General features: G+C 59.4%; 50 protein-coding genes, 1 tRNA gene and 2 pseudogenes (2 of these 53 cut by a window edge). 27 read left to right on the top strand and 26 right to left on the bottom strand.

The annotated features are described in order from the left end of the window. Both ACL2XF_RS03175 and mepS read left to right on the top strand, forming a co-directional pair. Positions 1-50 carry the 3' end of a phosphatase PAP2 family protein gene (locus ACL2XF_RS03175; protein WP_413727980.1) on the top strand. 664 nt of this gene lie to the left of the window's left edge, so only the last 50 of its 714 coding nucleotides appear in the window; the start codon falls outside the window, past its left edge; it ends in the stop codon at positions 48-50. A gap of 405 nt (positions 51-455) precedes the next feature. Beyond that, positions 456-1,064: a bifunctional murein DD-endopeptidase/murein LD-carboxypeptidase gene (mepS, locus tag ACL2XF_RS03170; protein ID WP_413723286.1), complete on the top strand. Its 609-nt coding sequence runs from the start codon at positions 456-458 to the stop codon at positions 1,062-1,064. Between the two features lie 352 nt (positions 1,065-1,416). Here the strand turns inward: mepS and ACL2XF_RS03165 are convergent, their stop codons facing one another. Continuing rightward, a complete protein-coding gene (locus ACL2XF_RS03165; protein WP_410014297.1) occupies positions 1,417-2,247 on the bottom strand; it encodes a sugar phosphate isomerase/epimerase family protein in 831 nt (276 codons plus the stop codon). A gap of 168 nt (positions 2,248-2,415) precedes the next feature. Here ACL2XF_RS03165 and ACL2XF_RS03160 point away from each other — a divergent pair, with 168 nt between their 5' ends. The 4 genes and pseudogenes from ACL2XF_RS03160 (at position 2,416) to yejF (ending at position 8,010) form a co-directional block, all read left to right on the top strand. Then, the gene (locus ACL2XF_RS03160; RefSeq protein ID WP_413727979.1) at positions 2,416-4,236 is read left to right on the top strand and encodes an extracellular solute-binding protein; all 1,821 of its coding nucleotides are present in this window, start codon (positions 2,416-2,418) and stop codon (positions 4,234-4,236) included. A gap of 66 nt (positions 4,237-4,302) precedes the next feature. Further along, positions 4,303-5,397, top strand: a complete 1,095-nt coding sequence (locus ACL2XF_RS03155) for a microcin C ABC transporter permease YejB (RefSeq protein ID WP_413727978.1) — start codon at positions 4,303-4,305, stop codon at positions 5,395-5,397. Beyond that, positions 5,394-6,417, top strand: a pseudogene (locus tag ACL2XF_RS03150) (ABC transporter permease). The gene ACL2XF_RS03155 and the pseudogene ACL2XF_RS03150 overlap by 4 nt, the downstream one beginning before the upstream one ends. Before the next feature lie 3 nt (positions 6,418-6,420). Then, positions 6,421-8,010: a microcin C ABC transporter ATP-binding protein YejF gene (yejF, locus tag ACL2XF_RS03145; RefSeq protein ID WP_413727977.1), complete on the top strand. Its 1,590-nt coding sequence runs from the start codon at positions 6,421-6,423 to the stop codon at positions 8,008-8,010. A 24-nt stretch (positions 8,011-8,034) separates the two neighbouring features. On the opposite strand, the gene ACL2XF_RS03140 is transcribed toward yejF, so the two are convergent. The 6 genes and pseudogenes from ACL2XF_RS03140 to rsuA all read right to left on the bottom strand — a co-directional run bounded on the left by ACL2XF_RS03140 (position 8,035) and on the right by rsuA (position 16,071). Next, positions 8,035-8,376 (bottom strand): YejG family protein, encoded by a 342-nt coding sequence (locus ACL2XF_RS03140; protein ID WP_410014292.1) that lies wholly within the window; start codon positions 8,374-8,376, stop codon positions 8,035-8,037. A gap of 368 nt (positions 8,377-8,744) precedes the next feature. Continuing rightward, positions 8,745-10,031 (bottom strand): iron uptake transporter deferrochelatase/peroxidase subunit, encoded by a 1,287-nt coding sequence (gene efeB, locus ACL2XF_RS03135; protein WP_413727976.1) that lies wholly within the window; start codon positions 10,029-10,031, stop codon positions 8,745-8,747. Between the two features lie 13 nt (positions 10,032-10,044). Beyond that, positions 10,045-11,184: an iron uptake system protein EfeO gene (gene efeO, locus ACL2XF_RS03130; RefSeq protein WP_413723292.1), complete on the bottom strand. Its 1,140-nt coding sequence runs from the start codon at positions 11,182-11,184 to the stop codon at positions 10,045-10,047. Between the two features lie 37 nt (positions 11,185-11,221). Further along, on the bottom strand, positions 11,222-12,052 hold the full coding sequence (efeU, locus tag ACL2XF_RS03125) for an iron uptake transporter permease EfeU (protein WP_410014289.1): 831 nt from the start codon (positions 12,050-12,052) through the stop codon (positions 11,222-11,224). Between the two features lie 2,031 nt (positions 12,053-14,083). Next, positions 14,084-15,290 (bottom strand): annotated as a pseudogene (locus ACL2XF_RS03120) (Bcr/CflA family multidrug efflux MFS transporter). 70 nt (positions 15,291-15,360) lie between these two features. Continuing rightward, complete coding sequence (gene rsuA, locus ACL2XF_RS03115; protein WP_410014288.1) at positions 15,361-16,071, bottom strand: 16S rRNA pseudouridine(516) synthase RsuA; 711 nt, start codon at positions 16,069-16,071, stop codon at positions 15,361-15,363. A 204-nt stretch (positions 16,072-16,275) separates the two neighbouring features. On the opposite strand from rsuA, the gene ACL2XF_RS03110 reads away from it, so the two are divergent. Together ACL2XF_RS03110 and rplY are read left to right on the top strand one after the other, a co-directional pair. After that, positions 16,276-18,036 carry a DEAD/DEAH box helicase gene (locus ACL2XF_RS03110; protein ID WP_410014287.1) on the top strand — a complete coding sequence of 587 codons (1,761 nt, stop codon included), beginning with the start codon at positions 16,276-16,278 and terminating at the stop codon, positions 18,034-18,036. A 128-nt stretch (positions 18,037-18,164) separates the two neighbouring features. Then, positions 18,165-18,449 carry a 50S ribosomal protein L25 gene (rplY, locus tag ACL2XF_RS03105; RefSeq protein WP_410014286.1) on the top strand — a complete coding sequence of 95 codons (285 nt, stop codon included), beginning with the start codon at positions 18,165-18,167 and terminating at the stop codon, positions 18,447-18,449. Positions 18,450-18,746: 297 nt separating this feature from the next. Here the strand turns inward: rplY and yejK are convergent, their stop codons facing one another. Then, positions 18,747-19,754, bottom strand: a complete 1,008-nt coding sequence (gene yejK, locus ACL2XF_RS03100) for a nucleoid-associated protein YejK (RefSeq protein ID WP_413727975.1) — start codon at positions 19,752-19,754, stop codon at positions 18,747-18,749. A gap of 180 nt (positions 19,755-19,934) precedes the next feature. Between yejK and ACL2XF_RS03095 the strand changes: the two genes are divergently transcribed. The 3 genes from ACL2XF_RS03095 (at position 19,935) to ACL2XF_RS03085 (ending at position 22,113) form a co-directional block, all read left to right on the top strand. After that, the gene (locus tag ACL2XF_RS03095) at positions 19,935-20,162 is read left to right on the top strand and encodes a YejL family protein (protein WP_410014284.1); all 228 of its coding nucleotides are present in this window, start codon (positions 19,935-19,937) and stop codon (positions 20,160-20,162) included. A gap of 20 nt (positions 20,163-20,182) precedes the next feature. After that, positions 20,183-21,958: an LPS biosynthesis-modulating metalloenzyme YejM gene (yejM, locus tag ACL2XF_RS03090; protein WP_413727974.1), complete on the top strand. Its 1,776-nt coding sequence runs from the start codon at positions 20,183-20,185 to the stop codon at positions 21,956-21,958. A 78-nt stretch (positions 21,959-22,036) separates the two neighbouring features. Next, positions 22,037-22,113, top strand: a tRNA-Pro gene (locus ACL2XF_RS03085). A 108-nt stretch (positions 22,114-22,221) separates the two neighbouring features. On the opposite strand, the gene ACL2XF_RS03080 is transcribed toward ACL2XF_RS03085, so the two are convergent. Together ACL2XF_RS03080 and ACL2XF_RS03075 are read right to left on the bottom strand one after the other, a co-directional pair. Beyond that, complete coding sequence (locus ACL2XF_RS03080; protein WP_410014282.1) at positions 22,222-23,163, bottom strand: SDR family NAD(P)-dependent oxidoreductase; 942 nt, start codon at positions 23,161-23,163, stop codon at positions 22,222-22,224. 215 nt (positions 23,164-23,378) lie between these two features. Continuing rightward, complete coding sequence (locus ACL2XF_RS03075) at positions 23,379-24,224, bottom strand: metal ABC transporter substrate-binding protein (protein ID WP_410016769.1); 846 nt, start codon at positions 24,222-24,224, stop codon at positions 23,379-23,381. Between the two features lie 283 nt (positions 24,225-24,507). Here ACL2XF_RS03075 and ssuE point away from each other — a divergent pair, with 283 nt between their 5' ends. The 4 genes from ssuE to ACL2XF_RS03055 all read left to right on the top strand — a co-directional run bounded on the left by ssuE (position 24,508) and on the right by ACL2XF_RS03055 (position 28,669). Then, on the top strand, positions 24,508-25,071 hold the full coding sequence (gene ssuE, locus ACL2XF_RS03070; RefSeq protein ID WP_413723295.1) for an NADPH-dependent FMN reductase: 564 nt from the start codon (positions 24,508-24,510) through the stop codon (positions 25,069-25,071). Positions 25,072-25,187: 116 nt separating this feature from the next. Beyond that, positions 25,188-26,174, top strand: a complete 987-nt coding sequence (locus tag ACL2XF_RS03065) for an ABC transporter permease (protein WP_410014280.1) — start codon at positions 25,188-25,190, stop codon at positions 26,172-26,174. Then, positions 26,171-27,013, top strand: coding sequence for an ABC transporter permease (locus ACL2XF_RS03060; RefSeq protein ID WP_410014279.1), 843 nt, complete (start codon positions 26,171-26,173; stop codon positions 27,011-27,013). The genes ACL2XF_RS03065 and ACL2XF_RS03060 overlap by 4 nt, the downstream gene beginning before the upstream one ends. 6 nt (positions 27,014-27,019) lie before the next feature. Next, entirely contained in the window at positions 27,020-28,669 is a 1,650-nt protein-coding gene (locus tag ACL2XF_RS03055) for an ABC transporter ATP-binding protein (RefSeq protein ID WP_410014278.1), read from the top strand. 57 nt (positions 28,670-28,726) lie between these two features. Here the strand turns inward: ACL2XF_RS03055 and ACL2XF_RS03050 are convergent, their stop codons facing one another. Genes ACL2XF_RS03050 through ACL2XF_RS03025 form a run of 6 tightly spaced genes read right to left on the bottom strand, consistent with a single transcriptional unit; the run spans position 28,727 to position 36,456 of the window. Continuing rightward, positions 28,727-29,539 carry an SDR family oxidoreductase gene (locus ACL2XF_RS03050; protein WP_413727973.1) on the bottom strand — a complete coding sequence of 271 codons (813 nt, stop codon included), beginning with the start codon at positions 29,537-29,539 and terminating at the stop codon, positions 28,727-28,729. Between the two features lie 11 nt (positions 29,540-29,550). After that, complete coding sequence (locus ACL2XF_RS03045; protein ID WP_413727972.1) at positions 29,551-30,783, bottom strand: acyl-CoA dehydrogenase family protein; 1,233 nt, start codon at positions 30,781-30,783, stop codon at positions 29,551-29,553. A gap of 9 nt (positions 30,784-30,792) precedes the next feature. Further along, positions 30,793-32,145, bottom strand: a complete 1,353-nt coding sequence (locus ACL2XF_RS03040; RefSeq protein WP_413727971.1) for an LLM class flavin-dependent oxidoreductase — start codon at positions 32,143-32,145, stop codon at positions 30,793-30,795. Beyond that, positions 32,142-33,497, bottom strand: coding sequence for an LLM class flavin-dependent oxidoreductase (locus ACL2XF_RS03035; RefSeq protein WP_410014274.1), 1,356 nt, complete (start codon positions 33,495-33,497; stop codon positions 32,142-32,144). The genes ACL2XF_RS03040 and ACL2XF_RS03035 overlap by 4 nt, the downstream gene beginning before the upstream one ends. 42 nt (positions 33,498-33,539) lie before the next feature. Continuing rightward, on the bottom strand, positions 33,540-34,802 hold the full coding sequence (locus ACL2XF_RS03030; RefSeq protein WP_413727970.1) for an acyl-CoA dehydrogenase family protein: 1,263 nt from the start codon (positions 34,800-34,802) through the stop codon (positions 33,540-33,542). A 49-nt stretch (positions 34,803-34,851) separates the two neighbouring features. Further along, positions 34,852-36,456, bottom strand: a complete 1,605-nt coding sequence (locus ACL2XF_RS03025) for an ABC transporter substrate-binding protein (RefSeq protein WP_413727969.1) — start codon at positions 36,454-36,456, stop codon at positions 34,852-34,854. A 299-nt stretch (positions 36,457-36,755) separates the two neighbouring features. Between ACL2XF_RS03025 and ACL2XF_RS03020 the strand changes: the two genes are divergently transcribed. From ACL2XF_RS03020 to ACL2XF_RS02990, 7 genes are all read left to right on the top strand, one after another. After that, positions 36,756-38,357, top strand: a complete 1,602-nt coding sequence (locus ACL2XF_RS03020) for an ABC transporter substrate-binding protein (protein WP_413727968.1) — start codon at positions 36,756-36,758, stop codon at positions 38,355-38,357. 1 nt (position 38,358) lies between these two features. Beyond that, positions 38,359-39,144, top strand: coding sequence for a class II aldolase/adducin family protein (locus tag ACL2XF_RS03015; RefSeq protein ID WP_410014270.1), 786 nt, complete (start codon positions 38,359-38,361; stop codon positions 39,142-39,144). Then, a complete protein-coding gene (locus tag ACL2XF_RS03010) occupies positions 39,137-40,348 on the top strand; it encodes an acyl-CoA dehydrogenase family protein (protein ID WP_413727967.1) in 1,212 nt (403 codons plus the stop codon). The genes ACL2XF_RS03015 and ACL2XF_RS03010 overlap by 8 nt, the downstream gene beginning before the upstream one ends. 8 nt (positions 40,349-40,356) lie before the next feature. Beyond that, positions 40,357-41,502 (top strand): LLM class flavin-dependent oxidoreductase, encoded by a 1,146-nt coding sequence (locus ACL2XF_RS03005; RefSeq protein ID WP_413727966.1) that lies wholly within the window; start codon positions 40,357-40,359, stop codon positions 41,500-41,502. A 27-nt stretch (positions 41,503-41,529) separates the two neighbouring features. Further along, complete coding sequence (locus ACL2XF_RS03000; RefSeq protein ID WP_413723300.1) at positions 41,530-43,113, top strand: rhodanese-like domain-containing protein; 1,584 nt, start codon at positions 41,530-41,532, stop codon at positions 43,111-43,113. Positions 43,114-43,340: 227 nt separating this feature from the next. After that, entirely contained in the window at positions 43,341-43,763 is a 423-nt protein-coding gene (locus tag ACL2XF_RS02995; protein WP_413727965.1) for a DUF2000 domain-containing protein, read from the top strand. Between the two features lie 117 nt (positions 43,764-43,880). Then, complete coding sequence (locus ACL2XF_RS02990; protein ID WP_413727964.1) at positions 43,881-44,705, top strand: helix-turn-helix domain-containing protein; 825 nt, start codon at positions 43,881-43,883, stop codon at positions 44,703-44,705. A 99-nt stretch (positions 44,706-44,804) separates the two neighbouring features. On the opposite strand, the gene ACL2XF_RS02985 is transcribed toward ACL2XF_RS02990, so the two are convergent. Both ACL2XF_RS02985 and ACL2XF_RS02980 read right to left on the bottom strand, forming a co-directional pair. After that, positions 44,805-45,002 (bottom strand): hypothetical protein, encoded by a 198-nt coding sequence (locus tag ACL2XF_RS02985; RefSeq protein WP_413723303.1) that lies wholly within the window; start codon positions 45,000-45,002, stop codon positions 44,805-44,807. A gap of 48 nt (positions 45,003-45,050) precedes the next feature. Continuing rightward, positions 45,051-45,278: a YgdI/YgdR family lipoprotein gene (locus tag ACL2XF_RS02980; RefSeq protein ID WP_413727963.1), complete on the bottom strand. Its 228-nt coding sequence runs from the start codon at positions 45,276-45,278 to the stop codon at positions 45,051-45,053. Positions 45,279-45,550: 272 nt separating this feature from the next. Here ACL2XF_RS02980 and ACL2XF_RS02975 point away from each other — a divergent pair, with 272 nt between their 5' ends. Next, the gene (locus tag ACL2XF_RS02975; RefSeq protein WP_413727962.1) at positions 45,551-46,438 is read left to right on the top strand and encodes a class I SAM-dependent methyltransferase; all 888 of its coding nucleotides are present in this window, start codon (positions 45,551-45,553) and stop codon (positions 46,436-46,438) included. 61 nt (positions 46,439-46,499) lie between these two features. On the opposite strand, the gene pagP is transcribed toward ACL2XF_RS02975, so the two are convergent. Then, positions 46,500-47,033, bottom strand: a complete 534-nt coding sequence (pagP, locus tag ACL2XF_RS02970) for a lipid IV(A) palmitoyltransferase PagP (protein ID WP_413728757.1) — start codon at positions 47,031-47,033, stop codon at positions 46,500-46,502. Positions 47,034-47,511: 478 nt separating this feature from the next. On the opposite strand from pagP, the gene ACL2XF_RS02965 reads away from it, so the two are divergent. Then, complete coding sequence (locus ACL2XF_RS02965; RefSeq protein ID WP_410014261.1) at positions 47,512-48,150, top strand: nitroreductase family protein; 639 nt, start codon at positions 47,512-47,514, stop codon at positions 48,148-48,150. A 109-nt stretch (positions 48,151-48,259) separates the two neighbouring features. On the opposite strand, the gene ACL2XF_RS02960 is transcribed toward ACL2XF_RS02965, so the two are convergent. The 6 genes from ACL2XF_RS02960 to ACL2XF_RS02935 form a co-directional block, all read right to left on the bottom strand. Further along, on the bottom strand, positions 48,260-49,042 hold the full coding sequence (locus tag ACL2XF_RS02960; RefSeq protein WP_413727961.1) for an anti-sigma factor family protein: 783 nt from the start codon (positions 49,040-49,042) through the stop codon (positions 48,260-48,262). Further along, the gene (locus ACL2XF_RS02955) at positions 49,039-49,560 is read right to left on the bottom strand and encodes a sigma-70 family RNA polymerase sigma factor (protein WP_410014259.1); all 522 of its coding nucleotides are present in this window, start codon (positions 49,558-49,560) and stop codon (positions 49,039-49,041) included. Before ACL2XF_RS02955 ends, ACL2XF_RS02960 begins: the two co-directional genes overlap by 4 nt. Before the next feature lie 25 nt (positions 49,561-49,585). After that, positions 49,586-51,034 (bottom strand): YncE family protein, encoded by a 1,449-nt coding sequence (locus ACL2XF_RS02950; protein ID WP_413727960.1) that lies wholly within the window; start codon positions 51,032-51,034, stop codon positions 49,586-49,588. Positions 51,035-51,065: 31 nt separating this feature from the next. Continuing rightward, a complete protein-coding gene (locus tag ACL2XF_RS02945) occupies positions 51,066-51,506 on the bottom strand; it encodes a DUF305 domain-containing protein (protein WP_410014257.1) in 441 nt (146 codons plus the stop codon). Positions 51,507-52,106: 600 nt separating this feature from the next. Next, entirely contained in the window at positions 52,107-52,430 is a 324-nt protein-coding gene (locus ACL2XF_RS02940) for a DUF202 domain-containing protein (RefSeq protein ID WP_410014256.1), read from the bottom strand. Then, positions 52,427-52,828, bottom strand: coding sequence for a YidH family protein (locus ACL2XF_RS02935; protein WP_413727959.1), 402 nt, complete (start codon positions 52,826-52,828; stop codon positions 52,427-52,429). The genes ACL2XF_RS02940 and ACL2XF_RS02935 overlap by 4 nt, the downstream gene beginning before the upstream one ends. Positions 52,829-53,110: 282 nt before the next feature. On the opposite strand from ACL2XF_RS02935, the gene ACL2XF_RS02930 reads away from it, so the two are divergent. Beyond that, on the top strand, positions 53,111-53,644 hold the full coding sequence (locus ACL2XF_RS02930; RefSeq protein WP_413727958.1) for a hypothetical protein: 534 nt from the start codon (positions 53,111-53,113) through the stop codon (positions 53,642-53,644). A gap of 88 nt (positions 53,645-53,732) precedes the next feature. On the opposite strand, the gene ACL2XF_RS02925 is transcribed toward ACL2XF_RS02930, so the two are convergent. Then, a complete protein-coding gene (locus tag ACL2XF_RS02925; protein ID WP_410014253.1) occupies positions 53,733-55,016 on the bottom strand; it encodes an MFS transporter in 1,284 nt (427 codons plus the stop codon). 545 nt (positions 55,017-55,561) lie between these two features. Between ACL2XF_RS02925 and ACL2XF_RS02920 the strand changes: the two genes are divergently transcribed. After that, positions 55,562-56,416, top strand: coding sequence for an oxidoreductase (locus ACL2XF_RS02920; protein WP_410014252.1), 855 nt, complete (start codon positions 55,562-55,564; stop codon positions 56,414-56,416). 165 nt (positions 56,417-56,581) lie between these two features. Continuing rightward, positions 56,582-57,281 carry the 5' portion of an amidohydrolase gene (locus ACL2XF_RS02915; RefSeq protein WP_410014251.1) on the top strand. It continues 470 nt past the right edge of the window, so the window shows 700 of its 1,170 coding nt (coding positions 1-700); the start codon lies at positions 56,582-56,584; its stop codon lies beyond the right edge, outside the window.

Here is a 57,281-nt window from a genome sequence, read left to right as displayed (position 1 = left end):
GCTGGTTTAACCAGCGCTTGCCGGGCGTGCGCGACCGGCGATATCAATAGGAATTAATTATAGCGGGGGCGGCCTGTGACGGCGTCCGGCGGTCGCCACGTTACGGGAAGGTTGCGGGATCGCCGGCCCCCGGGCGGCGACAATGCCCGCCCGCCGCCATTCCCGGCAAACGGCGGGGCTTTTTGATCCAATTCTTAACGTTTAATTTAATACTATTTCACATCACCAAAAGTTATAAAATAGTCGATAAAAATCCTCGCTTTCCCTTATTCATTACGGTACCCTCGAATTCGCTGTACTTATACACTGATATTTTCCCGCTAATAAAAATGTGTGAGTAATACCACACAATGCAGGAATAACGGTTGGTCAATCAGTATTTGCGCATTATTCTCGATTCGCTCGGTATTTTATAGCGGCACCGTCGCTAAGGACTTTAAGGGATAACACTTATAATGGTCAAATCTCAACCTATTTTGAGATATGTGCTGCGGTTAATCCCCGCAGTGGCGGCGGCAGTTATGCTTTCCGCCTGTAGTTCTCATGGCAGTCAACAAACAGCTGAGATGCATGCAGTCAACGATAAAAGTGATTTTTTACTGCAAGCCTCTCAGGATCAATTCGAAGATATGGTCCGTAATGTCGATGTGAAGACGAAAATTATGGATCAATATGCCGTATGGAAAGGCGTTCGGTATCGCCTGGGCGGCAGCTCTAAACGTGGTATAGATTGTTCGGCTTTTGTACAGCAAACGTTCCATGAACAGTTTGGCCTGGAATTGCCGCGCTCAAGCAGCGAGCAGCAGGGTATTGGCGCTAAAATCCAGCGCACCAAGCTGCGTCCAGGAGATCTGGTCGTGTTCCATGCCGGTTCCACCGGGCGCCATATGGGGATTTACCTGGGCAACGATCAGTTCGTCCACGCATCCACCACCAGCGGCGTCACCATTTCCAGCCTATCGGAAACCTACTGGAACAAGCGTTATCGGGAAGCACGGCGGGTATTAACCGGCGGCGCCAAGGGGCAGATGACCACGGCAATGCGCGGCAACAGCAACTCCTGATAATTAACGGTTATTATTTAAATGTCCTGAATGCCGAACGAGATAAAAGCCGCCTGCCCGGGCGGTTTTTTTTTGACCATTATTAAAGATTTGTATATCTGTTTTTTTGCTTAATACATATTCTTCGAAGCTCATCACTATTCTCGCCGCTATATTCCCAGCTCCTTAACATATTTGCCTGCATGTTATCAACATATTAATTATTATAATCCGCGTCATTTGTCCGTTTGCCGTTATGCTACCGGCGGCCAGCCCGCCCGCGATTGCGCCATATCGGCTAATTATTAAGCACGATAATATATCAGTTAAGGCAATATATGGGCGCAACATCCCATGCCCGCGGGCACGCTAATTATGGCCGGCGCGCCGTTATCTCCCGTTCCAGCCACGCCAGCGAGGCAAACCCCTCGGCGGCGATGCGCTGCGGCGTTTCCCGCTGATACCGGTCGCTGAAAATTTCCAGCGACCAGATGCCCCGGTACCCTGCCGCCGCCACTTGGCGCGCAAAACCGGCGACATCCAGGATGCCCTGGCCCGGAAAACAGCGATGATGCCGGCTCCAGGCGTCTACCGGCTGCGACGGCCGCGGGCGCGGCGCGGCATCGGCCATCTGCACGTAAAAGATTTTTTCCGCCGGGATGTGCGCCAGGCCGTCGAGGTTATCCGCCAGGGCCAGGATATGAAAGCTGTCCAGCGCCAGGCCCAGGTTGGGCATGGCGACGGTGCTGACCCGCTCCCAGGCCTGGCGGTAATGATGCACATGGCGCCCCCAGGCCAGGGCCTCATAACAGATGGCGCAGCCATAACGCTGCGCCAACTCGGCCAGGCGCAGCAGATCGCCGTTTTGCGCCTCTTCGTCCGCCAGGGCATCCTGGTCCACCGAACTGCATACCAGCAATTGCCGGCATCCCAGTTCTGCCATGGCGTCAAACATGCGCCCGGCCTCGGCCAGCACGCCGGCGCGGCCGGCCGCGGGCGCCCCGTCGGCGTTGCGCAGCGGCTGCAGCAGCACCGCCTCAAGATCGAGCGCGTCGAGCAGCCGTTTAACGTCGCGCGCGGTACCGGGGAAGCGTTGCAGATCGTCGTCAAACAGTTCCACGGCGTCAAACCCCGCCCGGGCGATGGCCTCAAGCTTTTCCGGCAGGCTGCCGGCCATGGATAGGGTAGCAATGGACTTGCGCACCGTCGTCCTCCTGATTAAAGGGTGTATGGCTTAATAATCTGATTGATAATTTTGACATTAATGGCAAAAAAACCGTTAATGGCATTGTTTTAGGCATTAGTATAATAGACAGCCTTCAGCGGCTTGCCCTTTCAATACTATTTGGTGTTATCCCAGGAGCGTAACCTGATGTTTCCACGTGTTTGGATTGCGCTGATTCTCAGCGTCGTCTGCCTCGGCCCGCGCGCCGACACTATTGACACTATTAATGAAAGCTACGCTTTTGCGCTATTGGGCCAACCGAAATACCCCAGCGACTTCAGCCATTTTGATTACGTCAACCCCGCCGCGCCCAAGGGCGGCGCCATAACCCTGGCGGCCATCGGCACCTTTGACAATTTTAACCGTTTTGCCCTGCGCGGCTCGGCGGCGATGCGCACCGACCAGCTCTATGACGGTTTATTTATCACCTCGGACGATGAGATGGGCAGCTATTATCCCCTGGTGGCGGAATCGGCGCGCTATCCCAGCGATTTTTCCTGGATGGAGGTGTCCATCAATCCCCAGGCGCAGTATCACAACCATCAGCCCATCACCGCCCGGGACGTGGCCTTCACCTTCGGCAAATTCATGACCGAAGGGGTGCCGCAATTTCGTATTTATTACAAAGGCGTCACGGTAAAAGCCATCGCGCCGCTCACGGTACGCTACGAGTTTCCCAAACCCGATAAAGAGATGCTGCTGGGCCTGCTGACCTTGCCGATTATGCCGGAAAGCTATTGGCAGCATCACAAACTCGGCGACCCGCTGACCTCGCCGCCGCCGGCCAGCGGGCCTTACCGCATTACGTCCTGGCGTACCGGGCAGTATGTCACCTACTCGCGTGTCCGCGATTATTGGGCGGCCAACCTGCCGGTCAACCGCGGCCGTAATAATTTTGACAGCATCCGTTATGATTATTACCTGGACGACAACGTGGCGCTGGAAGCGTTTAAAGCCGGCGCGTTTGATTTGCGCATCGAAAGCTCGCCCAAGCTGTGGGCCACGCAGTACCACGGCGGCAACGTGGAACGCGGCTATATCATCAAGCAGGAAATACCCAACGATGCGCCGGTCGCAACGCCCTGGCTGGCATTTAATATCCAGCGCCCGCTGTTCGCCGACCGGCGGGTGCGCGAGGCGCTGACGCTGGCGTTTGATTTTGAATGGATGAACAAGGCGCTGTTTTACCAGGGGTACCAGCGGGTCGACAGCTATTTCATCAATACCGACTATGCGGCGCGGGACTATCCCGGCGTGGACGAACTGGCGGTGCTGGCGCCCCTGAAAGGCCAGGTGCCGCCGGAGGTGTTTACCAAACGCTACCAGCCGCCGGTATCGGACGGCAGCGGTTATGACCGCAAAAACCTGCTTAAGGCGCTTGGGCTGTTAAAGCAGGCCGGCTGGGAATTAAAGGACCAGCAATTGGTCAACGTCAAAACCGGCAAGCCGTTTGCCTTTGAAATGATGCTGATGAGCGGCAGCAACAGCAGCAATTACATCCTGCCCTTCCAGCACAACCTGCAGCGCCTGGGCATACAGATGACGCTGCGTCAAGTGGACAGCGCGCAGTTTACCAACCGTCTGCGCAAACGTGATTTTGATATGATGCCGTCAAGCTATGCCGCCTTCCCCTACCCCAGCGGCGATTTGCAAATCCTGTGGGGCAGCGCCTATGTGGAATCCAGCTATAACCGCCCCGGCGTCAAGGATCCGGCGGTTGACCGCCTGATCAACGAAATCGTGCGCCACCAGGGCGACGAAAAAGCGCTGCTGCCCCTGGGGCGGGCGCTGGACCGGGTGCTGACCTGGAATTATTTTATGATTCCCCAGTGGTTTTCCCACCAGACCCGTCTGGCCTATTGGGATAAATTCGCCATGCCGGCCGTTAAACCCACCTATGCGCTGGGTTTCGATACCTGGTGGTATGATGTCAACCGGGCGGCCAGGCTGCCCGCGGAACGACGCTGACGCCGGCCGCGGCCGCCCGGTGCGTCCTGCGTCTGACTATCGACAAAGCTCTAAGGGAGGAGCCGCTTGCTAACCTATTTGTTACGCCGTTTATTGCTGGTGATCCCGACGCTCTGGGCCATCATTACCCTGAACTTCTTTATCGTGCAAATTGCCCCCGGCGGACCGGTGGATCAGGCCATCGCCGCCATTGAGATGGGCCAGCAAAGCGGCTTCAGCGCCGGGCACAGCGACCCCGCCGCCCGCGTGCAAACGCTGCACGGCGGCCAGATCGGCGACAGCCAGTACCGCGGCGCGCGGGGCCTGGATCCGGAGGTGATTGCGGAGATTACACGGCGCTACGGCTTCGATAAACCGCTGCATGAGCGCTATTTCACCATGCTGTGGAACTATATGCGCTTTGATTTTGGCGACAGCCTGTTTCGCGGCGCCACGGTAATGCATTTGATCAGGGAAAGCATGCCGGTCTCCATTACCCTCGGCTTGTGGAGCACGCTTATCATCTATCTGGTGTCGATCCCGCTCGGCATCAAAAAAGCGGTGCGCAGCGGCAGCGCCTTCGACGTCTGGAGCAGCACGCTTATCATCATCGGCTACGCGATCCCGGCCTTCTTGTTCGCCATCCTGCTGATTGTGCTGTTCGCCGGCGGCAGCTATCTGGACTGGTTCCCGTTGCGCGGTCTGGTCTCGAGCCATTTCGACAGCCTGCCGTGGTATAAAAAAATCACCGATTATCTTTGGCATATCACGCTGCCGGTGCTGGCCACGGTGATTGGCGGATTCGCCACCCTGACCATGTTGACTAAAAACGCGTTCCTGGACGAGATCCGCAAGCAATACGTCACCACCGCGCGCGCCAAGGGGCTGACGGAAAACCAGATCCTCTACCGCCATGTGTTTCGCAACGCCATGCTGCTGGTGATAGCCGGTTTCCCCGCCACCTTTATCAGCATGTTTTTTACCGGTTCGCTGCTGATTGAGGTGATGTTTTCCCTTAACGGCCTGGGGCTGCTGGGGTACGACGCCACCCTGCAACGGGATTACCCGGTCATGTTCGGCACGTTATATATCTTTACCCTGATCGGCCTGCTGCTCAATATCCTCAGCGATATGACCTATACGCTGGTCGACCCGCGCATTGATTTCGAGGGCCGCCAATGAGACTGAGTTCCGTCAACCAGGCGCGCTGGGCGCGTTTTCGCCGCAACCGCCGGGGCTACTGGTCGTTATGGCTATTTCTGCTGCTGTTTATCCTGAGCCTCGCCTCGGAAGCTGGTGGCTAACGACAAGCCCCTGCTGGTGCGCTACCAGGGACAATTTTATTCGCCGCTGCTGTTTAACTACAGCGAGACCACCTTCGGCGGCGAGCTGGCGACCAGGACCGATTACCGCGATCCCTATATCGCCGGGCGGTTGGCCGCGCACGGCTGGGCGATATGGGCGCCGGTACGCTATGACTACCGCACCATTAACTTCGCCACCGCCCGGCCCTTCCCGTCGCCGCCAAGCCGGCAGAACTGGCTGGGTACCGACAGCACCGGCAAGGATGTGCTGGCCAACTTATTGTATGGCTTCCGGCTGTCGATGCTGTTCGGCCTGGCGCTGACTCTGCTCTCAAGCGTTATCGGCATTATCGTCGGCGCCAGCCAGGGCTATTACGGCGGCCGGCTGGACCTGTGGGGACAGCGCTTTATCGAGGTCTGGTCCGGCATGCCGACGCTGTTTTTGATTATTTTATTATCAAGCGTCGTGCCGCCGGACTTCGGGTGGCTGCTGGCCATCACCGTGCTGTTCGGCTGGATGGGCCTGGTGGGCGTGGTGCGCGCCGAATTCCTGCGCGCCCGTAATTTCGACTATATCCGCGCCGCCCAGGCCATGGGGGTCAGCGATCGGATGATCATGCTGCGCCATATGCTGCCCAACGCCATGGTGGCGACGCTGACCTTTTTGCCCTTTATCCTGTGCGGGTCCATTACCACCCTGACCTCGCTGGATTTTCTCGGTTTCGGCCTGCCCATCGGCTCGCCGTCCCTGGGCAATCTGTTGCTGGAAGGCAAAAATAACCTCCAGGCGCCGTGGCTCGGCATTACCGCTTTTGTTACGCTGGCCCTGGTGCTGTCATTACTGATTTTTATCGGCGAAGCGGTGCGCGACGCCTTTGACCCCAGCAAGGCGCATTAACCTATGACCACGCCATTGTTAGAAATCAAGGAACTGAGCGTCGCCTTTCGCCAGGGCAATCAAACCCGGCAGGTGGTGGATAAGGTGACGCTGGCGCTTAACGCCGGCGAAACGCTGGCGCTGGTGGGCGAATCCGGCTCGGGCAAAAGCGTTACCGCCCTGTCGGTCCTGCGCCTGCTGCCCCAGCCGCAGGTGTACTACCCCCACGGCGATATCCTGTTCGCGGGCAAGAGCCTGCTGCATGCCCCAGACGCAACGCTCAGGCGCGTGCGCGGCAATGACATCGCCATGATCTTCCAGGAACCTATGTCGTCGCTCAACCCGCTGCACAGCGTGGAAAAACAGCTGCTGGAGGTGCTGGCGCTGCATCGGGACATGCGCGGCGCCGAAGCCCGCGCCGAAGTGCTGGCCAGCCTCGATCGGGTGGGTATCCGCCAGGCCAAATCCCGGCTGCGGGATTTCCCCCACCAGCTCTCCGGCGGCGAACGCCAGCGGGTGATGATCGCCATGGCCCTGCTCACCCGGCCCAAACTGCTGATTGCCGACGAGCCGACCACCGCGCTGGACGTAACGGTACAGGCGCAGATCCTGGCATTGCTGACCGACCTGCGCCGGGAGATGGGCATGGCGCTGCTGTTTATCACCCATAACCTGAATATCGTGCGCCGTCTGGCGGACAACGTGGCGGTGATGCAGGAGGGCAAATGCGTGGAAATCAGCGACCGCGACGCCCTGTTCAGCGCGCCGCAACACCCTTACACCCGCCGTCTGCTGGCGGCGGAGCCGGGAGGCGAGCCGCTGCCGGTGCCGCCGGGGGCGCCGGCGTTGCTGCGGGTCGCTAATCTGGGCGTGACCTTTTCCGGGCGCCAGGGGCTGTTTCGCCGCCAGGCGGGACAAAAAAGCGCCGTGCGCGGGGTGTCATTTAGCCTGCGGCGCGGCGAAAGCCTGGGCTTGGTGGGCGAATCCGGCTCAGGCAAAAGCACCACGGCGCTGGCGGTGCTGCGGTTGCTGAAATCCGACGGCGAGATCTGGTTTGACGGCCAGCCGCTGCATCAGTTTAACCGGCGCGGCATGCTGCCGCTGCGCCGCCGTATCCAGGTGGTGTTCCAGGACCCGAACTCGGCGCTGAATCCCCGGCTGACGGTGGCGCAAATCGTGGTGGAGGGGCTGCGCGTGCATCATCATTTTTCGCCGGAGGAACAGGACCGGCGGGTGATTGCCGCGCTAAGCGAAGTGGGACTCGATCCCGACACCCGCCATCGCTACCCCGACGAATTTTCCGGCGGGCAGCGCCAGCGCATCGCCATCGCCCGGGCGCTGATTTTGCAGCCGGACGTGGTAATTCTTGATGAACCCACCTCGTCGCTGGACAGATCGGTGCAGGCGCAGATCCTGCAATTGCTGAAGTCACTGCAGGAAAAACACCAGCTGACCTACCTGTTTATCAGCCACGATCTGCAGGTGGTGCGGGCAATGTGTCATCAGGTGATGGTACTGCGGGAAGGGGAAGTCGTGGAACAGGGCGCCTGCCGGCAGGTGTTCGACGCACCCTCAGCGGAGTATACCCGCCAGTTGCTGCTGGCGGCCGGGTAAGCGCGGCGCGCCCGGGTACTGGTCTTAAGAATAGTACGATGCCGACGCGGGCTCGGCGATGGCCACGCCCATGTTTTTCAGCCGGCACAGGCCGGTGCATTCATCGTCACGGTGCAAAAACAGGCAAGGCTGCCCTTCGCATTCCAGCACCGAGCAGGTGACCTGGATTTCCACCAGGGAACGCGCCAGTTCCCGCATCACTTCCCACGCCGTATCGCCTTCATGGCTTAACAGCGTCAGGCCAATCAGGTCGTTATCGTCGCAATCACCGGCGGATATCGGTTCGACTTTGATGCCGCTAAACCCATTCAGCCAGCGGTAATATTGTGGCAAGCGATGCACCACGGATAACTGTAGATTTGTCACTCCACGTCCCCAGACGATTAAACTACTTAGTAACAATTTTATCACAATACTATAATCTTAGCGTGACATTAGCAGTCAATTTGTTCATAAAAACAGCACAGATACCTTTGAAATGAGAGACAGATCTCTTTTCGGCCTATATGTACCGCGTTAAACGCCGCAGCACAACTGTTTTTTATGCATTTGCATAACTTTAACTGAGCTTATTATTTACATTTTACGAACAAAATAATGCCACGGGAGGAAGGATAGGATGCGCTCCCGCCGTCGCGGCGGGTAAAGGCGATGGCGGTTCACGGGAAAATCGACATGCTCGCCGGCGCAGGGCAGCCGCTCCGGCAAAGCGGCAGAAGGGAAAACCGCCGGCGTTATGCCAGCAGCGACTGCGCCAGATAGCCGTCCTGGCGCTCTACCCCCGGCAGGGCAAAAAAGTAGCCCCCGCCGATGGGCTGGATATATTCTTCCAGCGCCTCGCCGTTAAGCCTGCGCTGCACGGCGAGAAACCCCTGCTCCAGATCCTGCTGGAAGCAGACGAACAACAATCCCATATCCAGCTGGCCGGAGCGGGAAACGCCCAGGGAATAGCTATAGCCCCGGCGCAGCATCAGGTTGCCTTGGGTGGCGGGCGTACGGGGATTGGCCAGACGCATATGGGCATCGAGCGGGATGACCTTGCGCTGCGGATCGCGGCTGTAGTCGGGCACATCATGTTCATTGGCCATGCCCAGCGGCGCGCCGGTGCGCTTATCACGGCCGAAGATGGTCTGCTGCTCGTGCAGCGGCGTACGATCCCAGGACTCGACGTGAAAGCGGATAATGCGCACCGCCTGGTAACTGCCGTTTACCGCCCAGGCGGGTTCATCCGTACCGGCGCCGACCCAGATTACCCGATCCATCAGGCCGGGGTCGCGGGTATCCGGATTGCCGGTGCCGTCCTTGAAGCCCAGCAAATTAATCGGTGTCTCCTTGCCCCGGCTGCGCGCCGCGCTGGCGGAAATAAAGCCTTCGCGCTTCCAGCGCACGCTCAGCAGATCCGGGGTATGCTTAATGATATCCCGCAGCGCATGAATCACCGTGTCGCTGCCGTTGGCGCAAATTTGCAACAGCAGATCGCCATGGCATAAATCAGCGTCCAGCGCATCGTTGGCAAAACGCGTCATCTTTTGCAGCCGCCGGGGTTTCAGCGCGGCGAGGCCGAAACGATCGTCAAACAACGAGTCGCCCACCGCCACCGTGATGGTCAGGTTATCCGGAGCGATATGTTCGCCCAGAATGCCGGAGTCCATCGGCGGCAATTTATCATCCACCGCCGGCGCCTGCCCGCCGGTGGTTAAAAATGCAATCCTCTCGGTCAGCACGCGAAACAACCGCCGCAGATCGTCCTTATCCCCGGCCAGCACGTCAAACGCCACCAGCATCATGGCCGCCTGCTGCGGCGTGGTGATGCCGGCCTGCCGGGGTCCGTAAAACGGCTGGCGCTGCCAGCGCTCGTCGGGTGACAAGGTGCCGGGGGAATGCTCATCGGGAGCAGGAGCCGGCGCCGCCGCCGCGCTGCGCAACGCCAGGGCGCCGCCGAGGGCGCCAAGCCCCTTCAGCCAGCGGCGCCGTGATGGCGACGCCGCCTTACCGCTGTTTTTATCTTTATCAGCACTCATCAGGCGCTCAACCCTACTCCAGCCCCAGCACGCCGCGCAGCAGCGCCAGATCTTCCGCCAGGGCGGTGATCGGGCCTTTGAGCGCGGTGCGATCGGCATCGGTCAGCTTGTCATAAGACGCAAAGCCGTCTTTATTACGGTATTTCATCAGGACGTTATCCACCTTGGCAAAGTTACCGTCAATTTTCGCCAGCAGCGGCGCATCGGCTTTTTGCAGCAGCGGGCGCAGCAGGTTGACGATTTTTTGCGATCCGTCGATATTGGCCTGGAAATCGGAAAGATCGGTACGGCTGTAACGGTCTTCCTCGCCGCTGATCTTACTGGAGGCCACTTCCTCAATCAGTCCGGCGGCGCCGCCGACCACTTTACTCGGCGGGAAGGTCAGGTCGCCGATGCGTTTTTGCAGATCCTGGGTATCTTTATACAATTGATCGGCAAACGGGGCGGTGCCGGCCGTGGTTTTATCGCTGAAGAGGATTTTTTCCAGCCGGTGGAAACCGGTGAATTTCGGGTCGGCGGATTTCTGCTCGAAATCATCTTCGCGGGCATCAATACTGCCGTCCAGATCCGAGAACAGTTCGGCGATAGGCTCGATACGCTCGTAATACACGCGGGTGGGGGCAAACAGCTTCTGCGCGGTGGCCAGATCGCCTTTCTTCACCGCATCGGTAAAGGTCTTGGTATGGGAGACAAGCTCGCCGACCTGTTGCAGCACATAGACTTTATAATCGGCAATCGGCCCCACCAGCGCCATGGCATCCGGTTTCGCCGCGCCCGCGCCGCCGTCCGCCGAAACCGTCAGCTTGCCCTTCGGATTGCTCAGCAGGCCGCAGGTCATATCGTATTCCCCCGGCTCCAGGGTGGCGGTCATCTTCTGGGTAAAGCCCGGCGCCACGTTCTCGCGCTCCTCGACCACCATCACGCCCTTGAGGATTTCCCATTCCAGCCCTTTCTGGCTGGCGTTATGAATAATAAACTGCGTTTTGCCCGGTTTAACGGTCAGCGCCATCGGATCGCACTGCTTATCGTTAACGGTAATCTTGACCTGAGGAATATCGGCCGCCAGCGCGGGCCAGCCCCATGCCGACAGCACCGGCGCCACCAGTAAGGCGGCAGGAAGAATGCGGCGACGGAAGCGTTGCATATTGGACATTTTTTTTACCCTGAATAGTGGAACAATTTAATGGATTTTATCCGGCGACACGTGTCGTCCGGTTGCCCCGCGCAGGCAGGAAAAACATCACCAGGGCCGGCACCAGGTATAACAAATACACGGCCACTTCACTGACGGTGGGCGCTTCCTGATAACCCAGCAGCCCCTCAAGCAAGGTGCCGAACAACGATTGGGTGGACAGGGTGGCGCTGAAATCAAACGCGATTGCCTGGAAACCATTCCATAATCCCGCTTCGTGGAAAGCGCGAATTGCCCCGGCCGCCAGCCCCGCGGCCACAAACAGAATAAACAGGCTGGTCCATTTGAAAAACTTCTCCATGCGCAGGCGGATGCCGCCGTAATACATCAGCATCCCCAAGACGATGGCGCAGGCCAATCCCAACACCGCGCCGATGGGCGCCTCGATGCCCACGTCCTGCTGAAACGCCGCCAGCAAAAAAAACACCGATTCCAACCCCTCGCGGGCCACGGCAAAAAACACCATGCCCACCAGCGCCCAGCCCTGCCCGCGGGCATTGCTGAGCGCCTGATCGACGGCGCTTTCCAACTGGGCTTTAATCGATCGGGACATCTTGCGCATCCAGAACACCATCCAGGTCAGGATGAGGACCGCCAGCACCGCCACGATGCCCTCGAACAGTTCCTGTTGCTTTTGCGGAAATTCGCCGGTAGTTTCGTTAATGACGACACCCACCGCCAGGCACAACAGCGCCGCGCTTAGCACGCCCACCCACACCGCTTTTAGCCAGCGGCCGCGGCCGGTCTTTTTCAGATAGCCGGCGATAAGGCTCACGATCAGCGCCGCCTCGAGACCCTCACGCAGCATAATCAGAAAAGGCACAAACATACCCATCACCTCGATGCTTTTGGGGGCGAGAAAAAGTAAAGAAACGTCAATTAAAACGATATTGATTATCATTACGAGGAAAAGAAACACAAGCGCAGATTTGCGACTATTTGTAACCGATGCGCTACAAAAGGTTTCAGGATAAATAAAAGGTAAAGGGGGCGTCAGGGGTTAAGTGGTCTCGGTGAGGGTTTTGTTTGCTGTGCCTTGGTTTGCCTTGTGGCAGGGTTTATGTCGCCTCGGCGCGGGTTTCGCTTACTGTGTCTTGGCTTGCCTTGTGGCAGGGTTTATGTCACCTCGGCGCGGGTTTCGCTTGCTGTGTCTTGGTTTGCCTTGTGGCAGGGTTTATGTCGCCTCGGCGAAGGTTTCGCTTGCTGTGTCTTGTCTTAGCTTGTGGCAGGGTTTATGTCGCCTCGGCGAAGGTTTCGCTTGCTGTGTCTTGTCTTAGCTTGTGGCAGGGTTTATGTCGCCTCGGCGCGGGTTTCGCTTGCTGTGTCTTGGTTTGCCTTGTGGCAGGGTTTATGCCGCCTCGGCGAAGGTTTCGCTTGCCGTGCGTGAGGTGCTCATAGGTATTGCCGGGTGCCGGCAAGCGACAAAGAGGCCGTACCGCGACGGCCTCCTTGACCTCCGCGCGTCCGGCAGATCGTGCGCCGCTGCGCGGTTCCCGGCATCACGCATCCCGGCTTTGGGACCGCACGGGACGCGCTCCCGGCGCGGCCCTTAGCTTTCGCCGCTCCCGGCGGCTCATCCAGCCGGGATGCGCGCTGCCGGCGCACTCTATGCCGGCACCACGTCAACACCATCGTCTGTGAGTAAAATAGCGTTTTTTGGTAGTAAGTAATATGCACGTACCGGGAAAAATATCGGTATTAATTTTGGGTTAACTTAAATTAGCTTGGCTTAGTTTAGTTTAGCTAAGATTTGCGGCCAGCTACCTACTCTCACTGTGGCGGGTTTATGCCCGGCTACGTGGTTGTATGGTTGCATGACTGTAATTGCCGACGGCATGACATACTGGCTATATGACCGCTGACTATGTGAATGCTGGCAGCATTGCATGATGTATGACTGATAATTACCCGCTGCCGACTGCATGTATATTTGCATGTATGACTGACCTGTCGCGGTGCCTTTTGCATTGCACAATGATTAGCCGCTTCTCTGTCTGCTGTACCTTCCACTAAACCCACAGCGGCGCCGATGCCCTATACATCACAGCGCTGGCCGCGACAGATATCCCGGCATAAAGCGTGCTGACGGCGCCGGTGGTCCCGGCATGAGCCGCCGGGAGCGGCGAAAGGCCCGTTGCGCCGGGAGCGCATAACGGGCCGGTGCATCACGGGGACATTGGCGGCGGAAGGCATCGCGCAGCGACGCGCGACCTGCCGGGCGCGCGGAGGTCAAGGAGGCCGTCGCGGTACGGCCTCTTTGTCGCTTGCCGGCATCCGGCAATACCTATGAACACCTCACGCACGGCAAGCGAAACCTTCGCCGAGGCGACATAAGCCCTGACGCACACTAACGCAAAGCAGGCGAAACCCTTGCCGTGGCGATATAAGCCCTGACGCACGCTAACGCAAAGCAGGCGAAACCCTTGCCGAGGCGTCATAAGCCCTGACGCACGCTAACGCAAAGCAGGCGAAACCCTTGCCGAGGCGACATAAGCCCTGACGCACGCTAACGCAAAGCAGGCGAAACCCTTGCCGAGGCGACATAAGCCCTGACGCACACTAACGCAAAGCAGGCGAAACCCTTGCCGAGGCGTCATAAGCCCTGACGCACGCTAACGCAAAGCAGGCGAAACCCTCGCCGGGGCGACATTTATCTTCACGGAAGCCCAATGTTGCCAGGACGGCTATCGCCAAACCTACACAAGACGTGTAAAAGGGAGAGCGTGCCAATGGGGTCGAATCGGCGTGGTGTTCCCGCCCAACAGAGCACCCCATGGCACGGTAAGCCCGCCAACACCAAACCCAAAACAGAAGTGTTAAGGGAGAACGTGCCAACGCCCGGCGTGTGAAAAGGAAAACGCTATGACGCGGTACGCGCCGCCCGCCGCGGACGGCTGGCATACAGATAACACAACATCGCGCTGATGGTGCAAAACGCCATGGACAATACCATCGGCCAGGCGCTGGAAAACGTCGCCAGCGACAACAACGCACCGATTACCGCGCCCACGCCGAACCGCAGCGTTCCCGCCAGCGACGAGGCGGTACCGGCCATATGCGGAAAATCATCCAGGATCACGGCCATGCCGTTGGACGTCACCATCGCCACGCAGACCGACAAACACCGCCACGCCGATAACCAACGGCCAGAACCCCAGGTTCATGCCGCAAACGATCAACAGCCAGATACCCATCAGCAACTGGATAAACAACCCGAAACGGAACATCTTCTGCGCCCCGAAATGCCTCACGCTCCGGCTGTTGATAAGCGTCATGATAAACAAAAACAAGACGTTAAGGGCAAAATAATAACCGAAATTCTGCGGTGAAACGCCGTTAAGATTGATATAGACAAACGGCCCGGCGCTCAGGAACGAAAACATCCCGGCAAAGGAAAAACCGCTGGCCAGCATATAGCTGAACACCCGCTTATGGCGAAATAACGCGCCGAAGTTGCCGATGGTGGTGCGCAGATTAAACTTTTGCCGCCGCTCCCTGGGCAGCGTTTCCCGGATATACAGCATCACCAGCACGGTGGCCACCAGCGCCGTCAGGCTCATGATCCAGAAAATGGCATGCCAGTTAAACACCACCAGCAGCACGCCGCCGATGATGGGAGCCAGCAGCGGCGCCACCGTCATCACCAGCACCACAAACGACATCATGCGTGAAAAATCATCCTTGGTGAACATATCGCGCATCAGCGCATTGATCACCACGCTCGCGGCGGCGGCGGACAGACCATGCAAGAAACGCATATTGATCAGCTGCTCCACCGATTGCGACAGCGCGCAAGCCGCGGCGGCGACGGCAAAAAAGAACGTGCCGAACAGAATCACCGGCTTACGGCCCAGGCTATCGGCCAACGGCCCGTAAAACAGCTGGCCGATGGAAAACCCCAGCACATAGGCGCTCAGGGTCATCTGCACGCTCCCCGCGCCGACGCCGAACTCCGAGGCAATCAGCGGCATGGCCGGCAAATACATATCGATAGCCAAGGGCATCAGCATCGACAATAAACCCAGGATGACGATTAAACCGATATGGGATGTCCGGTCTGCTTGCACGTTGTACGACTCCTCGTTCATGCCTTTATCAATCCTGCACGGCCGGCGGACCCACCGCCCGCCGTTGTTGTCACGGACGTGCCGGCGCGCCTATGCCGGCGATTTCATCGGCGGTCAGCGCGCGGTATTGGCCGGGTTCCAGATCCGCATCCAGCACGATGGCGCCGACACGTTCGCGATGCAGCGCCACCACATGGTTACCCACCGCGGCGAACATTCTTTTCACCTGATGATAACGCCCTTCGCTGATGGTCAGGCGCACTTCACGCTCGGCAAGTTGCTCAAGCTGTGCGGGCCGGGTCGGCAGTTTTTCGCCGTGAAGCATCACCCCTTCGGTAAACTGACGCGCGATATCCCCGTCCAGCGGATCCTCAAGCGTCACCAAATAGGTCTTTTCACAGTGATGTTTAGGCGAGGTGATCCAGTGGGACCACTGGCCGTCGTCGGTCATCAACACCAGGCCGGTGGTATCGATGTCCAGGCGTCCGGCGGCGTGCAGCTTGTCCGGCACCGGTTCGTCCATAAAATACAGCACGGTGGGATGATCGGGATCGTCGGTTGAGCACACATAGCCCTGGGGTTTGTGCAGCATAAAATAGCGCGGGGCAAGTATCTGGTGCAGGACCCGATCGTCAAAGCGCACTTCATGTTGCGCCAGCAGTTGGAACGCGCCCTGTTTCACCGTATCACCGTCGACGGTCACCCGCTTGGCGCGCAGTTCCCGTTGCACCAGCGCCCGGCTGATACCTAACTGTTGAGATAAAAATTTGTCCAGTCGCATTAACGTCGTTTTGCCTGTAATCTTGGAAAGCGCCCGGCAACGATGCTCCACCCGCCCGGTAAGGGAGGCGCGCGGCCGGACCAAATGGCCCGAATCCGCTATCGTGCGGGAAAGGCGGCGAATGCCGCATATGCTTATAAAGTGAAATCACAGTATAACGGGGCTTGCCTGCCGAGCATAGCCGACAACGAGATTCATTTAGAGATGTCCTTCACCCTACGTCCTTATCAGCGCGACGCGGTCAACGCGGCGGTGGATCATTTTCGCCGCCACGACGAACCGGCGGTGATCGTGCTGCCCACCGGCGCCGGCAAAAGCCTGGTGATCGCCGAGCTGGCGCGCCTGGCGCGCGGCCGGGTTCTGGTCCTGGCCCACGTCAAGGAACTGGTGGCGCAAAACCATGAAAAATTCCAGGCGCTGGGACTGGAGGCGGATATCTTCGCCGCCGGTCTGCAGCAGCGGGACAGCCGGGGCAAAGTGGTGTTCGGCAGCGTACAGTCCGTTGCGCGCAACCTGGATCAGTTCGACAGCGCGTTCTCATTGCTGATTATCGATGAATGCCACCGGCTCGGCGACGGCGACGACAGCCAATATCAGCAGGTCATCCGCCATCTGCGCCTCGCCCGGCCGGCGCTGCGCATCCTGGGGCTGACCGCCACGCCCTTCCGCCTCGGCAAGGGATGGATATACCAATACCACCATCACGGCATGGTGCGCGGCGACGAGCGCAGTTTCTTCCGCGACTGCGTCTATGAGCTGCCGCTGCACTATATGATCAAGCACGGCTTCCTGGTGCCGCCGGAGCGCCTGGATATGCCGGTGCTGCATTACGACTTCAGCCGCCTGTCGCCCAATATCAACGGCTACTATGCCGAGTCGGAGCTGAATACCGAAGTACGGCGGCAAAACCGCATCACGCCGCTTATCGTCGGCCAGATACAGGAGTACGCGGCGGATAAGCGCGGCGTGATGATCTTTGCCGCGACGGTAGAACATGCCCGCGAAGTCCTCGGCCTGCTGCCGCCCGCGCAGGCGGCGCTTATCAGCGCCGAAACGCCCCAGGCGGATCGCGACCGGCTGATCGACGCCTTCCGCCGGCAATCGCTACGCTACGTGGTTAACGTGGCGGTGCTGACCACCGGTTTTGACGCTCCCCATGTGGATATGATCGCCATCTTGCGGCCCACCGAGTCGGTCGGCCTGTACCAGCAGATTGTCGGGCGCGGACTCCGGCTCTATCCCGGCAAGACCCGATGCCTGATTCTCGACTATGCCGGCAACGGCCACGATCTATTTTCTCCCGAGATAGGCCAGGCCAAACCGGCCGGAACCGGCACGCCGGTCCAGGTATTCTGCCCGCTCTGCGGCTTTGCCAATATGTTCTGGGGCAAAACCACGCCGGAGGGCGAAGTCATTGAACACTACGGCCGCCGCTGCCAGGGTTTCGAGGAACAGGAAGATGGCGAACGCCGCCAATGCGATTTTCGCTTCCGCTGCAAGATCTGTCCGGACTGCGGCGCCGAAAACGATATCGCCGCCAGGCGCTGCCACGAATGCGATAAAATCCTGGTGGATCCGGACGATATGCTCAAGGCGGCGCTGCGGCTCAAGGACGCGCTGGTGCTGCGCTGCAGCGGCATGACGCTTGACTGCGGGGGCGACGGCAAAGGCGAATGGCTGCGCATCACCTACCATGATGAGGACGGCGCCGAGGTCGCCGAGCGTTTCCGGCTGCATACGCCGCCCCAGCGGCGGGTGTTCGAGCACCGTTTTCTGCGTCTGCACCAGCGGGCGCCGGGGGTGCCCTTTCCCTGGCAAACCGCCGCCGATATCCAGCGCGCGGCGGACCGGCTGCGCGCGCCGGATTTTGTCGTCGCGCGCCGCCAGGGCGCGTTCTGGCAGGTAAGGGAAAAGATTTTCGACTACCAGGGCCGTTATCGCCTGGCCCACGAATTGCGCGGCTGACGGGGTTTTATTTGCCCCGCCGGGGTATTTCCGGTAGAATTCCGCCCGCTTTACTTTAAAGCACGTCTATCCAACCTGCTGCTGGGTCGCCTGTAGCGGGGTTACTTTTTTAAGTATCGAGAAAATACATGTTAATTATTAATGCAGAAGTGCGTAAAGATCAGGGTAAGGGTGCGAGCCGCCGCCTGCGTCTAGCGAATAAGTTTCCTGCTATCGTTTATGGTGGCACCGAAGCGCCGGTCTCTATCGAGATGGACCACGAAATCGTGCTGAATACCCAAACCAAACCGGGTTTCTATAGCGACGTATTATCACTGGTTATCGACGGCGCCGAAACTCAGGTTAAGGTTCAGGCGGTACAACGCCATCCGTTCAAACCGAAACTGACTCATATCGACTTTGTCCGCGTTTAATCGCGACTAACCGATACGATAAAAGGACGCCGCTTACGCGGCGTTTTTTTTTGCCCCATGGCGCGGTAGGCCCGCCAACACCGTACTCACAGCAAACGTGTTCAAGGGAGACCGTGCCGATGGGGTTGAATCGGGCGTGGTTTTCCGCCCGACCGAAGCCCCATGGCGCGGTAGGCCCGCCAACACCGGGCTCATAGCAAACGTATTCAAGGGAGACCGTGCCGATGGGGTTGAATCGGGCGTGGTTTTCCGCCCGACCGAGGCCCCATGGCGCGGCAGGCCCGCCAACACCGTACTCTAGCTTCCGCCGTTCTGGCGACGGGTAAGCTGATCGCGCAGGTTCGGCGGCGTACCTTTGATGGTCAGGGTATCGGTGGCGGGGTCCCAGAAAATACGCTCGCCCAACAGCTGCGCGTCAAAATTCAGCGTAACGCCGCCGCCGCTGCCGGCATACTTGGTCAACTGGCGCAGGGTGCCGCGGTCGGCCGGAAAACTCTCCTCCAGCTCATACCCCGCCCCGCTGGCAAACGCCTGAAAGGTTTTATCGCCCACCGGCGGCAGGGTCTCGGACAGCTCGGCCACCGCGATCTCCTCGCCGGACGACAGCTGATCCTTACAGTAGCTGTATACCTGCTGGCGCACATTCTGCCGCTCGCTTTTATCAAGCTGGGCATCGGCGCAATAATCATCCACCGCCTGCAGCAGCCCGCGATTCTGCGCTTTGGCGTCCAGCCCTTCGCTGGCGGCGAGGAAATCCATAAAAAAGTCGGACACCTTACGGCCCACCCGTCCCTTCAGGAACGTCAGATAGCGCGCAGACTGCGGATTGGTATCCCATTCGGTCAGATCGATACGCGCCACGATATCCGCATGGTTTATATCCAGATAATGGGTACTGCTGATATCAAGCTGTTCATTCACCCGCATACTGCTCAGGCTGTTCAACACCGCGATCAACAGATATTCCACCGCCAGGTAGCGGTACTGGCAAAACAAAACGACGCCGCCCTCGGCAAAAGGATATTTGGCCAGTTCGTCGCGCAGCCTGCCGGTGGCGGCGCGGGTAAACGCCAGGAAGTCTTCATCGCCCTTACGGCAGCTGCGCAGCGCCGACGCCAGCTCGCTGCCCTCGTTAAACAGACCGTAGGCTTTGTTTTTCGCGCTATATACCCGGTGCAGCTCCGCCATCATCTCCTCCACCGCCGCGCTGGGGGACAAAAGCGAATCGCGCAATACCAGTTCCAGCGTTTGCTCATCGCGTTTGATAAGCTGATGCAACGCTATCTGGTCAATATCCAGACTCATGATTTATTCTCCTTCGGGCCAGGTGCGTATTCAAACACTGAATAGCCCGCAGCTCAACCGGTGTTGCGCTGGCACAGCACATTGCGCAGGGGCGCCCCGGCTGAAAAGCGATAAAAAAGCGGAAAAAGCGGAGTTGATACGGTAAGATAGCGGACTTTAACAGATTACTAAGAATATATTATGCCGCAAGCATCCCGTTATAGCGACGAAGAGGTTGAAGCATTGCTGGGCGAACTGTCGGCGGTGCTGGAAAAGCACCGTACGCCAACCGATTTGTCGCTGATGGTATTGGGTAATATGATTACTCATGTGATCAACACCAGCGTGGCGCCGGAACAGCGCAAAACCCTGGCAAACTCCTTCGGCGAGGCGCTGCTCTCCTCCGTCCGGACTCACGATACGCATTAATGAGCTGCCAAGACTGATTTATGGTGACAAATAGCCAGCGCTACCGTGACAAAGTTTCCCAAATGATCAGTTGGGGTCACTGGTTCGCCCTTTTCAACATCCTGCTTAGCCTTGGGCTCGGCAGCCGCTATCTTTTTGTCGCCGACTGGCCCGGCTCGCTGCTGGGCCGCGTTTTCGCGTTCACCAGCTGGCTCGGCCACTTTAGTTTTATCGTTTTTACCCTTTACCTGCTGATTATCTTCCCGCTGACCTTTGTAGTGATGTCGCAGCGACTGCTGCGCTTTCTGTCGGCCATTATCGCCACCGCCGGGCTGACGCTGCTGCTGGTGGATACCGAGGTGTTTACCCGTTTCCACCTCCACCTTAATCCGGTGGTCTGGGAACTGGTGGTCAACCCCGACGAAGGTGAGCTGGCGCGCGACTGGCAGCTGATGTTTATCGGCATCCCCATCATCTTCCTGGTGGAAATGCTGTTCGGCACCTGGTCATGGCAAAAGCTGCGCAGCCTTAACCGGCGTAAAATCGGCAAGCCCGTGGCTATCGTGCTTATCTGCGCCTTTTTCGCCTCGCACATTATCTATATCTGGGCGGACGCCAATTTCTACCGGCCGATTACCATGCAGCGATCCAACCTGCCGCTATCCTACCCCATGACCGCGCGCCGCTTCCTGGAGCGGCACGGCCTGCTGGATGCGCAGGAATACGAGCGCCGCCTGGTGCAGCAGGGCAATCCCGAGGCGGTGGCGGTGGAATACCCGTTAAGCCCGCTGCAATTCCAGAATAAAGGCAGCGGATATAACCTGCTGATCATCGCCACCGGCGCCCTACGCAACGATACCGTCGACCAACAGATGCCGGCGTTAAAGCAGTTCGCCGCCGACAACGTGCGTTTCACCAACCATTTCAGCACCGGCAATCATGCGGATACCGGGCTGTTCGGGCTGTTTTACGGCATTTCGTCTTCTTATATGGACGGCATCCTGGCGGCGCGCAAGACCTCGGTATTATTCGATGCGCTCGGCAAGCAGGGCTATCAGCTGGGCCTGTTCTCATCCAACGGCTTCGGCAGCCCGCTGGACAGGCAGGCGCTGCTGACCGATTTCAGCCTGCCGGAGCCGGTCAGCCAGCCCGACAGCCAGACCGCCCAGCAATGGCAACAGTGGCGCGCGGCGTCCACCGGCGATGCGCCCTGGTATTCTTACGTGGAATTCAACGGCACGGATATCAACGCCGGCCTGAATAACAAGCCCAACCTGGCGGAGCATTACCAGCAAGGCGCTCAGCGCCTGGACGGCTATATCGGCCAGATTATCGCCACCCTGCGCGCCAGGGGAGACCTGGAGCATACGGTGGTGGTGATTACCGCCGCCAACGGGCTGGAGCTCAACGATCGCAAGAACGGCCATCGGGAAGCCGGTACACGCCTTAACCGATACCAGTTGCAGGTGCCGCTTATCATCCACTGGCCGGGCACGCCGCCGCAGGTGGTGACCAAGCTGACCTACCACAACGATGTCACCGCCACGCTGATGCAGCGCCTGCTGCATGTCGCCACCGATGCCAGCGACTATACCCAGGGCGAGGATCTGTTTGCCCCAAGGCGGAGCAACGATTGGGTGGTCAGCGGCGATAACGGCACGCTGGTTATCAATACGCCGACCCAGAGCATCGTGCTGCAAAGCAACGGTGATTACCGCACCTACGATCTTAATGGCGACGTTATTCATAACGCCAAACCGCAGCTGGCGCTGCTTTTGCAGGTACTAACGGACGAAAAACGCTTTATTGCCAATTAACTGCTTAAATCTAAAGCAGTCAATTCAATGGGCTATTGCAATCAACGCAGGACAAGGTAGTATAGGCGCCCATGCAGTCGGCATGTAGCGCAGCCTGGTAGCGCACCGTCATGGGGTGTCGGGGGTCGGAGGTTCGAATCCTCTCATGCCGACCAATCATCCTGAAGAAAACCAACCACTTGTGGTTGGTTTTTTTTCGTCTGAAGCATGGTTGAAAAGCCAGGCGGCGGCTTAAGCGCGGGCGCCGGGTCTGGCGCAGGTCTTTATAAACATGATTGCCTGCCCTCCTCGTCTTCCCGTTTCATTCTCGCGCGAATGCCACCCTCAATGCGCAGGGTCTCCGCCATAGGCTCATAGATAGCCCCTTGCGTAGCGGCCACCGGCGGGGCTTTATGAACTTCGCGGTCGGCGATGTCCGCTGACAGCCGCTCGGTCAAATCCGGGAACAGATGATGGGAAATATTGGAGGAACCGGCCTTCCAGCCGACGGGCGTTTCTTCCTGTGGATTGACGCAGGCCCCGACGATGGCATCCACCACCAGCGCGGGATCGTCCATCGCCGCCATGCGCGGCGCATGGCCGCTGTAATTGGCGGCATGCAACCACCAGGGCGTATCCACGGCCCAGGGCATTATGGTCGCCACCTTGATATTGGCGGCGCTGCCATCCAGACGCAGCTCTTCGTTGAGCGTGCGGCTGAGGCTCAGCACCGCGGCCTTGGAGGCGGCATAGGATGCCTGATAGGCCAGGGGCACTTCGCTGTCGATCGACCCGGTGTTTATCAGGGTGCCGAACCCCTGCATGCGAAATTGCCGGATTGCCGCGTGGGCGCCAAACAGGAGCCCTTTCAGGTTAACGTCGATAATGCGCGCATGATCCGCCGGCGGAATATCCCAGAATAGCCCCAGGGCGCCGATACCGACGTTATTGATCCAGATATCGATGCCGCCAAACCCTTCCAGCGCCGCCTGGGCCAGATGCTCGACGTCGGCGGCGTCACTGACATCGGTCCGCACCGCCAGCGCCGCGCCGCCGGTGGACCTGATGTGTGCGGCCAGATCTTCCAGCGCCGCCTCCCGCCTTGCGGCAAGCACGACGTTCGCGCCCAGTTGCGCGAGTTTGAGCGCCGTTCCCCGGCCAAAACCGCTGGATGCGCCGGCGATGACGACGGTCTTCCCCTTGAGATCGTGCTGGTGTGCTGACATGATGGATATCTCCATTTAATTAGCGCGCTTACCCAAAATGGGGAAATCCATCTCCCTGACCTGGAACCCTGGCCAGGGGACATAGTGCCGCGCGGAAGGCTATACCGATAGGTTCGCAATGGAATACGTCGGGATAGCCTCAATATAGTTGAAGATACTGCAGCGGGCAAAACCGTGGTTGTGACGCCCACCGCCGCCACGCGGCGGCGCTAGGGTTATTGCATGCTGGCGGCTATCGTCTCGACATTGTGTTTAAAGGCCGCCTCGTAGGTCGTCGCGGGCCCGCCGGCTTTCGATAACGATTCCGGATACAGTTCGCCACCCGGCTGCGCGCCGCTGGCGGCCGCCACCTGCTTCACCAGGCGCGGGTCGGTTTGATTTTCAATAAAGTAGGTTTTGATATGCTTTTCCTTAATCTGCCTGATCAAGCCGGCGACGTCGCTGGCGCTGGCTTCGGCTTCAGTGGAGAAACCGACCGGGGCGAGGAACTCCACGCCATACTCGGCGCCGAAATAACCAAAAGCATCGTGGCTGGTAATCACTTTACGTTTGTCCGCCGGGATGGCGGCGAAGGTGCTTTTTGCCCAGCTGTCCAGCTTTTCCAGTTTTTGTATATAAGCGCTCCCTTGCCGGCGAAAATAATCCGCATCCTCAGGATCCGCGGCAATCAACGCCTGCATAACATTGCGGGCATAAACTGCGCCGTTTTTGGCGCTGTTCCATGCATGAGGGTCGGTGACGGTTTTGCCTTCCTCTTCCATGTTGCGCGTGTTTACGCCCGTGGACGCGGTAATGATCTTGCCCTTATAGCCTGACGCCGTGATCAGGCGATCCATCCATCCTTCCATCCCCAGGCCGCTGACAAACACGACGTCGGCTTTATTTAACGCCTGGCTGTCTTTCGGCGCCGGCTCAAAACTGTGGGGATCGCCATCCGGGCCCACCAGGCTGGTCACGGTGACATGATCCCCGCCAACCTGTTTTACGATATCGGCCAGTACGGAAAAACTGGCTACCGTATCGACCGTTTTGGCCAACACGGCGGGGCTCGACACCATCATGGCCACCGCTAATGGTAGGGTTAAACGATTCAATTTTCTCTCCTTGCTGATAAACGCGCGCTATAAACGCCAGTTATTGTTACTTTATAACATAACATGTAGCGCGATTTGCTGGCAAGACTTAACGCCGGCGGTCATCATTTATTCAGCTATAGAAAGCCAAAAAAGATATTTTTATTTTTATTACATGCGTAATAAGGTGGTTGCGCATATGTAATGGCGCTGTATTTATTTTGAGATATTTTGTATTGGCAGAATATGATGATTGTTTCAAGGAGCTGTAATGAATGTTATTACCCTGGCCGGTAGTCCGCGTTCGCCCTCGCGTTCGGCGGCGCTGTTGACTATCGCCCAGCGCTGGCTGGAGGGACGGGGTATTAAGGTTACCCCCTGGAATGTGTTTAATTTTAACGCGGAAGATTTGCTGTACGCGCATTTCGACAGCCCCGCGCTCAATGACTTTGTCAGGCAGCTTGCCGGAGCCGATGGCGTGATTATCAGCACGCCTATTTATAAAGCCTCGTTCAGCGGCGCGCTGAAAACCCTGCTGGATCTGCTGCCGGAGCGCGCGTTCGAGCATAAAGTGGTGTTGCCGCTGGCCACCGGCGGCTCGGCAGGGCATATGCTGGCGCTGGATTATGCCCTCAAGCCGGTGCTTAACGCGCTGAAAGCCCAAGAGATCCTGCACGGCGTTTTCTCAGAAGACAGCCAAATCACCCGCTACGATGGCGATCCGTTGTTAAGCGCCGCGCTTGAAGGCAGATTGCTGGAATCCCTGGAGACCTTTACCCGCGCACTGGAAAGGCAATCGCAATTCAGCCCCTTGCATATCTCATCAGCCTCGTAGGCCTCGGCAGCGCCGCTGACAGGCGCGACGTGGAGAATAGAGTAAACCTTATGAAATTAGCTTGGTTTAATGACGGTAAACACCCCATATCCTTATTTTTAACGGGAGGATAAGCGATGCAGGGGAGAATTGGCTATATAGGCTGGCGGCTGTTCCAGATTTTGCCCACCACGTTTACCATTGTGCTGTTGGCCTTTGTGTTAATGAAATTAGCGCCCGGGGATGTTATTGATGTCGTGGCAGGAGAATCAGGCGGGGCCACGCCGGAATATATGGCGGAAATGCGTGAATTATATGGGCTGAATATTCCGATCTGGCAGCAGTTTATTCATTATCTCGAGTCGCTGGCGCATTTCGACCTGGGCTATTCCTTTCGGGAAAACATGCCTGTTGCCGACTTAATCCTCAGCCGGTTGACTGCGACCATTTCCCTGTCTTTAACGGCGATTATTTTCGCCCTGTTGGTTGGCGTGTTGCTGGGCATTATTGCCGCGCGCTACCGAGGTTCCTTCTTGGACGGGCTGATCTCGGTTTTTTCCACCATCGGTTTTGCCACGCCTTTATTCTGGATTGGCTTGTTGCTGATCGTCGTATTTTCCATTAATTTGCGCTGGTTTCCGGTGAGCGGCATCGCCACCGTCGGCGCCGACTACGCCAGTCAGGTCTATTACCTACTGGACGTAGCAAGGCATTTGATCCTGCCGGCGTTATCGCTGAGCCTGTTCTTTCTGTCGATGTATGTCCGCATCACCCGTTCCTCAATGCTGGAAGTCTATGGACAGGACTTCGTGCGCACGGCCAGGGCCAAAGGATTAAGCGAATGGCGGGTAATATTCGGCCATATCCTGCGTAATGCCGCGCTGCCGATTATTACCATTACCGGCCTGGAAATCGGCGGACTGCTCAGCGGTTCGGTGGTGGTGGAAACCGTCTTCGGCTGGCCGGGTATCGGCCGGCTGGCCTACGACGCGGTATTTTCCCGCGACCTCAACCTGCTGCTGGGCATTTTCTTGCTCAGCTCCTTTCTGGTGGTGCTGATGAATCTGCTGGTGGATTTGATCTATGTCGCGCTGGATCCGCGCATCGGGAGACGCCGCCCATGATATCTCGCGGTTTTCGCGCGCGGCTGGCCCGCTCATATTCCACGCAGATTGGCCTGCTGTTATTGTTGCTGATCCTGTGCGGCGCGGCGGCGGCGTCCTATTTTTTCCCCGGCGACCCGCGCAATATGGTCGGCAGCCCGACGATTTGGCCCGGCGCCGATGCCCGGTTTCCCCTCGGTACCGACATGATGGGCCGCGATATGCTTTCCGGCCTGCTGTATGGCGCCCGCACCTCGCTGATGATCGGCCTGTTCGCCACCGCGCTTTCCGTGGTGCTCGGTATTGTCATCGGCGTGATCGCGGGTTATTTCGGCGCATCCTGGGTTGACGATATCCTGATGCGCCTGACCGAAGTGTTCCTGACCATGCCGCGCTTACTCTTTGCCATCGCCCTGGTGATGGTGCTGGGTCCCTCGACATTCAGCATTTCCCTGGCGCTGGGCGCGACCTCCTGGCCGCAAATCGCGCGCCTGGTGCGCGGCGAGGCGCTGCGCGTGCGCGAAATGGAGTTCGTGCGCGCCGCCGCCACCATCGGGCTTGGACACCTGCGCATCATCACCCGCCATGTCTTGCCCAACAGCATCGCGCCGGTGATGGTGGCCTCGTCGGTACTGGTGGCGCAGGTTATTTTATCCGAGGCGTCGTTATCCTTTCTCGGGCTTGGCGATCCCAGCGTGGTGACCTGGGGGGGCATGGTCGGCTCAGGGCGCGAGGTGCTGCGTACCGCCTGGTATATGACCGCCCTGCCCGGCCTGGCTATTTTCGTGACCGTTATGGGCTTTATGCTGATCGGCAACGGCCTGAACGATATTTATAACCCACGCCTGCATAGGAAGTAGATTACGATGGCAACAGAAGAGAAACCGACCGCCGCCGTCGACGGACCGATACCGCTCAAGCTGCTTGACGTGCGGGATTTACGTATTGGTTTTAATGGCGAAGAGATTGTGCACGGCATTTCTTTTCATATTAAGCCGCATGAAAAGGTCGCCCTGGTGGGCGAGTCCGGATCGGGTAAAAGCGTGAGCGCCATGAGTTTATTACACCTGATCCCCGGCGCCAGCGTGTCCGGACAGGCGCTGTACGGCAATACCGATCTGCTCAAGCTGCCCGAGGCGGACGTACGCGCCGTCAGCGGCAAGGATATTTCGATGATTTTCCAGGAGCCGATGACGGCGCTTAATCCCCTGCATCGGGTCGGGGAACAGATTGCCGAAGTTTACCGGCTAAAGCGGCGGATGGGCCGTAAGGACGCCTGGGAGCATGCCGTGGCCCGGCTCGCGGAAACCGGCATCGCCGAGCCGGAACGGCGCGCCAATGCCTATCCGCACCAGCTTTCCGGCGGGCAGCGCCAGCGCGCCATGATAGCCATGGCGCTGGCCGGCGAGCCCAAACTGCTGCTGGCTGACGAACCGACCACCGCGCTGGATGTGACCCTGCGGCTGCAAATCCTTGAACTGTTGTCCGCTTTGCAGCGCAAGAACGGCTTATCCATCCTGCTTATTACCCACGACCTGCACCTGGTGCGCCGTTTCGCCGATCGGGTCATTGTCATGGAAGCCGGCAATATCGTGGAAGTCGCCCCGACCGAACAGCTGTTCCAGGCGCCAAAACATCCCTACACCCGTCAGTTGATCAACAGCCGTCCGCAACGGGACATCGGCGCCGTCGCCGCAGACGACGCCGGGCAGCACCCGCGCCTGGAGGGCAAAGACCTGCAGATAAGCTACCCGGTTTCGCATCCGGGAATAGGCAACTGGTTCCGGCGCCACCGATTCCAGGCGGTCAAAAATGCCGACTTCGTGTTGCGGCGCGGACAAACCCTGGGCGTTATCGGCGAGTCCGGTTCAGGCAAAAGCACGCTGGCCGCCGCGGTGCTGGGACTGATGGATCATGAAGGCTCGCTGCTTATCGACGGCATGTCGTGGCAGCAGGCCAATGCGCACTCTTCCCTGGCGCGCCGGTCGCAACGGCGCAAAATACAGGCGGTATTCCAAGACCCCTTCTCTTCCCTGTCCCCGCGCCTGAATATTGCCCAGGTGGTGGGCGAAGGCCTGCATTTCCATCATCCCGAACTGTCGGCGCGGGAGCGGGAGCGGCGTATTACCGCGATCCTCGGCGAGGTGGGTCTTAACGAAACCCAGTTTCCGGGGCTGCTGCACCGGTATCCCCATGAATTTTCGGGCGGCCAGCGCCAGCGCATCGCCATTGCGCGGGCGCTGATTATCAACCCCGATATTCTGGTGCTGGACGAGCCTACCAGCGCTCTGGACGTTACCATCCAGCGGCAAATCATTACCCTGCTGCAGCGACAGCAGCGCGCGCATGGTCTGAGCTATCTGATCATTACCCATGATGTGGCGGTGGTGGCCGCCATGGCGCACCGGATTATCGTCATGAAGGAGGGTAACGTGGTCGAGGCGGGGGACGCCATGACCCTGCTGAACGCCCCGGTCCATCCCTACACGCGCAGCCTGATCCTGGCGGCGGCCTGATACCCGGCACGCGCATGGCGCCAGGGGCGGGCGCCTGCCCCGCTGGCCGGCGTGTACCTAAAAAACGGGGTGCTGCCCGCCGTCCACCGAGATAAATGCCCCGACCACATAACTGGCGCGTTCGCTGGCCAGGAACAACACCACGTCGGCAACTTCCTCGGGACGGCCGAAACGGCGCAGCGGCAGTCCGCCGCTGAGCCGGCTTAGCGCCTCTCCGGACGTTATCCCCAAGCGCCGGGCTTCATGATCGACGGTCTGATCAATGCGATCGGTTAAGGTATAGCCCGGATTGACGGCATTAAGCCGGATGCCGTAACGCGCGTAATACTGTCCGAGTCCCAGGGTGGACAACAGCAGCGCCGCATTGGCCGCCCCGCCCGCCACATGCGACGGATGCGGCACCCGCGCGCCGGTGCCGATAATATTGACCACGGCGCCTACCTGGCGCGCCGGCGCGCCGGCGCCCGCGGCCTGCGCCACCCAGCGTTTGAGTACCGCGTCCTGGGCGTGGATATAGGTATAATATTTGGCGTCCATGGCGGCATGCCAGGCGGCGCTGTCGAGGGATTCCGGCGGGTTGCGGCGCGCGGCGCCCGCGCTGTTCACCAGGATATCAATCGGCCCCAACTGCCGGGCCAGCTGTTCGACGGCGGCCTCCGCCTCATCGCTGTGGCTAAGATCGGCACGCGCCACGGCAATCTCCGGCCCGTCATCCGCCAGCGCCAGCCGCGCCTGCGCCAGATTGCGCGTATCCCGCGATACGATGCCCACCCGCGCGCCCTCGCGCAAAAAAGCCCGGGCGACGGCCAGGCCGATGCCTTTGCTGCCGCCGGTGACCAGCACCACTTTCCCCGCTAATCCGAGTTCCATAACCCCGCTCCTTAAATTTTTGTATTGATCGGCGGCAGTATGCCGTTTAAATAAAAATCCCCCACCGCCCGCGCCTTATACGCCACGGGATCGTGGGTGGTATGGGTACGCGCGTTGCGCCAGTGTCGGTCAAGGTTAAGCGCCGTCGAGGTCGCCGAGGCGCCGCCAAGACGGTAGATCATTTCGCTCACCCTGACGGCGGCCTCGGAAGTGGCGTATTTCGCCTCCGCCACCGCAATCGACGCCTCCCCCAGCAGGCGATCGCTCGCCTCGCTGCCGGCCCATTGTGCCGCCAGGGCGTGGTCCAGCGCTTGCGCCCCGCGCTCAAGCAGGGTTTCCGCACCGTGCGCGATAATGGCCATTTCACCGACGGTATGCAGCACATACGGATCGGCGGTGGCGCCGCTGACGCCGCTTTCGCGCAGCGCGCGCGCCTGGTTACGCCCGTAAGCGCAGGCGTCCTCCAGGGCCGCCCGGGCGATGCCGGCGTCGATGGCGGCATGGATCAGCTGCGCGAACCCGCCTTCATGGGTGCGGCGCTGGCCATAGGCGGGAATGCGTAAGATCTCCCCCTCGGCGATAAGCACATTGTCAAACACCGTGGTGCCGCTGGCGGTGGTGCGCTGTCCCATGCCGTCCCAGTCGTCGCTGACGGTCACGCCGGGGCGATCCACCGGGACGAACACCGCCGCCCGGCCCCCCTCCTCATGCACCGCCGTGACCAGAATAAGGCTGGAGAACAGACTGCCGGTGCTGTAATACTTGCGCCCGTGCAGGCGCCACTCCCCATTTTTCCGCGTCAGCCGGGTGGCCACGTCGCCGATAAAGGCGCCGTCACGTTCGGCGGCGGCGTTGCCCATCATTGCCCCCCGCAGCACCCGATCGAAGTAGTGCCGCTGCTGCGCGGCGCTGCCATATAACCGCAGTTTTTCCAGATTGGCGAATTGCGGCGCGATCGCCTGGGCGATATTGGGATCGCCCGCCGCCAGCAGGCATATCACGCGGGAAAATGTCGTCAAGTCAGCTTCCAGGCCGCCGTATTCCCGCGGTACCCGCATCGACAGCAGCCCGCTTTGCCGCAGCGCGCGGATTTCCTCGTGGGGCAAGGCCCGCTGGCTATCGCGCCGCGCCGCGCCGGCGGCGAAACGCAGCCTGAATTGCTCCGCCGCCGCGATAAGCCCGGACGTATCGTCTTCTCGCCCGCCTGGGCGCAAGGCGTGTTGCTGGTCATGGTCTGTCGGCATACCTGTTCCTTAATAATGATCGCGCGCCGCATAGCGGCTGGCCGGGCGCGCCAGACCCATAATCTCCCGGGTGGTCGCGCCCTGATAGCGCCGGCGATATACCCCGCGCCGCTGCAGCTCGGGCACCACCAGGTCGACAAAATCCGCCAGGCCTCCGGGCAGCCAGCCCGGCATGATATTAAACCCGTCCGCGCCGCCCTCCTGGAACCAGGCGGTCATCATATCGGCGATATCCGCCGCGGTGCCGGTAAGCACCGGATGGCCCCGGGCGATGGCCACCTGCAAATATAAATCACGGATGGTGAGGTTATCGCGCCGGGCGATATGCCGGAGCAGCGCGATCCTGCTGTTGGCGCCCTCCCCGCCGGCCGCCGGCAGGTCGGGCAACGGCCCGTCCAGGGGATAACCGGACAGGTCGATGCCGCCCAGATGGTGCTCAAGCTGCGCCAAGCCAACCTCGGGGTGGATAAGCGATTGCAGATAATCGAATTTTTCCTGCGCCTCGCCCCGGGTGCGGCCCACCACCGGAAACAATCCCGGCAAAATACGCAGCGCGCGCGCCGATCGCCCCGCCGCCCGCGCCTGGCTCTTTAACTGGCCATAAAACGATTGCGCGTCCGCCAGGGTGGTCTGCGCGGTATAGATAACCTCGCCCACACTGGCGCCGAGCGCCATGCCGGCCACCGATGAACCGGCCTGCACCAGCAGGGGGTGGCCCTGCGGCGGCCGGGCGATGTTCAGGGGACCGCGCACGCTGAAAAATTCGCCCCGGTGGTCCAGGGCATGCAGTCCTTCCGGCCGGAAATAGACGCCCGCGTCCCGCTCGGCCACGATGGCATCATCATCCCAGCTGTCCCACAGGCCGCGCACCACGTCGACAAACTCCCCGGCGCGGCGGTAGCGCTCCCCGGCGGGCGGGATGGACCCGGCGCCGAAATTTTCCGCCTCCGCATCGCTTGAGGAGGTGACGATATTCCATCCCGCCCGGCCGCCGCTCAGGAAATCGAGCGAGGCGAATTTGCGGGCGATATGGAAAGGCTCGTTAAAGGTGGTCGACGCCGTGGCGATAAGCCCGATATGCCGTGACGTCTGGCTCAGGGCCGACAGCAGCGTTATGGGTTCAAAATGCGCCTTTGGCCCCCGCCCAAGGCGTTCGGCCGAACGGTCGCGGATGGCCAGGCCGTCAGCGAGGAAGAACAGGTCGAACAGACCGCGTTCGGCGATCTCCGCCACCTGCCGGTAGTGGGCGAAATCCATTGGCCCCAGGGGATTAACCTGTTGGTGGCGCCAGCTGGCCAGATGCCGGCCGGTCATCTCGACAAACACGCCGAGGTTCATTTCATGCCGCGCCGCGCCGCTCATGCTGGCGCTCCCGTCGCCCGGCCGGCATAACGGTTGGCCGGCCGCGCCAGCCCCAGATGGTCGCGCAGGGTAGCGCCGGTATACTCGTGGCGAAACAAGCCGCGCCGGCGCAGTTCCGGCACCACCTGGTCGATAAATTCCAGCAGGCCGCCGGGCAGCCAGGGCGCCATGATATTAAAGCCGTCCGCCCCGCCGCCGGTAAACCGTTCCTCCAACTGGTCGGCAATTTGCGCCGCCGTGCCGAAAATCGCCCAATGGCCGCGCGTGCCGGTGACATGCCAGTAGAGCTGGCGGATGGTCAGATTTTCACGCCGGGCGAACGCCGCCAGCAGCCCCTGCCGGCTCTGGTTTCCCTGCGTCGGCGGCAGTTCCGGCAGCGGCCCGTCGATGGGGTAGGACGACAGATCAACGCCGCCCAGGTGGCGGGCCAGGACCGGCCAGCCGATTTCCGGGTCGACCCATGACTGCAATTGCTCGAATTTTTCCCGGGCATGAGACTCGGACTCGCCGATAATAGGGAATACGCCCGGCATGATTTGCAACTGATCGGGATGGCGCCCGTAAGCCGCCATCTTCTGTTTAACGCTGCGGTAAAACGTCCGCGCATCCTCAAGCGTTCGCTGGGCGGTAAAAATCACCTCGGCCCGGCGCGCGGCCAGGTCCTGCCCGTCGTGCGACGACCCCGCCTGCACCAGCACCGGCTGCCCCTGGACCGGGCGCGAGATATTCAGCGGGCCCCGCACCTTAAAAAACCGCCCCTGGTGATCCAGCACATGCAGTTTGCGCGGGTCGAAAAAATGCCCCGTCGCTTTATCATTGAGCAGCGCGTCGTCTTCCCAGCTGTCCCATAATCCCTGCACCACGTCCACGAACTCCTGGGCGCGCTGGTAGCGCAGGCCGTGCTCCATAACCTCGTCACGATTAAAATTCAGCGCCTCGCCCAGCGTCCAGGAGGTCACCACGTTCCAGCCCGCCCGTCCCCCGCTGATATGATCGAGCGAAGCGAACTTGCGCGCAACATTGAACGGCTCGTTATAGCTGGTGGAGGCGGTGGCCACCAGCCCGATTTTTTCGGTTACCATCGCCAGGGCGGACAGCAGGGTGAGCGGTTCATAGTTCACCGTGCGCGTCGTTCGGCCGATATATTCGTCCTCCTCGTACTGGAAAGTCATCTGATCGCCTAAGAAAATCATATCAAACTTGGCCGCTTCGGCCCGGCGGGCCAGCAGTTTGAAATGCTCCAGGTTCATGCCGGCGTTAACCGGGGCGTCGGGATGCCGCCAGGCGCCGATGTGATGGCCGACATCCTGTAAAAACGCGCCCAGGCGCAGCTGTTTTTTCTGTTGTGTCAAGGTTAGCGCTCCGCTTGTTTACCCTGCTTCCACCCGCCCCCATCAGTCATACATGGTGATGGGGGGCGGCGTCTGGTTAAGGTAATAATTGCCGACCACGCGATAGCGGTGATTGATCGGGTCGTGGGTGGTATGGGTGCGTGCGTTGCGCCAGTGGCGGTCAAAGTTGTTCTCACGCAGCGTCGCGGAAGAGCCGCCGACCTCGTAAATCAGCTCCGCCGCCCTGAGGGCGGCGCCGTTGCAGACGATTTTCGCCTCGGCCGTGGCGATGGAGCCGTCTATCAGCTTCTGCTCCAGTTCATCCCCGGTCTCGCCGCCGTGCCAGGCGGACGCCGCGGTGTCCACCAGCGCGGCGGCGCGCAGCAGGGCCGCCTCGGCGCCATGCGCGTGGGCGATGATATTGCCGATGGTATGCTGGACAAACCAATCGTCGACGGAGCGCTGTACCCCGGAATCGGCGCGCGGCCGCGCGCCGCGATGCGCCCAGGCCACGGCGTCGTCCAGAACCGCCAGAGCGATGCCCACCTCAATGGTGGAATGCAGCATTTGCGTGGCCGCCGGCTGGTAGTTGCGCTTTTTGCCCTCGTCGCTGGTGTAGAACATCACCTCCTCGTCCGCCACCGCGACATCCAGGAATTCGGTGGTGCCGCTGGCGGTTAACCGTTGCCCCATGCCGTCCCAATCGTCGTGCTGCACAATGCCCGGCCGGGCGCGGGGCACAAACGCCGAAACTGTGTCGCCGCGATCATCCTTAGCGGTAACCCGCAGTCGATCCGCCATCAGGCCCCCCGTGCTGTAGAATTTTTTACCGCGCAAACGCAGCCCCTGCGGCGTTTGCACCAGCCGGGTGGTCATCTCCGCCACGAACTGCCCGCCGCGTTCGCCGGTCGCGCCGCTGATTAAATCGCCGTGCAGCAATCCGTGGAAATAACGCGCCTGCTGGGAGGCGGTGCCCGTCAGGCGAATACGCTCCACCGAGGTGAAATGCGGGATCAGCACCTGGGCCACGTTGGGATCGCCCTTCGCCAGCAGGATGACGATGCGCGCCAGTTCCGCATAAGACAGTTCGGGCCCGCCATAGGCCCCGGGCACCCGCGCCGCGCCGATACCCGCCCGCAGCACCCAGTCCAGTTCCGCATGGGGCAGAATACGTTCCTTGTCCCGTCTCGAGGCGTCGGCCGCCAGCCTGGCGCCGAGTTCCGCCGCCCGGGTTATCACATCGCCGGCGCGGGTATCAATCCCGGCGACCGCTTCGGCAAATCGGCCGGCCGGCCCGGCGTCGATGGTGGAAGAAGATAAAGACATAAAGACCCTCGCTTGGGACCGTTAAGTGGTGGCATCAACGCCGTCGCCATCAGGGCTGTTCGGCGATCCAGGCGTCGCGAAAACCGGAGTGCGCGCCCGCCGGGGAAAAATCCAGTCCGTGCAATTTACGGTTGTATACCGTGAAAAAAGGCGCTTCCATTACCGGAAGCAACGGTAAATCAGTCAGGGTTTGCCGTTGAAACTGACCAATAATGGCGATGCGCCGTTGTGGATCGACCTCATTTTGATAGGCGGCTATCAGCCGGTCCGTTTCCGGGCTGGAGTACGCGAACGCATTGGCGTAGGGCACCCCCGGGGATTGTGCTTTGGAGTCAAACACCCGCGTCAACCCCATTTGCGGGTCGAGCATCACGCCGAAGCCCTGGAAAATAATATCGAAGTCATAGTCCGAATAGACTTTTTTCAGGAACGTGGCGTTATCCAGCGGTGAGAACGCGAGATCGATACCGATCTTGCTGAATTCCTGGCGCAAAAACTCTCCCGCCAGCAGGAACTGGCCGGAGCTGGGATCGGTATACAGACGCAGGGTGAAACGCTTGCCGCCGGCTTTCACCGGATAACCCGCCTCGTCCAGTAATTTACCCGCTTTCGCCACGTCGTAATCATAACGGGGAATATCGTCCGTATAGAACCGGGTCAGGGATGCGGGCACCACGCTGTATTCCGGCTTGCTTTGCCCATACCAGACGGTATCGATTAACCGCTGGCGATCGATGATATGGGCGATAGCCTGCCGCACTTTCACATTGGATAAAACAGCCGATCGCAGGTTAAAGCCTATAAAATAGGTCTGCGCGGCATAGGCATAGCCGCGGGATTCAAATTTGAGCTCGGGATTTTTTTTCAGGCGCGCTATATCGGAAAAGGGTACGCCGGCATAGGGAATATAGGATACTTCCCCCGATTCCAGCGCGCCGCTGCGGGCGGCCGCGTCCGGGATAAACCGGTAAATGACCCGATCCAGATAAGGTTTGCCCTTATCCCAATAATCGGGATTTTTCTCCAATACCACATATTGCCCCCGTTTCCATTCTTTAAAGCGAAAAGGACCGGTGCCGATGGGCCGCGCATTTTCAGGGTTCTTGCGAATATCGCTGCCGTCGAAAATATGTTTCGGCACCACTTGCGATTCCGCGCCGTCCAGCGCGCTTAATATTACCTGCGAGGGTGAGCTGAGGCGGAATATGGCCGTATAGTTGTCCGGGGTCTCCACATCTTTTAATGCCGAGAAGGTCGATCGCCCGCGCGAATGCACTTTTTTCCAGACTTCCAGCGCCGAGTATTTTACATCCGCCGCGGTAAAGGGCTGCCCGTCGTGCCATTTAACGCCCTGGCGCAGGTGAAAAGTGATGCTCAATCCGTCCGGCGCCACTTCCCAGGAAGTCGCCAGGCGGGGCTGGGGCTGAAACCTGTCGTCGTAATACACCAGGCCGTCAAATATATTGGCTGAAATCACGCGATTGGCATATTGGTTGTTATAGGTCGCCGTCAGCGTGACCGGCTCGGGATAAATAGCGGCAATCAGGGTTCCTCCCCTGACGGGCGCCGGTTCCACCGCCCCGGCCGCGCCCAGAAAACTGGATGCCAGCAGGAGCGCTCCCACGGATAAGGCGGACAGGCATGATCTTAACATCTGTTTAAACCTTTTATTATAAATAATGGTTCCGGATCTGTGCAGGCGATGTTTTTCAACAGCGGAGAAAGTCTATCCCGGCGAAGATAACTTAATTAAATATCAATAATTGCTGTTTATAGACAACTTTGTGCTATCGAATTTATTACTGAGCTGGTTCTAAGTTAATTCAAAAAAAGCATTGGCTAAAAGCAGCCTTAATTTATATTTTAGGGTGTTTCCAAATTGTTAATGAAAGAAAGTTTTTTTATTACCACACGCCGGACCAGATAATTACCGAGGATGTAAGGTCATCATTTATGCCTATTTTTCAGCTGCCTTTGCCAAAAATCATTTTTGCCGCTATCGGCATCAGTTTTACCCTGACCGTCTGGCCCGCCCTGGCCGCCGGCGGTAATCTGGTCGCCCTGGTGCAACCCGAGCCCGTTGCGCTGAACACCGCCTTTAATACTAATTTTCCTAACGGCGTGGTTTCCAATAATATCTATGAAGGCCTGGTGTCCTATAACCAGGAGATGCAGCCGCAGCCCAGCCTGGCGACCTCCTGGGAAGTGGCGCCGGACGGATTGAGCATCACTTTTCACCTGCGCCAGGGCGTTAAATGGCACGACGGGCAGCCCTTTACCGCGGCGGATGTAAAATACTCGGCGCTGGAAGTCTGGAAAAAAGTCCATCCGCGGGGACGCACCACGTTTGCCGCGCTCAAGGACGTGGAAACGCCGGATGACCATACCGCGGTGTTTCGCCTCGAACATCCCTCTCTGGTGATCTTAAGTTCGCTGAACGCCAACGAGGCGCAGATTTTACCGGCGCATCTGTTTGCCGGCACCGACGTGCGCACCAGCCCTTATAATGCCAAACCGGTGGGCACCGGCCCCTTCAGGTTTGTGCAATGGCAGCGGGGACAATATATTGCGCTGGAACGCAACCCCGACTATTGGGACAGCGGCAAGCCCAAGGTCGATAAGGTTATCTTTAGCATTATCCCCGACGCGGGATCGCGCGCCGCCGCGTTGGAAACCGGCGACGTGCTGTATGCTCCCTATGATTCGGTGCCCCTTTCCGATGTAAAGCGCCTTAGCCAGAACCCGCAGTTGGTGGTGACCAAGCAGGGCTACGATTCGTCGGCGGCCTATACGTTTTTGGAATTCAACCTGCGCAACCCCATTTTGGCCAACCTGAAGGTGCGCCAGGCCATCGACCGGGCAATCGATAAACAGGCGCTGGTGGACGTGGTCTGGTACGGCCTGGGTAAACCCGCCACCGGTCCCGTTCCCTCGTCGCTGAAGCGTTTTTATACCACCGACGGCGTGCCGCAGTATGCCTTCGATCCCGCCGCCGCCGAGAAGCTGCTGGACGAAGCGGGCTACCCGCGCAAGGCCGGCGGCGTACGTTTCCGCCTCGCCATCGACTATTTCCCGGTCAACGACGGTTTCAAGAATCAGGCGGAATTTATCCGCCAGAGCCTGAGCAAGATAGGCATTGAGCTGACGGTACGTAACCAGGACCTGGCGACATTTATCAAGCGCATCTACAGCGATTACGATTTTGATATCGAGACCGGCCGCTGGGTGCCCATGATGGACCCGCAGATCGGCGGCCTGCGCCACTACTGGAGCAAAAATATCGCCCAAGGCACGCCCTGGTCCAATGCCTCGAATTACACCAATCCCAACATGGACCGGATTATCGAGCGGCTGCAGGTGGAAATAGACCCCGGCAAGCGCGCGGGCGAATTCCATGAATTCCAGCGTCTGGCCCAGACCGACCTGCCGGTTATTCCCCTGGTGGAACAGCAGAATTTCACCGTCTACAGCACCCGGCTTCACGGCGTGAGCACCGCGCCGGACGGCGCCTTATCGTCGCTGAAAGATGTCTCTTTGCAACCTGAAGGAAAATAATATGAGTTTGTTCTCCGCCAACGATCCCGGCGCGACGGCCCGGCACGAGGCGCGGTTGGATCTCGCCGCCGCGCACCGTCTCGCGGTCTGGCACGATTTCAGTGAAGGCATTTATAATCATTTCACCCTGGCGGTGCCGGGCAGCGACGATCGCTTCCTGCTGCCGCCTTTCGGCCTGCATTGGTCGGAAGTGCGGGCCAGCGAGCTGATGACCATCGGTTTTGACGGCACGCAGCTGGACGGGGAAGGCATCATCCAGCGTTCCGCTTACTGTATACATGCGCCGATCCATGCCGCCCATGCCAAACACCAGGCGGTGTTCCATACCCATATGCCCTATGCCGGCGCGCTGACCCGGCTGGAAAGCCAGCATCTGCTGGCGCTCGGCCAGACCGAGGCGCTGCTGCTCGACCAAATCGCCTACGACGAGGGTTACGACGGCCTGGCCCGCGATCCGCGGGAAGGCGAACGGCTGGCGGCGATCCTGGGCGAAAAGACCATTCTGTTTATGGGCAATCACGGCGTACTGGTGACCGGGCGCTCCACCGCCGAAGCCTACGATCGGCTGTATACCCTGGAGCGCGCGGCGCGGGTGCAGCTGTTTGCCCTGTGGACCGGCCAGCGACTGCGGGGATTGAGCGCGGAGCAGGTGGATAAGGTACAGGACCAGATTCATAACACCCCACTGCACGATGCGCCGGGCGCGCAGTACAAACCCGGCTATCAGCTGCATTTCGACGCGCTGCGGCGTCTGCTTGACCGGCGCGAGCCCGACTATCGTGACTGACCTGGCCTCAGGGGATGATGCCCCGCTAACTTTTTCCCGGCTACTGGCGGCGGCCGGGCAATTCAGCGCCCAGTTCAGCGCCGGCGCCGCCCGCCGCGACCAGGAGCGGCTGTTGCCCAAGGCGGAAATCGCCGCGCTGGCCTCCTCGGGCCTGCTGGCGGCACGGGTCGCGCGCGCATACGGCGGCGGCGAGGTCAGCCTGACCCAATGGGTGCGCCTGATGCTGCCCCTGGCCAAAGGCGATCCGAATATCGCCCAGGCCATCCAGCCCCACGCCTGCGGCATCGAAAAGCTGCGCATTTACGGCACCCCGGCGCAGCAGCGGCGCTACCTCGGCGCCATCGGCGACGGCGCCCTGATCACCAATGCCTCCGCCGAACGCCATACCGGCGCGGTCGGACAAATCGCCACGCGCCTGGTCCGGGAAGGCGCCGGCTGGCGTTTGGACGGCACCAAGCACTATGCCACCGGCAGCCTGTTCGCCCACTATTTTTATGTCCTGGCCAATGATGACCAGGGCGGCCGGGCGCTGGCGCTGCTGCCGGCGGACAGGGCCGGCGTCCATATCCAGGATGACTGGAACGGCATGGGGCAGCGTACTACCGCCAGCGGCAGCGTGACTTTTACACATGTCGCGCTGGCCGACGACGAAATCCTGCCGCTGCCGGAATGGAAAACCCGCCGCACGTATGAAGGCGCCTTTGCCCAACTGCTGCACGCGGTAATCGATACCGGCATCGCGCTGGCCGCGCTGGAGGATGCCGCCGATTACGGCCGCAACCGCGCCCGGCCCGTCAGCGACGCCGGGGTTGACCGGGCCGGCGATGACCCGTATGTCCAGCAGGCGGTGGGAGAAATGTCGGTGCTGGCTCATGGCGCCGAAGCCATGGTTGGGCGCGCCGCCGGCGTGCTTGAGCAGGCCATGGCGTTATTCTGGCGCGGCGCGGACGCCGAACGCGCCCTGGGCGAGGCCTCGGTCGCCGTCGCCGAAGCCAAGGTCGCGGCCGAACAGGCAGCCCTGCGCGTGAGCGAAATGCTCTACCGCGTCGGCGGCGCCGGCGCGACGATACAGCCGCTGAACCTGGACCGGCACTGGCGCAATGCGCGCACGCATACCACCCATGATCCCATCGCCTACAAAACCAAGATCATCGGCGATTTCGTGCTAAACGACCGTTTGCCCCCGATCGGCACTAAAATTTGAGGTTACCTATGCATTATCCCGTTTTGCCGCCGCTCCCGCCGGACAGCCCCCTGGGCATAGCCATGAAACAGCCGCTGATGCTCGGGCTGTTTTTACCCATCCATAACGGCGGCTGGACCATGTCGTCCTATCCCCGGGGCACCGACTGGACCTTCGATTACAATGCCGCGCTAACGCGCCAGGCCGAGGCGCTGGGATTTGAACTGGTGTTCGGACCGGCGCACTGGTTGCCAAAGGGCGGGTTCGGCGGAGAAATCCGCTATCGCGAAACGGCGCTCGACACCCTGATGACCGCGGCGGGCCTGGCGGCCATTACCGAACGCATCCTGCTGATTTCCACGGTGCATATTTTTTATGGCCCCTGGCATCCCCTGCATTTGGCCAAGTTCGGCGCGACGCTTGATCATATGTCGGGGGGCCGCTGGGGCCTGAACGTCGTCACCGGTTTCCGTAAAGACGAATGGGCCATGTTCGGCCAGGAGCAGCCTGGCCACGACCAGCGCTATATCCTTGCCGACGAATATGTTTCGCTGCTGCAGCAGCTTTGGGCCGGCACGGAAAACCTGGATTACCACAGCGACCGGTGGCGGTTGAACCAGGCGTTTGTCACGCCCAAACCCCGTTATGGCCGGCCCGTGATAGTCAGCGCCACCAGTTCGGCCGCCGGCATCGCCCATGCGGTACGTCAGGCTGACCTGATTTTCGTGACCAGCCCCGCCGGCGCGTCGTTCGAGGCGGCCATCGATGCGCTGCCGGATATTACCCGCCAGGTCAGGACGGCGGCACAGGCAATCAACCGCGACGTGCGGATCCTGGTCAATCCGATGATTATCGCGCGCGATACCGAAGCCGAAGCGCAGGCGGTATATCAGGCGATCATCGCCCAGGCCGACCATGGCGCGGTGGACGGATTTTTCCATACCCACGCTACCGGCGATAGCCGGTCCTGGCGCGGCCACCAGCGGGATGAGCGTATTGTCGGCGGCAATATCCAACTGGTGGGCACGCCGGAGCAGATCACCGAACAAATCCTCCGGCTCAAGGCTATCGGCTGCGACGGACTGCAACTGTGTTTTGTCGACTATCAACCCGAGCTGGCTTATTTCGGCCAACGGATCCTGCCGCTGCTAAAACAGGCGGGCCTGCGTTATTAACGCATTATTTCTTCATACAGGCATTTTATGACACGACAACATGACGCCGGGCGGCCCGTTACGCTGGCCGCCCTGCTGGACTGGCTCGACGACGGCGAAGAGCTGGCGTTTATCGATATCCGCGAAGAAGGCCCCTATGGCGAGGGCCATCCGCTGCTGGCGGTTAACGTTCCCTACAGTCTGCTCGAAACCGCCCTGCCCCCGCTGGTGCCCCGCGCCGGCACGCGTTTGGTGCTGCTGGGCGACGACGAGGATGTGACGGCGCGGGCCATAACGCGCTTATCCGCCCTGGGATATGACCGGCTTTATTTTCTGGCCGGTGGAGTACAGGCCTGGGAGCGCGGCGGTTACCCGTTATTCAAGGGCGTCAACGTGCCCTATAAAGCCTTTGCCGAGTTTGTCGAACACCTGCTGCATACGCCGGATATCGCTCCGGACGAACTGGCGCGCCTGATCGAACGCCAGGAGGATTACGTCCTGCTGGACAGCCGCACGGTAGAGGAATACGACCGCTTCCATGTGCCCAGCGCCATCGCCGTACCCAGCGCCGAACTGCTCTATCGCTTCGAGGACCTGGTGCCTTCGCCCGAGACGCTGGTGGTGATCTCCTGCGCGGGCCGCACGCGCGGCATCATCGGCGCGCAGACCCTGATTAATGCCGGCGTGCCTAATAAAGTGGTGGCGTTGTCCGGCGGCACCCAGGGCTGGCGGCTGGCCGATCTGGCGACGGTACGGGACGATGCCCGCTACTTCCCACCGCTGAGCAAACGGGCGCAGCAATCATCCCGCGCACGGGCGGACGCGCTGGCACAACGCTACGGCGTAAACGTTATCGACGCGGCCACGCTCGGGCAATGGCAATCGGACCCGGAGCGCACCACCTATCTGTTCGATGTCCGTAATCATGACGAATATCAGCGCGGCCACCGGGCCGGCGCCCGCTGGGCGCCGGGCGGACAGCTGGTACAGTCGCTGGACAAATGGGCGGGCACGCGCAATGCGCGCATCGTGCTTAATGATAATGACGGGGTGCGCGCCACTACCACCGCCCATTGGCTGCTGCAGCTCGGCTGGGACGCGGTGGTGCTGCCCGGGTTCGATGGGGCGAACACCGCATCTCACCCCACGGCGCCCTTGCCCTTGGCGTTGCCGCCCGTCCCGGTTATCGACGCGGCGGCGGCCAGGCAACGGCTGGACGCCGGCGCCCTGGGCCTGAGCGCCGATCGCAGTTGGGAATACCGCCGGGCGCATCCCGCCGGTACGCGCTGGGTAAACCGATCGCGGATCGCGGCCGACTTGCCGCCGGCCGGCGAGATCCTGGTGTTTGCCGGGCAAGGGACGCTGGCCGCAGGCGTGGTGCGTGATTTAATCGACGCCGGATTCGATGCCAAACGCGTGTCCGGAAAGCCGCAGGATTGGCAGGCCGCGGGATTGACGGTGCAAAGCAGTCCGCAGGATCCTCCCGCCGACCAACAGATTGATTATTTGTTCTGGTTGCACGATCGCCATGAGGGCAATGCCGCCGCCAGCGCCGCCTATCTGGCGTGGGAGGCCGATTTGCCGCGGCAGGTGGCCGACCCCTTAGCGGCGCATTTTGCCATCCGCCGCTAAGGAACCGTCCTGTCGCGCCGCCCGCCGCCGCGACAGGCCTTTTACCCGGACGGCCGCCGGTTACAGCGCCGGACCCCACGGCTTATTTCCGCCGTCGCGCAGGCCTTTCAGCGCGTGGCCACGCGGTTCCTCCCCCCAAGCGCTTCTCTCCCTGCAATAGCGTTCAAGACGGCGGCGACGGGCCGCCGCATTATAGAGCGGTATTTTTATTTCATGGAGTCCCAGGCATGTCCGAAGCAACCAAAATACCCGAACGCTGCGTTATCGTGGTCGATAGCGAACTGCCCGTGGGCAGGGCGGCAAACGCCGCCGCCGTCATCGCCCTTACCGTTGGCCAGCGCCATCCGGCGCTGGTCGGCTTGCCCCTGGTCGACGCCAGCGGGTGCGAACATCCCGGCCTTATCCCCATCGGCATTACCGTTCTGGCGGCCGATCGCGCCACGCTGTCCGCCCTGAGAGCCAAAGGCGCCGGGTCGGGTTGCGACATTATTGATTTTCCCGTCCAGGGCCAGCAGACCACCGACTACGCCGCTTTTCGCGAGGCGGTAGCCCGCGTGGCCACCGAAGAACTACAGTATGTTGGCCTTGCCCTGGTCGGCGAGCGTAAGCCCATAAGCAAAATCGTGGCCAAACTCGGGCTGCTAAAATAGCCGCAGGCATAAACGCCGGGGCGGCGCGGACCCTGCGTGCCGGCGTTGCCTGGGTTCTTCAAAGTGATGTACCCTAACAGAGGAGTGTTTGCGCCCCTTGTCCCAGAGGATGTCCCCATGCCGTTCAACCCTTCCGACGTCAATGTCTGGCGGTCGCCCGACCTGAAGGCCGAGCTGCTGCGCGGCACATTTGTTGATTTTTCCTATGATGTGCATACCCATGATACGGCCTGTTTCGCCCTGCTCACTGAAGGTAATATCCGCATCCGCACGCGGGGCAATGAATTTATCGCCCGGCGCGGCGATCTGTATGCCATTGACGCGGACGAACCGCATGCGGGCTGGCCCGTCACCGCGCAGGGGTGGAGCCTGCGTACCCTGTATGTGGATATCGCTTATCTGCATCAGCTGGTTGACGAGCGCGGCGCCAGGCATGCCTTGACGATTTCCGGCCCCATTATCAGGGATCCCGAGATTAACGCTATTTTGTATGCGCTACACCGCAGCTCGGAGACCCAGGGATCGCTGTTATTTCGCGATCAGGCTTATCTGGCGTTTTCCGACACGCTGATGAAGCGTTACGTTAAAGACGCCGCCAAATCGCCGGACGGCGGACCGGAGCTTGGCGCGGTGCGGCGGGCGCGGGCGTTTTTGGATGAACATTTGGGGGATCGCGTCAGTCTGATGGATATCGCCGTCCAAACCGGCATACCGCCGTTTCGCCTGCTGCGCGCGTTTGAGCGCGAATACGGCATGACGCCCCACGCCTACCAGCGCCAGGCCCGGGTGCGCTATGCCATGCACCTTATCCGCAACAGATGCCCTCTCAGCCAGGCGGGTATTTTATCCGGTTTTGCCGACCAGGCCCATTTTACCCGCTGGTTTCGGCGCTTTATGGGGGTAACGCCCGGTCAATATCAAAAGGCCCTGCACGGCGTTTAGCGGTGAGAATGACCTGGCTGTCAAAAGGACCGCGCGCTTGCCGATGACCTCTTTCGCCGGCCGGGCATGAAATACCGCTTTCACCATCGGATCGTTCGCTTAAATAAGTCTGGGCGAGTGATCTTTAATACCAAAGCGATCGGGTAAATGATCGTGAAAATTGATGGTTGCTTTATTTAATGGTATTTCTGGAATTAACTCATTACCGGCCCTTATGGCTGGATTTGCCAGGCTGATTTCCTGGCGGATTAAAACGGCGTTAGCGCCAGCAGGATAACATTCTACTATTGCGGCCATAAAAAAACCCCAGCAGGGTGGGGTTTCGTCTCTGCGCGATGTTATGCGTCAGTGTTGGATTTCCATCATTTCCTTAACGTCACTGCGATTGATCTGCTGCTTGGTTCCATTAGCATCTTTGTAGCTTATCATACCGGTCTGGTCATCTACCTTCGGTTTGCCTTCACTGACAATGGTGCGTCCGTCGTTGGTATGCATGGCATAATTATTATCGGCGCAACCCGCCAGCAGGATGGTGAACATACATGCGGATAAAACATATAAGCTTTTTTTCATAACGAACTCCTTTTGTTAGGCCTACTAAAGGTTTAGCACAGACAAACCAAGCCGCAAGTCGGAACGCATCTTTCGTCCTGTTTATACCCTGCCCCGGCGCGGCCGGCCCCACGGTCGAATCCGTGCCTACGCGCCGCGGGGCGCGGCCTGCGCGTCTTTTATGATGCCGCTCACGTTATGTTATCTGGAACATTGTCCTTTTTTACAGCGCTACTATGCTTTCTGATTTCTGAGGGCGCCAATGCCTTTTTATCTACCGGCGGATCCGGCCTATGTCGAAAAAAAAGCTTTTTTTCTCTTCCACCGCTGAAATGACCTGTCTGTTTCGGGCCAAATCTTTTGGCGAAACACGTCAACACTTTAAAGGCGACGATTTTATTGCGGTAATGATCTGTTATGCATTGAACTCATTTTTATCGCTGATGCATAAATCTTTTTTACTTAACGACGAGATGTTTAATGCCTCGGTACCGCCCGGCGCTTATGAATATATTTTAGGCCGGACAAACTTCCTGGATAACATTTTCATGACCCTGCCCGCGGACTGTAAACAGGTCTTTATTCTTGGCGCCGGTTTTGATTCCAGGTGCTGCCGCTTCCAGCAACAACTCAGGCACTGTCAGGTGTATGAAGTCGATCATCCTGATATGCAGCAACAGAAACGCGCTATTTTCAAAAAAATAGATATTGATTTTCCGGCCAACGTTCATTTTATCGCCATTGATTTTTCCCGGCAACGCATAAACGAAATATTGACACAGCTTGCAATTCCACGCGGCGAAAAATGTTTTTTTGTGCTGGAAGGGCTGACCTATTATCTGGAAGCGGAACAGGTCGAGGCTATTTTTACCGCCATTAGCCGGCACGGCGGTCCGGGGAGCCAGGTATTTTTTGATTATGTGGATACCGCAGCGATTGCCGGAGAAAATAGCCAATATGGTTTGCAAGAATGCGTGGCGGCAGTCAGGAAACTCGGTGAAGCCTGGACGTTCGGTATAGAGGCTGATAAAGCCGCCCAATTCCTGGCGCCGTTTCATTTTGACATCATCGAACAATTGACGTCGCGTGAAATGGAGGAACAATATTTTACCGATGAACACCATAACCGGCTGGCAAAGACCATGAGTTCGCTGACGCTGGTACGCGCCCAACGGGTGTGAACGCGTCTATCGCCCCGGCTCCTCCTCCCTCACCCGGCGGGGTGGTCAAAGACGCCGTCGGTTAAAAACGCCAGCGCAGCCAGGCAAAAACGACATTGCCGTTATTGCGCGTACCAGGAATATAGGTGCCCTGGAAGGTAATAGTGTGATAGCTGACCGACGCCAGCGGCAATAGGGCCGGGATGGGATAATAACGCCAATTATGCCGGGCCGTGACCCCAAGCGTGAAGCCCGCTCCCAGCCTGAAATCGTTATCGGCAAGGGGCCGCCATTGCGATTCCCAGGCATAACCGGCGAAAGGTTCCCAGCGGTTAAAGGAGTCCTTAAAAGCCATGGCATAGAGTGCGTGCCAATTATCCCGTTCGTCCAGTCGTGAAATGCCATATCCCAAACCCCAGGGACGCTCATTATAACGCCGGATATGCTCGTCATCATAAAAATAGCGATTATGCCAGGTTATTACCGGCACATAAATATCCTGGTCGGGTGAGGCGTTCCATGTTTTAGCGATATTGGCGGTAAAATTCCGCCATAAACCCTTATTCTTATCCAGCGTAGGATCATGACAGACATTTACTGCCAGCGCCTCAGGCATTATACCCAAAGCCAGTAGGGGAATCGCCGCCCATTTAAATAACCACATCAGGTTACTGCTCCCTGAAAGCAATACACCACATCATCATTTATCATCATTACCGCACACTATTACACGTAGGACTTATACCGGTTGCCGGGAGGATCCGGTGTTATACATTTCGGAATCGCAGGTTATGCCACACTTTGTATAAATCAAATATAAACAAAAATAAAAATGCGGATGGCCATGCGGACGTTATTATCCGGCGTGGACTGCCGGTAGGGATGAACCCGATAACAGCCTGCGCCTCTTGCGCAATGCCATTGCGGTAACATCTGAATGTTCGGCACGCGGCATGGTTTTGCCGGGGCGGTGATGCTGCTATTATTTAGCCAGCTCGCCTTTTGCCGCTAACCCCGGGATTGCCGGGGCCGACACTACGCCGCAAGCCCGGGCGCAATCCCGGCATGCACATTCACACCTGAAGGAAACCAAGATGACCACCGTTAATGAAAGATTGGCATGGCGCTATGCCACCAAGAAGTACGATGCGACGAAAAGCGTGCCCGCCGAAAAGCTTGAACGTATCATTGAAGCTGTGCGGCTGGCGCCTACCTCAAGCGGGCTGCAACCCTTTGAGCTGTTCGTGGTCAGCAACGCGGATATCCGCGCAAAGATTCGCACCGTGGCTTGGGATCAGGCGCAGATTACCGACTGTTCGCACCTGCTGGTTTTCGCCGCCTGGGACGACATCACGCCCGATCGCGTTAATATGATGTTCGACCTTACCAACGACGTGCGGGGTTTTAAAAACGAAGGTTGGGAAAATTATCGCCAGATGTTGCTGGGTATCGTCGCCGGTCGGGGCACGGAGGCTAACTATCAGGCGGCCGCGCGGCAAGCTTATATCGGCCTGGGCGCGGCCTTGATTGCCGCGGCGTTCGAAGAGGTTGACGCCACGCCGATGGAAGGATTCGATCCGGCGGCGGTCGATGACATCCTCGGTTTGCCGGCGAAAAACCTGCGTAGCGTGGTTATGCTGCCCCTCGGTTACCGGGCGGCCGAAGGTGACTGGCTGGTGAACCTGAAAAAAGTCCGGCGCAGCCGCGATAGCTTCGTCACTGAAATAAAATGAACCGGACATTATTGGTTTCAGCGGCAAGGTGATCGCCACTGCTGCTCATGGCCGGCGGCGATAAGCGACGGCCAGGCAGAATCCTGGCATTAGTCAGGCACGGCCGTCCTTAGAGCCTATGGGCGGCGGTATAGGCGGCGATGGCATTTTGCACCGGCTGCGCGCGGCGGCTGTTTACCGGACTGACCACGGCGTAGCTGTATTTATTGTCGCTCCAGTACTGCGCCAGCAGGTTGCCGGCCTCGCGTTTGCCGCTCTTCAGGCCGTTGCTCCCCGATGGCCGGATATAATAGGTCACCCGCACCCCCTGGCTATCCTGATAAACGATTAACGCCGACGGACCGGTATCCGTCGCCATCAGGCGCCCCCCGACCAGGGTGAAGCCATATTCCTCCAGGTTGGGCGGCATGGCGCCATTGATAAAATAGCGGCTGACCCAATTGTCCATGTCACCGCGGTTATCGGCCACCACGTCCAGCACCGGCAGTTTATCCTGGCTGAACAGCTGGTAGGCATGTACCGCGTCCTCCATCGGCAAGGCATGGCGCTGCATCTCCAGGTCCCGGAACTGCCAGCCGGCAATACCGCCCGCGCCCAGGGAAAAAAGCAGCGTAAAGGCCAGCGCCAAGCGCGTCTGTCGCCGGGACTGGATGCGGCGGCGGATTGCCTGCGCCTGCACAAGACGGGTCTGGAGGTCCGGCGCCTGCGTCAGGGATTCGTCATGGGTCAAGGCGACCCGCAGCCGCTGGGTTTCAGTTTGCCAGCCGGCGACCCTTTTCGCCGCCTCGGGATGCCGGGAGAGGTATTGCTGGACCCACCGGCGCTGCGGCTCATCGAGCTGGTTGTCCACATAGGCGTGTAAATCATTTTCAGTGGGCGTCCGGGTCATCATTTTAATCTCCTTAACGACGGATTAACGGGCGCGGCGGTGCCTTCCGCCAAATCGTGCAATTGCCTGCGCGCGCGCGACAGCCGCGACATCACGGTACCCAGGGGGATGTCCAGGGCCTCGGCCACTTCCTTATAACGCAAACCCTCGACGGCGACGAGCAGCAGGATGGCCCGCTGATCGGTGGGAAGCGAGGCGAACCCCGCCAGCACGCCATCCGTCAGCGCCAGGTCCTCCGGCGAGGCGGCATATTCCTCCTCTCCCTTAAACAGCGATAACAGACGTAAATAGCGTTTTTTGCGGCGCTCCCCGTCGATAAACTGCCGGTACAGAATGGAGAACAGCCATACCCGCAGGTTGTCCTCATGTTGCAGGGCCGCATAGGCGGTTAACGCTTTTTCCAGGCCGGACTGGACCAAATCGTCAGCCCCGGCGGGATTGCGCGTCAGCCACAGGGCAAAGCGCCGCAGCTGCGGCAGTACTTCCCTTATCTGGCGATCGGTAAGCCCGGACATGGTCATCAGCTTCCTTTTATGACATGGCGCGTTACAACGCCTGGATTTGCACCGGCGCGCCATAGTTTTCGGCGGTCCCTTTCACCACCACCAGATAGCGGCGTTCCGCCTTGCGGTCCTGGCGGACGACCTGGCGAATCGGTCCGATAGCGTTAACAATCGCCGCGCCCGCGGGATTGGTCATAAACGCGCTTAACGGCTGTACCCCGCCGCCGCCGTCGGGGCGCGTGGCCAATGCCAGCAGATAAGCCTGTTTGGGCTCCAATCCGGTCACCGCCGCCTGCAACACCTGCGTCAGGCCCTGGTCAAACAGCGATACCGTGGTCGGTGCCGGCCCCCCCGCCGCGCCGACGCGCCGCAACGCCAGATGCGTGGCCTTCCCGGCCACGCCCAGGGTTTGTAAACCGGCCCTGCCGTCCCCCTCCGGCACCGCGTTGGGCACATAAGCCAATGCCTGCGGCGCCTGGCCGATGGGAATGGTGGCGGTAACTTTATTGCTTAACGTATCGATAACCGCCAGCGCATCGTCATTTTCCAGGCCGACATAAACCCGGCTGCCGTCGGCGGACGGCCAGACGCCATGGGGTAAATTGCCTACGGCGATAGTGGCCGCCTGGGTGAAATCATCGGTGCGGAACACTTTTACCTGGTTAAGTCCGCCAACGCTAATATACGCGAAGGTGCCTTTGGCATTATGCGCGATATTGACATGATTGGTAATAGGTCCGGTATCCAGCGTTTTCAGCAGCTGAAAAGGCGGCTGCGCGGCAAACACCTGGGTTTTCCCCGAGTCCTTAAGGGTAAACCACACCTGTTTGCCGTCGGGCGTGGCCGCAATATTCGGGCAGAACGGGCTGGCCTGTTTCACCCGTCCGACAATGGCGTGATCGGCCATGGAAACCACCACTGTTTCAGGATTAAAGGATGAACAGATATAGCCGTATTTGCCGTCCGGCGAAAAAATCTGCATGCCCGGCCCGGCCGGCACCTTGATACGCAGCTTTTCCTCATAACTGGCGGCGTCCAGTACGGCAATATAATCTTCGCCGCGCACCGTGACCCACACTTCCCGGCCGTCGGGGGTAAAAAACGCCTCATGGGGCGCCCGTCCCAGATAAGTGGTGTGTTTCACCTGGTTGGTGGCGGTAGCGATAAAGGTCACGGAATTGGTGCCGATGGCGACCACCGCCAGGGTTTTACCGTCCGGAGAAAAGCCCAGCCCGTGCACCAGCACCTGGCCGCGATACAGCGGGCTGAGGTTGCCCGGCTGCGGATCGCCCAGGCGAATGACCCCCAGCAGGGTATTGTCCGCCGGGTCGGTGACCGAAAGGGTATTGGAAAACTGTTCGGCGGCGTAGACCCGGTCATGATGGCTGACGGGGATATCGGCGCTTGCGGCGGCGCGCGGCGCCTGCCCGGCCCAGCCGGACAGCGGCGCGGTAAGCAGGGTCAGCGATAGGGCCATAAAGGATGATTTCATGATGGTTGTCCTTTCAGTGGGAACTATGACGTTAATGTCCGGCGCGCGCGCTGCCGGCAGGGATGAGATCGGGCGCCGGCGCGCTTGCCGGCAACGGGTCCCCCAGCGCCTGGCGCATGGCGGTGATTTCCTGCTGCTGGGTTATGATAATTTCCTGCGCCATGCGGCGCAGCCGCTCGTTACGGCCATAACGCAGCTCCGCCTGCGCCATGGCGATAGCGCCCTGGTGATGGGGCGTCATCATGGCGACAAAATCGCGATCGACGTCGCCGCTGGGCGTCAGCGTCATGGCGGTCATCATTTGCGTCATCGCGGCATCATTCTCGCGCAGGAAAGGCGCTTCAGTGGCCGGCCCAGCCGTATCGGCGCCCGCCGTCGCGGCATAACTATCACCATGGGCATGGGCGGCGGTCATTAGCAGGGCCGCAAGTATGCCGGCGGCGGACCACCGGCAGCGTGGGGTGAAAGGCATCTTATCTCCGTCAAAGCGGTGCATAGGTACGGATAAGACGCGCGCGGATACGGATTATTCCCGGATGCGATTTTTTTTGCCGCCCGGCGGGACGATAGCGGCTACGCGCAAGATTGCCCGCGGGCCGGCCATTAACCCCATTTTGCTTATTACATAAGCAAAATGGTTGTTCAGTCACACTCGTTTCATCCTGTTAAGGCCACAATGATGACAGGTGAAAGGGAGGTGACTTATGCAAACTAACGACATTACTTTTCTCGCAGCGCTCGCCGTGATTATTATTGGTTTTGTTTCGTTTATGTATGCATGATCGGAGAGGATGACTGGACGATAGAGACAGAGAAGCGCACCGACAACCTTTGCTGTACTCCCTCTTGCGAGGAGGTAAGTGGCCGATGCGCTTTTCTGAGGAAAAAAGCCCCGTCACCGGGGCCGTCAAAAAATGACGTTATCCTTTCCGGCGCTTATCTCCGGCGCTCATGACCCGGGGCCAAGGCGTTAGCTCTGTAAAGGATGATGTGTATATTAAGATTATTCTTAAGACCCTGCAGTGATAAACATCACAGTTCCATAGCATTGCTGGTTATTATGGTTTTTTCCTCAGCCCAGCGCCGACAGCACGGTCATGACACTGACCGACAACACGGTCAGCATGGTCAGCGCCATCATCCAGCGGCCTTGCCCGGCCGAACGCGTCAGACGGCCATATCCCCACAGCCACATCATGCCCGCCAGGATTAACAATAGCGTTCCGCCGGCCAGCAATAGCCGGTTGCCGCCCGTCGCCGCCGCGCGCAGCAGCAGCAAGGCGTTAACGGCGGCGACGAAAGCGGTGCGCGACCAGGCCAGGCAGGTACGCTCAGGCTGCAGGCCGGGGTCCGGCGGCGGTGCGCCGCCGGCGCCGGGCAAGAGAGGTCCGCTCATGGCATCAGGATTAGCACGGTCAACGCCAGGGCCACGGCCGCCACAAACAGCGCCATCATCAGCAGCAGAGGGGTCTGCGGCAGGGAAGCGCCGGTGCGCATGGCCAGCTCGCTGGCCGCCCAGCGGCGGTACGCCATGATGCCAAGGCTTGCCGCCATGACGGACAGCAGCACCGCCAGGGCCGCGCGCACCTCATGCGTTCCCAGGCCCAGCGCGAACTGATCGATGCCCACCGCGCCCGCCAGAAAAGCCAGCGCCGTGCGAATCCATGCCAGGAAGGTGCGCTCGTTGGCCAGCGAAAAACGGTAGTCCGGCGGTTTACCCTGCTGCCACCAGCGGCCGCCGCCCTGGGGAGGGAGAGTCTGCGAAGGCGCTTGCTTATCGGTTTGATTGTCCATAACGGCCTGTTAACGGCGCGCGGCGCCGACGGTAAAAAAGTGGTGGAATCGCCCGGGAACAAGATAGCCCAAACCGGCCGGAACCTGAAGCGACACTTTATCCGCGCATGGGTTTTTCCCCGGCGTTTTGCCGGTCAATAAGACATTCACCGCCGCCGTCCTTGCGCAAACGGCGTCATTAGGCCGTTATTTAAGTCATGTGTTCCATTATCATCATTTTCATCTTTCCCTTTTTCCGCGGGATTTCCACAGTGTTCCCCCATGACAGGAGTACCATCGGTAATGAATAATGCTTATTTAAACACACGCTATAACCGTTACGATCATTCGCCGGCGTTTTATCAGGGGAATATCGACCGCTCGTCAATCAACGCACGCTACAACTTCGCCCCCCCCTCCATTCCTTATGGTCCTTATGGACGCACGTCCATCAACTCCACCACGTTTCCCCTTCCTGAAACGGTGAGCAACACGCCGCTGGCCCTCTCTTCCCCCGCGCCCGTGAAGAACGGCATCGCCGGGGCCACGCAGACCGGCACCGGCACCGGCGTGAGCGCGGGCAAAGCGTCCGCCGCCCGGATCGTGCCGGCCGGCAATCCGACGAAAACCTATCCGCGCTATAAAGCGCCGGTCAATACCAGAAATGCGTCCATGTCCGGCCCGGCGTCATTCACTGAGTATGGCCGCGGCCCCGTACGCGGGGCGGTTGCTCCCCTCTCCCCGCATGACGAACCGCCGCCGCCCTACGCAAAAAAACCGCCGCGGGATAATGCCCTGTCAGGCTGCCTGCCCTGGAGACGAAGTGATAAAAAATAGCAACGTCCCGGCCGGACTGCGGCGCGGGACGTCATCTTTCGCTACAGGGACGTAGGTCCGTCCCGGCATAGTGATTGTCGTTATACCGCTAGACCACAGGCGTTGGCTGCAGCGCCGTTTTATCGGGACGCCCTTTTACCACGGTCCAGACGATAATCATCGCCGTAATTTCGAATATCGACAGCATCAGGAACAGCGGCGAGAAGCCGATAATGCCCACCAGCGCGCCGACCACCAGGGTAAACAAGGTCGAACCGCCCCAGCCTATCATGCCGGTCAGGCCGTTGGCGGTGGCGACTTCATTGCGGCCGAAGAGATCCGAGGACAGCGTAATCAGCGCGCCGGAAAGCGTCTGATGGGCAAAACCGCCGAAGCACAGCATGGCGATGGCGAAATACGGGCTGTGATATAAACCGATAAGCCCGGGGCCAATCATGCACAGCGCGCCGACGGTCACCACCAGCTTGCGCGACACGATAAGCGTAACGCCGAAATGTTTCTGGAAAAAGCCCGGCATATAGCCGCCGAGGATACAGCCCACATCGGCAAACAGCAGCGGCATCCAGGCAAACATGGCGATATGCTTTAAATCAAAGCCATAGACTTTCCATAAAAATAACGGTACCCAGGCATTAATCGTGCCCCAGGCCGGCTCGGCTAAAAAGCGCGGAATAGCGATACCCCAGAATTGGCTATCCTTGAGTAATTGGCTTACCGGTACTTTTTGTGTATTGCTGCTGTGATGGCGGGATTCCTGTCCGGCATAGATATATTCGCGTTCTTCAGAGGAGATATTTTTATGTTTATCCGGGGTATTATATAATTTGTACCAACCCACCGCCCAGATTAAACTCACCCCGCCGGTTAACAAAAACGCGAAGTTCCAGCTGTGCACCATAATCGCCCAGGCTACCAGCGGCGGCGCCAGTACGCCGCCGACAGCGGCGCCGGCGTTGAACCAGCCCACGGCGACAGGACGTTCCCTGGCCGGAAACCATTCGGACGAGGCTTTAAGGCCCGCCGGGATCACCGCGGCTTCCGCCATGCCCAGCGCGCCGCGCAGGATACCCAGCGCCACCCAGCTGCCGGCGAAGGCGTGGGCCATATTCAGCACCGCCCAGGCAATGGCGAACAGCAGATAGCCCAACTTGGTGCCCAGCAGGTCCAGGATGTAGCCCGCCACGGGTTGCGTCAGGGTGTAGCAACCTTTGAATATGGCGTCGATATAGGAATATTGCTGCACGGTAAAATGCATCTCTTGCATGATGGTCGGCGCCGCCACTGCCAGCGAATTGCGCGCCAGATAGTTAAGCACGGTGGCCAGCATCACCATTCCGATCATATACCAACGTAAGTTTTTTATTATCCTCATCTTTTACCATCCCAGAGAAATGAAGTGAATATTGAGAGCGCAACTTTGATGATCACAAAAAGAAACAAAAATTCATTTAAATTGAAATACCGTTTCTATTTGACGCGGAGTATATTATCGCCTTTTAGCATTTGGCGTGATTAACCTCACAGAAACTTGAGATTAGGTTCTTTTTCAGCACTTTTTTTTAGTTTTAAAAAAATATTTTACCGGGATATGGATAAATTTTATTGGCGAATTTCCGGTGGGAAAACAAGGCTCAATAATGAAACGGCCGATAAATGATAGCTGCATTACATTATTCCGCCATGATTTAGCGGATGTTGCTTTATTGATTAACAGCACCATTACAAACCCGTCATTATCCGGTAATGATATGGACTGAACGGTTATTTATGGCGCCGACGCGGCATGGCGGGGCGCCGTTTCCCCCCGGTCAGCATCATCCGTCGGTTGCAACCCAGGCCGGGGTATTACACTATGCTAACCAGCCGCTTTGCCGCCTGCGTGTAACGAGGCTCTTATCCTGAACAATCTGGAGAATAATGATGACGCAACACGAAAAACCAGTATGGTTTATTACCGGCTGCTCCACGGGTTTCGGCCGGGAACTGGCCGGCCATACCCTGTCTTTGGGTTATCCGACGGTCGTTACCGCGCGTAATCCGGACCAGGTCAACGATCTGATCGCCGGCCATGAGGATCATGCGCTGGTCTTAACCCTGGACGTCACGCGCCAGGAACAGGTGGACGCCGCCGTGAGCGCCGCGCTGGAAAAGTTCGGCCGTATCGATGTGCTGGTGAACAACGCCGGCATCGGTTATTTCGGTTCGTTCGAAGAGAGTGATATGGACGATGTGCGCCGCATGTTCGATATCAACGTCTGGGGCCTGACCGCCATGACCCGGGCCGTGCTGCCGGCCATGCGCAAGCAGCGCAGCGGCACCGTGGTCAATATCTCCTCCATCGGCGGCATTACCACCTTCCCCTCGCTGAGTTTTTACCACGCCACGAAATTCGCGGTGGAAGCCTTGTCCGAGTCGCTGGCGCAGGAAGTGGAACCCTTGGGCATTAAGGTGCTGATCGTCGAGCCGGGGCCGTTTCGCACCGACTGGGCCGGCCGTTCGGCCAATGAGGCGCCGCAGACCATCGCCGACTATGCCGAAACCGCGCATGCGCGCGCCCGCGTCAGTCGCGATAACAGCGGCAAGCAGCCGGGCGATCCGGTGCGCGCCGTCAAGGCCATCGTCAAGGCGGTGGAAGCCAAGCAGCCGCCGTTGCGTTTACTGCTGGGCAACCCCGCGCTCGAAAACGCCCATAAAAAAATCAAACTCCTGCAGCGGGATTTTGATGGCTGGGCAGACGTCACCCGCGGCGCGGATTTCCCTAAAGACGAGTAACGCCCGGCTCAGCATGCAGAATAAAGGGGGCGGCGGCGGCCCCCTTCCTGCCATCAGACCCGATGGCTATGTAATATAACCGAACAGTATTTACTGCAATTTAACATTAACCGCTAAGATAATTTTTTATCCGATATTCATTATCTCACAAAAGGGTCATACCCTATGTCTGGCAATATTGCTGAAAAATTGATTAGCTGTCGACGCGAACTGCACGCCTATCCCGAATTGTCCAACCAGGAATTCGCCACAACGGAAAGGATCACCCGTTGGCTGACGGAGGCCGGCATCCGGATTTTACCGTTAGCGCTGAAGACCGGCGTGGTGGCCGAAATCGGCAAACAACCCTTTCCCCTGATCGCCCTGCGCGCGGACATCGACGCGCTGCCTATCGATGAAGTTTCCGGCGTACCGTTCAGTTCGCGCCACGAAGGCGTTATGCACGCCTGCGGCCATGACGTCCATACTTCGGTGATGCTGGGGGCGGCGTTGTTATTAAAAGCGCGCGAAGCCACCCTGCCGGGCACGGTGCGGATATTGTTCCAGCCCGCGGAAGAAAATTTCAACGGCGCCTGCCATTTGATTGACGCCGGCGCGCTGGAGAACGTGTCGGCGGTATTCGGCATGCATAACGCGCCCGAGCTGCCGGTGGGCACCTTTGCCACCCGGCGCGGCGCGTTTTATGCCCATATCGACCGTTTCCAGATTACGGTGACCGGCAAGGGCGCCCATGCGGCCAAACCCGAGCAGGGTATTGATACCATCGTGACCGCCAGCCAGATTGTGAACGCGCTGCAAACCCTGCCGAGCCGGAATTTCAGCTCGCTGGAATCGCTGGTGGTGAGCGTGACGCGTATTCAGGGCG

It is taken from the genome of Sodalis sp. RH19 (assembly GCF_047324215.1).
In the GTDB taxonomy this organism is placed as follows: Bacteria; Pseudomonadota; Gammaproteobacteria; order Enterobacterales; family Enterobacteriaceae; genus Acerihabitans.
This window is presented reverse-complemented; position numbering and strand designations above follow the sequence as displayed.

What these genes read in the sequence shown, in the direction of transcription:
- mepS (WP_413723286.1), top strand. Translation starts at nt 456, where the DNA reads ATGGTCAAATCTCAACCTATTTTGAGATATGTGCTGCGGTTAATCCCC.
- ACL2XF_RS03160 (WP_413727979.1), top strand. Translation starts at nt 2,416, where the DNA reads ATGTTTCCACGTGTTTGGATTGCGCTGATTCTCAGCGTCGTCTGCCTC.
- yejF (WP_413727977.1), top strand. Translation starts at nt 6,421, where the DNA reads ATGACCACGCCATTGTTAGAAATCAAGGAACTGAGCGTCGCCTTTCGC.
- efeB (WP_413727976.1), bottom strand. Translation starts at nt 10,031, where the DNA reads ATGAGTGCTGATAAAGATAAAAACAGCGGTAAGGCGGCGTCGCCATCA.
- efeO (WP_413723292.1), bottom strand. Translation starts at nt 11,184, where the DNA reads ATGTCCAATATGCAACGCTTCCGTCGCCGCATTCTTCCTGCCGCCTTA.
- efeU (WP_410014289.1), bottom strand. Translation starts at nt 12,052, where the DNA reads ATGTTTGTGCCTTTTCTGATTATGCTGCGTGAGGGTCTCGAGGCGGCG.
- rsuA (WP_410014288.1), bottom strand. Translation starts at nt 16,071, where the DNA reads ATGCGACTGGACAAATTTTTATCTCAACAGTTAGGTATCAGCCGGGCG.
- ACL2XF_RS03110 (WP_410014287.1), top strand. Translation starts at nt 16,276, where the DNA reads ATGTCCTTCACCCTACGTCCTTATCAGCGCGACGCGGTCAACGCGGCG.
- rplY (WP_410014286.1), top strand. Translation starts at nt 18,165, where the DNA reads ATGTTAATTATTAATGCAGAAGTGCGTAAAGATCAGGGTAAGGGTGCG.
- yejK (WP_413727975.1), bottom strand. Translation starts at nt 19,754, where the DNA reads ATGAGTCTGGATATTGACCAGATAGCGTTGCATCAGCTTATCAAACGC.
- ACL2XF_RS03095 (WP_410014284.1), top strand. Translation starts at nt 19,935, where the DNA reads ATGCCGCAAGCATCCCGTTATAGCGACGAAGAGGTTGAAGCATTGCTG.
- yejM (WP_413727974.1), top strand. Translation starts at nt 20,183, where the DNA reads ATGGTGACAAATAGCCAGCGCTACCGTGACAAAGTTTCCCAAATGATC.
- ACL2XF_RS03080 (WP_410014282.1), bottom strand. Translation starts at nt 23,163, where the DNA reads ATGTCAGCACACCAGCACGATCTCAAGGGGAAGACCGTCGTCATCGCC.
- ACL2XF_RS03075 (WP_410016769.1), bottom strand. Translation starts at nt 24,224, where the DNA reads ATGATGGTGTCGAGCCCCGCCGTGTTGGCCAAAACGGTCGATACGGTA.
- ssuE (WP_413723295.1), top strand. Translation starts at nt 24,508, where the DNA reads ATGAATGTTATTACCCTGGCCGGTAGTCCGCGTTCGCCCTCGCGTTCG.
- ACL2XF_RS03065 (WP_410014280.1), top strand. Translation starts at nt 25,188, where the DNA reads ATGCAGGGGAGAATTGGCTATATAGGCTGGCGGCTGTTCCAGATTTTG.
- ACL2XF_RS03060 (WP_410014279.1), top strand. Translation starts at nt 26,171, where the DNA reads ATGATATCTCGCGGTTTTCGCGCGCGGCTGGCCCGCTCATATTCCACG.
- ACL2XF_RS03055 (WP_410014278.1), top strand. Translation starts at nt 27,020, where the DNA reads ATGGCAACAGAAGAGAAACCGACCGCCGCCGTCGACGGACCGATACCG.
- ACL2XF_RS03050 (WP_413727973.1), bottom strand. Translation starts at nt 29,539, where the DNA reads ATGGAACTCGGATTAGCGGGGAAAGTGGTGCTGGTCACCGGCGGCAGC.
- ACL2XF_RS03045 (WP_413727972.1), bottom strand. Translation starts at nt 30,783, where the DNA reads ATGCCGACAGACCATGACCAGCAACACGCCTTGCGCCCAGGCGGGCGA.
- ACL2XF_RS03040 (WP_413727971.1), bottom strand. Translation starts at nt 32,145, where the DNA reads ATGAGCGGCGCGGCGCGGCATGAAATGAACCTCGGCGTGTTTGTCGAG.
- ACL2XF_RS03030 (WP_413727970.1), bottom strand. Translation starts at nt 34,802, where the DNA reads ATGTCTTTATCTTCTTCCACCATCGACGCCGGGCCGGCCGGCCGATTT.
- ACL2XF_RS03025 (WP_413727969.1), bottom strand. Translation starts at nt 36,456, where the DNA reads ATGTTAAGATCATGCCTGTCCGCCTTATCCGTGGGAGCGCTCCTGCTG.
- ACL2XF_RS03020 (WP_413727968.1), top strand. Translation starts at nt 36,756, where the DNA reads ATGCCTATTTTTCAGCTGCCTTTGCCAAAAATCATTTTTGCCGCTATC.
- ACL2XF_RS03015 (WP_410014270.1), top strand. Translation starts at nt 38,359, where the DNA reads ATGAGTTTGTTCTCCGCCAACGATCCCGGCGCGACGGCCCGGCACGAG.
- ACL2XF_RS03005 (WP_413727966.1), top strand. Translation starts at nt 40,357, where the DNA reads ATGCATTATCCCGTTTTGCCGCCGCTCCCGCCGGACAGCCCCCTGGGC.
- ACL2XF_RS03000 (WP_413723300.1), top strand. Translation starts at nt 41,530, where the DNA reads ATGACACGACAACATGACGCCGGGCGGCCCGTTACGCTGGCCGCCCTG.
- ACL2XF_RS02995 (WP_413727965.1), top strand. Translation starts at nt 43,341, where the DNA reads ATGTCCGAAGCAACCAAAATACCCGAACGCTGCGTTATCGTGGTCGAT.
- ACL2XF_RS02990 (WP_413727964.1), top strand. Translation starts at nt 43,881, where the DNA reads ATGCCGTTCAACCCTTCCGACGTCAATGTCTGGCGGTCGCCCGACCTG.
- ACL2XF_RS02985 (WP_413723303.1), bottom strand. Translation starts at nt 45,002, where the DNA reads ATGGCCGCAATAGTAGAATGTTATCCTGCTGGCGCTAACGCCGTTTTA.
- ACL2XF_RS02980 (WP_413727963.1), bottom strand. Translation starts at nt 45,278, where the DNA reads ATGAAAAAAAGCTTATATGTTTTATCCGCATGTATGTTCACCATCCTG.
- ACL2XF_RS02975 (WP_413727962.1), top strand. Translation starts at nt 45,551, where the DNA reads ATGTCGAAAAAAAAGCTTTTTTTCTCTTCCACCGCTGAAATGACCTGT.
- pagP (WP_413728757.1), bottom strand. Translation starts at nt 47,033, where the DNA reads ATGCCTGAGGCGCTGGCAGTAAATGTCTGTCATGATCCTACGCTGGAT.
- ACL2XF_RS02965 (WP_410014261.1), top strand. Translation starts at nt 47,512, where the DNA reads ATGACCACCGTTAATGAAAGATTGGCATGGCGCTATGCCACCAAGAAG.
- ACL2XF_RS02960 (WP_413727961.1), bottom strand. Translation starts at nt 49,042, where the DNA reads ATGATGACCCGGACGCCCACTGAAAATGATTTACACGCCTATGTGGAC.
- ACL2XF_RS02955 (WP_410014259.1), bottom strand. Translation starts at nt 49,560, where the DNA reads ATGACCATGTCCGGGCTTACCGATCGCCAGATAAGGGAAGTACTGCCG.
- ACL2XF_RS02950 (WP_413727960.1), bottom strand. Translation starts at nt 51,034, where the DNA reads ATGAAATCATCCTTTATGGCCCTATCGCTGACCCTGCTTACCGCGCCG.
- ACL2XF_RS02945 (WP_410014257.1), bottom strand. Translation starts at nt 51,506, where the DNA reads ATGCCTTTCACCCCACGCTGCCGGTGGTCCGCCGCCGGCATACTTGCG.
- ACL2XF_RS02940 (WP_410014256.1), bottom strand. Translation starts at nt 52,430, where the DNA reads ATGAGCGGACCTCTCTTGCCCGGCGCCGGCGGCGCACCGCCGCCGGAC.
- ACL2XF_RS02935 (WP_413727959.1), bottom strand. Translation starts at nt 52,828, where the DNA reads ATGGACAATCAAACCGATAAGCAAGCGCCTTCGCAGACTCTCCCTCCC.
- ACL2XF_RS02930 (WP_413727958.1), top strand. Translation starts at nt 53,111, where the DNA reads ATGAATAATGCTTATTTAAACACACGCTATAACCGTTACGATCATTCG.
- ACL2XF_RS02925 (WP_410014253.1), bottom strand. Translation starts at nt 55,016, where the DNA reads ATGAGGATAATAAAAAACTTACGTTGGTATATGATCGGAATGGTGATG.
- ACL2XF_RS02920 (WP_410014252.1), top strand. Translation starts at nt 55,562, where the DNA reads ATGATGACGCAACACGAAAAACCAGTATGGTTTATTACCGGCTGCTCC.